Origin of the sequence: Hymenobacter sp. DG25A (genome assembly GCF_001280305.1) — a bacterium.
Lineage (GTDB): Bacteria > Bacteroidota > Bacteroidia > Cytophagales > Hymenobacteraceae > Hymenobacter.
Genome location: NZ_CP012623.1, coordinates 807,400 through 865,070, shown reverse-complemented (window position 1 = coordinate 865,070; position 57,671 = coordinate 807,400). Strand labels below are relative to the sequence as shown.

The window sequence follows — 57,671 nt, the reverse complement described above, 5'->3', positions numbered from 1 at the left end:
TGCGGCTGACCACTTCTTGGGGCCTGGCGAAAAAACCTTCCCCTACCAGAAAGTCCAGCTTCTCCTTGTTGGCCACCATGGAAGCCATGATAGTACCCATGGAAAAGGCAACCACGCCCAGCTTTTGCGTAGGAAACTGCTGGCGCGCGGCCTTTACCACGGTGCGCAGGTCCTCCGCAAATTCAGGATAATACAGTTGATTGGGGTTCATAGCAAAGTCAGAGCTGTGCCCAAATCCCCGGTAATCAAAGGTTATTACCTGATAGCCCGCCTGACTTAGCGCATTGGCCTGATAGACATACCCGCCCATATTCACAGCATCGCCACAGGCCAGAATGATGGTGGTGTGGCGGTTTTTGGTTGCGTTGGGGACGTATGTCCAAGTATTAATGGAAAAGCCGTCTGCTGTCTTTAATACCCGGGTGGTGTAGGCCAGCCCCAGCGAGTCAGGGGTTTGATGGTAGATCCGGTCGGGTTTTAATGCCCAGGCGGTTTGATACATACTCAGCAGCCCGCCAAGCAGAAGAGCTAGGCGAAGCCATGCAGTCGGCAGTATCCGTTTACCTATCATAAGGCTGGCTAAGAAGGCTCCTCAATCATGAGGTTGTGGTTGGTGTAGATGCAGATGTCGGCGGCAATGTGCAGGGCATCTTCCACCATCTGGCGGGCCGTGAGGTGGGGCGCGTGCTTCTTGAGAGCCAGCGCGGCGGCCTGGGCATACATGGCGCCGGAGCCAATGGCAGCCACGTCGGAATCGGGCTCCAGCACGTCGCCGGTGCCGGCAATGATGAGCAACTCGTCTTTATCGGCTACCACCATCATGGCTTCCAACTTGCGCAGGTACTGGTCTTTGCGCCACTCCTTGGCCAGCTCAATGGCAGCGCGGCGCAGCTGGCCGTTGTAGCTGCCCAGCTTCTCCTCAAACTTATCCAGCAGCATAAAGGCATCGGCGGTGGAGCCGGCAAATCCGGTTACTACTTTGCCATCGTGCAGCTTGCGCACTTTGCGCACGTTGCTCTTGGCCACGTGCTTATCCATAGTGGCCTGGCCGTCGGCGCCCAGGGCAATCTGCCCGTTGTGGCGCACCCCCAGCACGGTAGTGGAGCGTATTTTCATATCGGTAGTGAGTTAACGTTACTCCGCTTTTGCCTCATAAATGCCGGCTGGCAGAAAAATGCTTGTCATCCTGACGAAGGAAGGACCCTATCCCCCACGAGCCGCCGACGCCGAAACGCCTTGTTTCGCAGGAATAAGGTCCTTCCTTCGTCAGGATGACAGGTACTTCTATACTGACACCTACTTAGAAACGGGCCTGCAATTTAGCGAAGTAATACCGACCGTTAGCACCCATCTGCACCGGGTCCCAGGCGCCGCCGGTTTCCGTGAGCTGGGGGTTAAACAGCGTGGGGTACTTATTAAACAGATTGGAGCTGCCCACGGAGAACTGCAGTTTGTTGGTGAGGGCGTAGCTCAGCGTGAGGTCAGTGGTTATGCGGGCATCGTAGTTCATCGGCTCGTTGTCGAAATCAAGCAACTGCACCTTATCAAAGCGCACAAAGCGCAGCAGCGTGCCAAAGCGGCCCAGCTGGTAGTCGAAGGTGAGGTTGATTTTGGATTTAGGGGCCGAGGCTTTCACGAAGGCTTGTTCCCGAGGCCCGAAGAACTCATCCTCGCGCCCGGCCAGGCGGCCCGTAGTCTGTACCCGGTCGATGCGCAGGCGGTTGAAGTTAGCGGCCAGGGAAGAGTTCAGGCGGCCCTTGCCTACCGATGCACTGTGGCTGAGTACCACGTCCAAACCCAGTGAGCGGGTGTCTGCGGCGTTAGCAAAGAACTGGGCCTGCGCAACACCCAAGGCTTCCAGATCAGCCCCAATTACGGGGTCCAGTTCCCCCTCATCATTCCGCGCCGAGAACTGACTGGTCAGCACCACTCGGTCTTTCACTTTAATATAGTAGCCATCCAGCGTTAGGCTGAAGCCCGCGCCCAGGCGGCTGGTCAGGCCCAGGCTGGCATTGTTGGAGGTTTCCTGCTTCAGGGCAGGAATGCCCAGTTTCTGGGTTACAGGGCTGTTGTTGCGGGCCAGCAGCACTTCCACCGGGTCTCCGTTAATGAAGTTGGTGAAAGTGGAGTTGAAATTAATTTGGGCCAGGGAAGGAGCCCGGAAGCCCGTGCTGTACGTGCCACGCAGCGTCAGGAAATCCGTCAGGTTGTAGCGGGTAGCGCCTTTGTAGTTGAAGGTACTGCCAAAGTCACTGTAGTTCTCAAAGCGTACGGCTCCGGCCAGCAACCATTGCGGAGTTACGTTCAGCTCCGCATCTATATAAGCACCAAAGTTGTCCCGGTTGGCTTTAATAGCGTCGGTAGGCTGATACCCGGGGAAACCCTGCGAGCCTCCCGGTATGTCGGCTCCAGGGTTATAATTTTTGTAGGATGCTTCCTCACCGGCAAACAGCTTGTACCATTCGCGGCGGAACTCGGCCCCGGCGGCCAGGTTCAGACCATTGAGCACGGTGGCGTAGTTGCGCGTAGCCCCTAAGCTCACCACATCCTGCTGCAGCTGAAAGCCGCCCGCATCAAAGGAAGTGGGCGAATCCGCGCCCAGCGTAGCATTCAGAGAGTTGCGCACACCGTAATGGAAGCGGTTGGAGCCGAAGTTATTGCTCAGATCAAAGTCCCAACCACTTATGACAGTATGCACCCCGGCCACGGCCGAGATATCCGCAATGTTGCTGGTAATGATGGGGTCGAAACCGTTGGGGTAAAGTGCCGGCACGTTGCGGTCATCATCGGCGAAGCGCGTCCAGGCAAAGGCGTCGCCCTTGCGTTTGTTGTAGCCGCCAAATACGTACACATGCGCCTTATCACTGAGCGCAAATTTCGAGTTCAGATACGCCGACGCGTTGGAAACTTCCGGGTCGCCGTACTCACGGCGGGCCAGGCCATCGGGCGCGGGCACGGCGGCGCGCTGGGTGTGCTCCCGCTTGTTGTAGTCGAGGGTGGCATTGATGAAGCTGCCTTTCTCCCCCAGCCCGATACCGTAGTTCAGGTTGGCGTTGAAGTTGCCGCCGTCAAACTTCTCGTCGTCGCGGCGGTACTTGGCATCGTACATCCCATAGTTAGCGCTGGCCGTCAACTCCTTCACGGAGCTTTTCAGCACGATGTTAATAACGCCGGCAATGGCATCGGAGCCGTACTGGGCGGCGGCCCCATCGCGCAGAATCTCAATCCGCTCAATGGCAGCGGCGGGAATCACATTGAGGTCGGTGCCGGTATTGCCGCGGCCACGGGAGCCAAACAGGTTCACCAGCGCCGACTGGTGCTGACGCTTGCCGTTCACGAGCACCAGCGTCTGGTCGGGGCCCAGGCCGCGCAGGGTGGCGGGGTCTACGTGGTCGGCGCCATCAGAGCCGGTCTGGCGGTTGGAATTAAAGGAAGGCGCCACAAACTGCAGCAGCTGATTTACATCCAGCTGCCCGGTTTTGGTGGTCACTTCCCGCAGGTCAATGATATCCACCGGCGAAGGCGAGTCGGTAACGGAGCGGTTCTGACTGCGGGAGCCTACTACCTGCACGGCTCCCAGGCTGGTGGTGGCCTCGGCCAGGCGCACGCTCAACGCGCCGCCGGTGGCCTCTACTTCCTGCGTGGCAAAGCCAATGGAGCTGATCTGCAGACGCGGACTAGCCGTGCGGGACTGGAGCGTGAAGCGGCCATCGTTGCCGGTGGCAGTTCCGTTGTTGGTGCCTTTTTCTACAACGGTGGCACCTGCTACCGGTCGGCCATTCGTATCGAGCACCTGACCAGTGAGGGCCTGCCCCTGCGCAAAGGCCGATGTAGCACTCACGACGCACATCGTGACGGCAAGTACGTGTTGTTTCATAACTCTTGGTAAGGGATGAAGAGATTGAACAAACAGAAAGCCTACCGCCTCCTGCAACTGCTGGTAAGTATAGACTTTTTGCGATGATATATCATTTTATCAACCTTTTAATTCTCCGAACTTTCTATTCATCTTGCACCGCTGATCTGTTGAACCACGACAATCACCCGGCTGATTATCTGTTTTACTACTATTTCACATGAAATTACCCTTAAAGGCTTCTGCTGTTCTGGCACTTACCCTCTCCGCTTGCGGCAACCTGGCCGACTCTCTGGATCAATCAGAAATTCCGGGGTACACCAAAGAATGGATGCGGGAGCAGAACGGCCAGGTACTCACGTTCCGCAACAACGCCGGTCAGGTGCATCGGCTCACGGTGACGCGTACCGAGGGCGTCAACAGCGTGAATACCAAAGCCGGACAGCAGGATTATGCATACATCAACGTATGGTACCGCGACCAAACGGACTCCCTGCTGAACCTGCAGTTACGGGCAGCCGCCAATGAAATTTATGTAGGCCGGCAGGGCATCGATAGCGGCACCATCCATACTTATAAAGCCGATGGCCACACCGCTTTCTATTCCTACACTTCCCCCAACTCCCACATTGTGGCGCAGGACACCGCGCTGGGCGGGCATACATACCGCTTTTTGGGCCACGTAAACGTGCGCCATTCTGAACACCCAACCGATACCCTGACAACCGTTTACTTTTCCCGCTACGACGGCATTGTTGGCTTTACGACCTCACGTGCGGGCTTATGGCAGCGCGAGTAGCGCCGCGCCAACCAGCTATTGATTGAAAATAATAAGCCTGCTGCTGGTTGAATATAAAGAACGACGCCCCTTCCTGCTCAGCAGAAAGGGGCGTCGTTTGTCTTTACTGAGAATTACCTCAAATCAGCATGCGCATGGGGTCTTCCAGCAGGCTTTTCAGCGTTTGCAGGAAGGCAGCGCCGGTAGCACCGTCCACCACGCGGTGGTCGCAGCTCAAGGTCACTTTCATGACGTTGCCAACGGCCAACTGGCCGTCTTTTACCACGGCAGTCTGCTTGATGCCGCCCACGGCCAAGATGCAGGCATCTGGCGGGTTGATGATGGCCGTGAATTCCTCAATGCCGAACATACCCAGGTTGGAGATGGTGAAGGTGCTTCCCTCCCACTCGGCGGGCTGCAGCTTCTTGCTCTTGGCTTTGCCGGCCAGCTCTTTCACTTCCGTAGCGATGGTGGAGAGGCCTTTGCCGTCGGCGTTGCGCACCACGGGCACCAGCAGACCTTCGTCCACGGCCACGGCCACGCCAATGTTCACCACCTTGTTCTGGCGGATTTTGTCGCCCAGCCATGAGGAGTTTACGGCCGGGTGCTGCTTGAGCGCCACAGCAGCGGCTTTAATTACCAAGTCGTTGAACGACAGCTTCACCGGGGAAAGGGTGTTGAGCTGCGTGCGAACTTCCATGGCGCGGTCCATCAGGATTTCCATCGTGAGATAGAAATGCGGGGCCGTAAACAGGCTTTCCGACAGGCGACGGGCAATAACCTTGCGCATCTGCGAAACCGGCGTGTCGGTGTAGGTACCCTCGGCCGCAACCGGGGCGGGAGCAGCGGCCGGTGCCGGTGCCGCCGCTGAAGGAGCAGCTGGTGCCGGGGCGGGAGCCGCAGCAGGCGCGGCAGCAGGCTGGGCGGCCGGAGCAGCACCGGGCTGGAAGCCTTCAATATCCCGGGAAACAATGCGGCCATTGTCGCCGCTTCCTTTCACCTGGTTCAGGTCGATGCCTTTTTCTTTGGCGATGCGCTTGGCCAGCGGTGAAGCCAGCAGGCGGCCACCGGTTGGGGCGGGAGCCACGGCTACTGCCGAGGATGCAGGTGCGGCGGCGGCCGGAGCGGCCGCAGGAGTTGCCGGGGCGGCTTCAGGAGCAGCTTCAGGCGCCGGGGCAGCAGCCGTAGCCGCACCACCCGACTGGCCACCCAGCAGGCTTTGAATATCAGCGCCTTCTTCGCCAATAATGGCCAGAATGCCATCTACGGCTACGGCTTCGCCTTCTTTCGGACCAATATAGAGCAGGGTACCGTCGTCGTAGTTTTCCAGCTCCATGGTAGCCTTGTCGGTTTCCACTTCAGCCAGTACGTCGCCGGACTTCACTTTATCCCCTACTTTCTTCTGCCAGGAGGCAATGGTGCCTTCCGTCATCGTATCGCTCATTTTCGGCATCCGGATAACGGTAGCCTTCTTGCCATTGCCAGCCGGAGCCGCTGCGGGGGCTGGGGTTGGTGCAGGTGCCGGAGCGGGGGCAGCAGGTGCCGCCGCAACAGGGGCAGGAGCGGGTGCAGCCGCCGGTGCCGGAGCAGCTGCGCCACCCTGGGCGCCGCTCAGCAGGCCGGAAATATCTTCACCGGCTTTGCCTACAATAGCCAGCAGGCCATCTACGGGCACGCCTTCGCCTTCTTTCGGACCGATGTAGAGCAGGGTGCCGTCCTCGTAATTCTCCAGCTCCATCGTGGCCTTATCGGTCTCGACTTCTGCCAGAATATCCCCGGACTTAACGGTGTCTCCTACCTTCTTGAGCCACGACGCAATAACCCCTTCGGTCATGGTGTCGCTCATTTTGGGCATTTTTATGATTTCGGCCATCTGCTTCTTCGGTTGAGTTGTGGGGTCAAAATTAGCCCGAAAATCCGGGGGCGCAAACGAGAGTTATTCCCCCATGCTACGCGAAATTTCGCCGGGCAGACGGTTACCCCCGCCGTTACCCGGCTTTTGCCTGGCTGCTAAGCGCTATACTGCGTGCAGATGGCGGACGTCCAGAAAGTTGCGGACGGTGAACATGCTGCCCGTGTAGTGCAGCTTATACAGGCACAGATTATGGTGCTCAAAGGCATCCATGCAGCCTAACGGGTAATTTAATAACTGACACAGCATCACGCGCATAGCCCGGCCATGCATGCACACCAGCACGTTTTCTTCCTCGGGCCGGGCTTTCAGCATTTCAATAAACGGGCGCTGGCGGGCCGCCACTTCATCGGGGCTTTCGCCGCCCAGCAGGCGGGCACTGGTCTGGCCCTGTTTCCATTGCTGCAGCACGCCGTGGTATTCTTCATCCTCGTCCGGGGTAATGCGCGTGCCTTCCCGGTCGCCCCAGCTTATTTCGTTGAGGCCGGCGTGTATTTCGTGCGGAATGCCCAGCTGCAGAAAATCATGCACTGACTGATGGGTGCGCTGCAGCGTGGAGGTGTATACCTTATTGAAAGGCACGTGCTGGTAGGCCGCGAAAAACCGCGCCGCCTGCCGCCGGCCAGCCTCGTTCAGACTGGAATCTACGCCGCTGCCCTGCACGATGCCGCGCACGTTGAAGTCCGTCTGTCCGTGACGGATAAGGTATATTTTTTTGACGCTCACTTTAGCCCTAGCTTTGCTGTTTGCTACCTCGAAAGTAGGATTTTTAGGGCAAAAAGCGTCCTTTCTGGTTTGTTTCTGCATGGAAAATACTCCTCATTCCCTGGCTAAGCTCAATGAGTGGTGCCATAACACCCTGGGCGCGCACCTGGGCATTGAGCTTACCGCCGTGGGCGAGCGTAGCATTACGGGCCGCATGCCCGTAGACCACCGCACCCACCAGCCCATGGGGCTGCTGCACGGGGGCGCCTCCGTGGCCCTGGCCGAAACCCTGGGCAGCATCGGCGCTTTTCTGCAGGTAGACCAGAGCAAAAAGGCCTGCGTAGGACTGGAAATCAATGCGAACCACCTCAAAGGCGTGCATTCCGGCTACGTGGTGGGCCATGCTACGGCTCTGCACGTAGGCCGCACCACCCAGGTATGGGAAATCCGTATCACCCACGAGGAAACCGGGGCGCTGGTGTGCATCAGCCGTATTACCATGGCGGTAATTGACCTGCCCGGAAAAAAGGAGAAAACCGCGTGAGTACGTCCTCGCAAGGAAGTTTAATAAGCTGGCCCAACCCGGCGCCAGCGGTTACGGAGCGCCTGCGGCAGCTGGCGGCCTTTGCGCTGCATCATTCGCTGCCGGTAGCTCTGTGGCGCCTGCCCAATGCTTCGGCCCCGCAGCTCTGCCTGAGCTTTTCGGCCGAAGCGGCCCTGACGGGCCTGCCGCCCGCGCTGGAGCCCACCGCGCCGGCCGGTTTTGCCTTCTTCCCCTTCCGCGACTCGGACCACAACCCTGCCCTCTTTCTGCCAGCGGATGTTCTGTATGATACAATCCAGCCCGACGAGCTGCGAGTGAATGAGGCTGCCGCCGGGGCTTCTACTCTGCTGCCTCAGCTGATTGACTATCTCACCAAAAGCCCACAGCCCACAACCCATAGCCAAAACCTACCCTGGCCGGTGAGCCCGCAGCCGGCCCCGCACGCGGCTACTCAGGCAGAGTATACTGCCTTGGTAGAACGCGGGGTGCGCGCCATTGAAAAAGGCAAAGTGCAGAAAGTGGTATCGTCCAGAGCGGCACGATGGCCATTGCCGGCTGATTTTGATGCCTTGGCCGCCTTCTCGGAGCTGATGGAGCGGTACCCGCGCGCGTTTGTGTCGTTGGTGAGTGCCCCGGGCGCGGGCACCTGGCTGGGCGCCACCCCGGAGGTACTGGTGGAGCTTACGGCCGATGGGCGCTTCTGCACCATGGCCCTGGCCGGCACCCAGCCCCTGCCACCCGATCATCAGCCCCAGCACGCCATCTGGCGGCAAAAGGAAATTGAGGAGCAGGCCCTGGTAGCCCGCTATATTGTGAGCTGTTTTAAACAACTGAGGCTGCGCGAGTACGACGAAACCGGCCCCCGCACCGTGGTAGCCGGCGAGCTGCTGCACCTGCGCACCGATTTTTCCGTGAACCTGCGCACCGTGCCCTTCCCTACTCTGGCAACTGATATGCTGCGGCTGCTGCACCCCACCTCGGCCGTGGGTGGCATGCCCCGGCAGGCCGCGCTGGAGTTTCTGCAGAAATATGAAGGCTACGACCGGGCTTATTACAGCGGGTTTCTGGGCCCGGTAAACCTGCCTGCCCCCGGCGTGTCACAACTCTTTGTGAACCTGCGCTGTTTTCAGGTACGCCCCGGGGAAGCCATTCTTTACGCGGGCACCGGCCTCACCATCGACTCCGACCCTGCCCGCGAGTGGCAGGAAACCGAGCTGAAGCTGACAACCGCCGGCGCTATTTTGAGTTAATGCTGAATACTGTTCTGGTTTGGGCGCTGCGCCCACGCTTATTCAGCATTCATATTTAGAGAGAACTATGCAGTCCGTTTATAACATTGCTGAAATCTGCGCCCGGCACGGCATTACGGATGTGGTTTTGTCGCCGGGCAGCCGGTGCGCGCCGCTCACTATTGCCTTTGCGCGCCACCCCGACATTAGGGTGCGCACGGTGCCGGATGAGCGGGCGGCAGCATTTATCGGACTGGGACTGGCCCAGGCCCAGCGGCGGGCCGTAGCACTAGTTTGCACCTCCGGCACGGCCGGCCTGAACTATGCCCCGGCCATAGCAGAAGCCTATTTTCAGCAGATTCCGCTGGTCGTTTTCACCGCCGACCGTCCCCCGGAATGGATTGACCAGCTGGATGGGCAGACCATCCGGCAGAGCAACCTGTACGGTGCCCACGCCAAGGGCGCTTTTGAGTTTCCGGCTGATACTTCCCACGCGGATGCCCGCTGGCACTCTGAGCGGCTGGTGTCCGAAGCCATTAACCTGGCTCAGCAATTTCCGGCCGGCCCGGTGCAGGTGAATGTACCGCTGCGGGAGCCCTTTTACCCCAAAGCCGGCGAGCCGCTGCACTTTGATAAAGTAAAGGTGATTCAGGAGCAGGCCGGGCAACCTACCCTTCCTGCCGCCGAACTGGCTACCCTCCGTGTCCAGCTGCGCCAAACACCGCAGGTATTGGTAGTAGGCGGTCAGCACCGGCATGAAAATGAGCTTTTGCTGGCTTTGCGCCAGTTTGCGGCCGCGTATCAGGTGCCCGTGGTAGGGGATGTTATTGCCAACCTGCACCAGCCTGTGGGCCCAACCTACGACCTGCGCGCCGCCCCTATTGGTCGGCAGGACGTGTTTCTGGCCGTGCCAGAGAAAGGTTTGAAGGAAGCACTGCGCCCTACCCTGCTCATCACTTTCGGCCAGTCGCTCATTTCAAAAGCGCTGAAGCTGTACCTACGTGAATACGCGCCGCAGCAACACTGGCATATTCAGGCCGCCGGCCCCGTGGCCGATACCTTCCGCTCCCTCACGCGCATTATCCGGATGGAGCCCGCGGCGTTTTTCGCGGCTATGCTGGCGGAGCCTGTTGCTGTACCAGCGTCCGACAAGGGCGAGCTGGCACTCGCAAATCCGCACGAAATGCCGGCCGATGCTACCCGCGTGGCGCGACCCAAAATACCAACCGGTACGGTGCGCCTGACCTGGCCCAAAGCGGGCTGGGCATTGGGGGATGATGCAACGGGACGCAGCTCCTTTGCCACGCCCTGGCAGAAAGCGGAGGGCTGGGCAACCGGTTTCCTGCAGGAGTTCTTTACCGCACCGCAGCAGGATTTCAATGAGTTTTCGGCCTTCTACCACACGCTGCGCTTCCTGCCCCAACACACGGCGCTGCATCTGGCCAACAGCATGGCGGTGCGCTACGTGAATATCCTGGGTCTGCCCACTACACAGGCCGTGGAGGTATTTGCCAACCGTGGCACCAGCGGCATTGATGGCTGCACAAGCACAGCCGTGGGTGCCGCCCTGGCCCAGCCGGAGCGCCCGGTGGTGCTGCTCACCGGCGACGTGGCTTTCTTCTACGACCGCAACGCCTTCTGGCAAAACTACCCCACCCCCAACCTGCGGGTGGTTCTCTTCAACAACCACGCGGGCGGCATTTTTCGGCTGATTGACGGTCCCCGTCAGCAGCCCGAGTTGGAGGAGTTTTTCGAAACCCATCAGCCCCTCACGGCGGAAAATACCGCCCGGGATTTTAACCTGCGTTATTTCACGGCCCGTAGTATAGACGAGCTGGAATCGGCGCTACCGTTTTTCTTTGCCCCCGGAAACAGTGCAGCCCTGCTGGAAGTTACTACCAACAGTGCCACCAACGCGGCGTTCTTTGAACACTACCGCGCTGCGGTAAAAAATGCTTTTGCGTAACCTATGCCTTTGTCATCCTGAGCCTGCGAAGGACCTTACATACTGCGAACGATAATCGTAACCACGACTCGTGCTAGCGTGAGAAGGTCCTTCGCCTGGGCTCAGGATGACAGGCGTTTTTGCTTTTTTCTTCAACTTCTATTTATGGCCGAACAACTTACCTGGACTCCCATTAAAGAATTCCGCGAGATTATCTTCTCGCAGGCTGGGGGTATTGCCAAAATCAGCATCAATCGTCCGCACGTGCACAATGCCTTCACACCCCTCACGGTGCAGGAGATGATTGAGGCCATGGACATCTGCCGCAACCGCACCGATATCGGGGTGATTATCCTCACCGGCGAGGGCGGCAAAGCCTTCTGCTCGGGCGGCGACCAGAGCGTGCGTGGCCACGGCGGCTACGTGGGCGAGGACACCGTGCCCCGCCTGAACGTGCTGGATTTGCAAAAGCAGATTCGCTCCATTCCCAAGCCCGTCATTGCCATGGTGGCCGGCTGGGCCATTGGGGGCGGCCACGTGCTGCACGTAGTCTGCGACCTGACTATTGCCGCTGATAATGCCCGCTTTGGGCAGACCGGCCCCAATGTGGGTTCCTTCGATGGTGGCTTTGGCGCCTCGTACCTGGCCCGCGTGGTAGGTCAGAAAAAGGCCCGTGAAATCTGGTTTCTCTGCGACCAGTACGATGCTCAGGAAGCCCTGGACATGGGCCTGGTAAACAAGGTAGTACCGCTGGATAAACTGGAGGAAACCACCGTAGCCTGGTGCCACAAAATTCTGCAGAAAAGCCCCCTGGCGCTGCGCATGCTCAAATCCTCGTTCAATGCGGAGCTGGATGGGCAGGCCGGTATTCAGGAGCTGGCCGGCAATGCCACGCTGCTGTACTACCTCTCCGACGAAGCCAAGGAAGGCCGCAACGCCTTCGTAGAGAAGCGCAAGCCGGATTTCGATAAGTTTCCCAAGTTCCCATAACCTGCTTAGAACTCTAATCAGCAAGGCCCGCGCAACAGTGTTGCGCGGGCCTTTTTGTTTTGTATGAATGATATAATGCGCAATCCATTTGCGGGCAGTTATTTGAAATATAATACCCGAGCATTTTCACATCAGCCAATTTTATTACCACTGTAATTATCTATATATCACACAATTATGTGGTTGCGCCAAGTGAATATCGCATCTATTTTTGCAGGGTAACTGCCGGAGAATTCCGGAGTTTACAGGCCCTACGGTTACGCCTATTATATCCCATTATTCCATTACCTCCTCTAGTATATGCAGACCCCTCCCTTTGACAACGTAACCGAGTTTCTGGAGCTATTTGCTGGCCCCATAGCGCTGGTAAGTTCTGTTGCTTTCAGCAACGGAGTAGCGTACCGCTGGAAAAATGAGCGCAACCAGATGGCGCATAAACATATGGCTCCGGTGCTGTATTGGGGGCCTTTATTTCTGATGACCTGCATGGTGCTGCACTGCTTCCGCAACGCCTATGAATCCCATCATTTCATAGCCGCCGGAATGGCTTCTTTCCGGTTTTATCAGTATTCGCTGCAGATGTTTGGGGTATTTTTATTTTATCAGGCCTATTTATTGCTGCAGGAGTGCCGGCGCTATGTGCAGGGCAACCAGCGTTTCAGCCCTCGTCTGTACGGGTATATGCTGCTGATTATTGCTACCACGCTGCCTACCTGGATTTTTACGCCCATTGGCATCGTGCCCACTGTGGTGCTGACTATTTCGCTGCTGGTTAGCTTCTTCGTGCACAAATTCTCTTCCCGGAAAGCGGCCGTGGGTGAAGAGCCTGTTGTGGAGGAATTACAACCAACAGAAGCAGTAATGGCATAGAATAGCGGCTAGGTAGAACTTAGTAGGAAGGCTGAAGTAAATAGCCGGTTGAAGCGGGCGGATAAAGACGGTTTATTATACCGTTTTTATCCGCTATCCATTTATCTTGCATCGTTGTCTATCTGCTTCCCAAAGCTATAATTACACGCACAGCCGAAAAATATGAAGACCTTAGTTTTAAGCGCATTACTTGTTTTTTCGGCTACGCTTGCCAGCCAAGCCCAGGACAAAGCCGCTACCACAACGGCTCCCGATAAGAGCAAAGAAATAATTGTGGTAGACGCGGCCTGCGGACAATGCCGCCTGGGCCTGGAAGGCAAAAGCTGTGACCTGGCCATTCGCATAGATGGTAAGTCCTATTTCGTGGATGGCACCACGGTTGACTCACATGGTGATGCCCACGCCAAAGACGGCTTGTGCAATGCTATCCGGAAGGCAAAAGTGCAGGGAGAATTGGTGGATAACCGGTTTAAGGCAACGTATTTCGAGCTGCTTCCGGAGCCGGCAAAAACGAAGTAATAAAGGGGGATAAAGCACCTGGTTTTACCGACTTTTTACAAGCTCCCCTTCTTATAGTATTATGGCTGACTACAACGTAACTGCCAACGGTACCCGCGACTTTCAGCTACTGGAAGATGGAAAGTTGCTGGGCGCGTTACATTACACCGAGTGGTTTTCCTTTGAAGCCGAGGTGACGCTGGCAGATAACTCCTCTTTTCAAATTAAGCCCAAGGGAGTATGGGGCACTACTATCGAGTTTAAAGATCAGCAGAAGGTGCTCCTTGATTTCAAGATGCATTGGAATGGCACTATTGTTATTAAGTCGAAATTCAACGGTAAAGCCTTCCTGTTCAAGCAGAAAAGCATGCTCAAGAACACCTTTGTTCTAATAGACAAAAATGAGCAGGAGTTATTGGCAGTGCAGCCCGCTTTTAAATGGAGCTCCTTCAACTACGACTACACACTCTCTGCTACAGAGGAATTTGAGGCACTGGAAATGAAAGCCTTTCTTCTGCTCACTACCGTTCACTGTGCTAATTACTATATGACGATGGTAGCTGCTTCCGCCGTCATAGCAACCTAGTAATTTGGTCCTCTGTGTGTTTTGAGCGTTGACAATCTGGCTTACTGCTTGGGAGCCCGCCAAGCCAAAACAACAGCGTGACTATTTAAGCATTCAGAGGATACGCTGCCATAATGTGGATTTTATTAGCCTTAGTTATTATCCTCTATAGCTGGCCATTTATAAACGTTGTAAGAAAGTGGTTAAGCCGTTTATTCACAACTGAAAAGCCATTTACTCCGGCAAAACCGGCTACGCAGGAAACAGCCGCCCCGGAGGATATACTGAATGCCTCCGTGAAACTTGCTTTAGAATGGGGCCAAGACTGGCTGTCGCCAATTCAGAAAAGGCTTTCAGGGAAATTTGCCTTTTTATCCCCTGCAGAATTAGATAGCTACAATACCATTAGCAGAGACATTATGGATAAAGACCTGGCGTTTATTCAAACCTCTCTGGAAGCAGCTAAATCCCGCAATTTGAAGGTTAGCGAGGGCCGTTTACGGTCTGACTATTATGCATTTATGCAGGAGCAATTTCCAACAATCCATAAGCGTAACCTTGATACCATTTTCTCTCAAGGGCTATATTACTCCTGGAAAGACGGCTTAACCAATAACCTGGAATAAGTAGTCCGGGATTCCCAACTTCATATCCTACTTTTGCGGCAGCCAGTATACAGGTACTTGCTACTGCTCCTATGTCTACCACCCTCCCAGACTCCCTCCTGCTCAACGGCCGCGAATTCCGCTACGCCGATATTCAGCAATACCCCACCAACGTCCCCAGCGACCTGAACGGCTACGAGGGCAAGGTGCTGGACTTCTGCCGCCAGTGGCTGAACGGGGCCCAGGAGTTTGGGCTGCGCACCTCCGGCTCCACGGGCAAGCCACAGTTGGTGACCATGTCGCGCCGGCAGCTGGCTGCCTCCGCCAACCGCACCGGCGACTACTTCGATCTGGGCCCCGGCGACCGAATGCTGGTGTGCCTGAACTGCGAGTTTGTGGGCGGGCTCATGATGCTGGTGCGCGCCTTTGAGCGCCGCATGCACCTCACCATAGTAGAGCCCCACGCCGACCCTTTGGCCCTGGTGCCCGCCACCGCCCAGTTCGATTTTGCATCCTTCGTGCCCCTGCAGCTGCGCGCCGTGCTGGAAGCTGGCCACGCGCCCCGGCTGGATAAAATGAAAGCCATTCTGGTGGGCGGCGCAACCGTAGAAACCAGTCTGGAAAAAGCTCTGCAAACGCTGGAAGCGCCCGTCTACCTCACCTACGGCATGACGGAAACGGCCTCCCACATTGCCCTGCGCCGCCTCAACGGCCCCGATGCTTCTCCTTACTACCGGGTACTCTCCGGCATTGGCGTGGGCCAGGATAAACGGGGCTGCCTCACGGTGCGCGCCGACGTAACCAACGACGTGTTCATCACCACCAACGACCGGGTACATTTCCTGGACGAGCACACTTTTGAGTGGCTGGGCCGCGCCGACTTCGTGATAAACTCCGGGGGCGTGAAAGTGCAGGCCGAGAAGGTGGAAAAAGTGCTGGAAGTAGCCCTCATGGAGCTGGGCATTAGTGGGCGCCGGGCCTTTGTGGCCGGCCAGCCGGATAGCCGCCTCGGCGAGCAGGTAACGGCCTTTGTGGAAGGCAAACCGCTGCCCGCCGCCCAGGAAAAGCAGCTACTCACGCTGCTCACCGAGCGGCTGGACCGCTACGAGCGGCCCCGTGGCATCATATACGCCCCGCAGTTCCGTACCACGGCCTCCGGTAAGCTGGACCGACTCAGCACCATTCGCTCCCTGAGCCCAGCGCCACCCTCCCAGCGCTAGGGCCTTGGCTGGTTGTTTTCGGGGCCGGGAATGTGTTGCTTTGCGCTAAGCCCGCAGTCTGTTTGCCTGTTAGTTCATCCCCTTATTCTACGTATGTCCCGTCCTCTCTTATCGGCTGCGGCCTTTTTGGTAGCGGCCCAGCTTAGCGGCTGTGCCAGCTCAGCGCCCACCGTTACTACCACCCCAGAAGTTACCACCGCTCCGGCTACGCCCGCTACTCCGGCACCCGCCACACCCGCGGCTCCGGTAGCCACCCCTTTTCAGGTAGTAAGCGAGCAGTTTGCCGACCTGCGCATTCTGCGCTACGAAGTACCTGGCTTTGAGAAGCTGGAGCCCCAGCAAAAAGAGTTGCTCTACTATTTGTATGAAGCGGCGCTGAGTGGCCGCGACATTATCTACGACCAGAACTACAAGGAAAACCTGCGGGTGCGCCGCACCGTGGAAGCCCTCTGGGAAGCCAACCAGGAGCGCCTGGCTGCTACTACCAACACCCAGGAAGTAGAGCAGGCCACGCGCTTTAACGTGTACGCCAAGCGCGTGTGGTTTTCCAATGGTATCCATCATCACTACTCCACCCGCAAGTTTGTACCGGAGTTTACTCCCGATTACTTCAAAAACCTGGTGTACAGCGTAAACGAGCAGGCGCTGCCTTTGCTGCCCGGCGAAACTCCGGCCAAGTTTGTGGCCACCATGACGCCCATTCTATTTGATGCGAAACTGGCCGCCAAGCGCGTAAACCAGGAAGCCGGTAAGGATCTGGTAGCCACCTCGGCCAACAACTTCTACGAAGGCGTAACCCAGGCCGAAGTAGAGGCTTATTACGCCAAGAAAATCAACAAAAAAGATACCCGCCCCATTTCCTACGGCCTCAATTCGAAGCTGATGAAAGACAAGCGCGGCAACATTGTGGAGGTGCCGTGGAAAGTAGGCGGCATGTACGGCCCGGCTCTCACGCAGGTAGCCTACTGGCTGAATAAGGCGCTGGACGTGGCCGAAACGCCTGAGCAGCGCGCCGCCCTCACCAAGCTCATCCAGTTCTACAGCACCGGCGACCTGAAGCTGTGGGATGCCTACAACATTGCCTGGGTACATGATACCCAGTCGGAAACCGATGTGGTGAATGGCTTTATTGAAGTGTACGGCGACCCGCTGGGCTACCGCGCTTCCTATGAGTCGGTGGTGTCGTTTAAGGACCTGGAGGCTACCAAGCGCATCAAGGCTATTGGCGATGAGGCCCAGTGGTTCGAGAACAACTCCCCTATCAAGCCCGAAAACAAGAAGAAAAACGTGGTGGGCATCACGGCCAAGGTGATTACTACTGTGGTGGAAGCCGGCGACGCGGCCCCGGCCACGCCCATCGGCATTAACCTGCCCAACGCCACCTGGATACGCAAGGAGCATGGCTCTAAATCCGTGAGCCTGGGCAATATTGTAGATGCCTACGACCGTGCCAACGCGGGCGGCATGCTGGATGAGTTTGCCTATGATGAAGCCGAGAAAAACCGGGCCCGTCAGTATGGCTCCCTGGCCGGCAAGCTGCACACCGATATGCACGAGGTAATCGGCCACGCATCGGGCCAGATTAACCCCGGCGTGGGCACCACCAAGGAAACGCTGAAAAGCTACGCCTCCGCCATTGAGGAAGGCCGCGCTGATCTGGTAGCCCTGTATTACCTGCTCGACGAAAAGCTGGTGCAGCTGGGCGTGATGCCAAGCCTGGAAGTAGGCAAGGCCGAGTACGATAACTACATGCGCAATGGCCTGATGACCCAGCTGGTGCGCCTCACCCCCGGCGAAACCGTAGAAGAATCGCACATGCGCAACCGCCAGATGGTGGCCAAATGGGTGTTTGAAAAAGGCAAGAAAGACAAGGTGGTAGAGATGGTGACGCGCGACGGCAAAACCTTCGTGCACATCAACGACTACGCCAAGCTGCGCACCCTGTTCGGCCAGCTGCTGCGCGAAACCCAGCGCCTCACCAGCGAAGGCGACTACGCCGCCGCCAAAAACCTGATTGAAACCTACGGCGTGAAGGTAGACCCCACCCTGCATAAGGAAGTGCTGGCCCGCTACTCCAAGCTGAACATTGCCCCTTACGCCGGCTTTATCCAGCCCAAGCTGGTGCCTGTGATGCAGGAAGGCAAAATGGTAGATGTGAAGGTGGAATACCCCACGGACTTTGCCCAGCAGATGCTGGAGTACGGCCGCAAGTATTCCTTCCTGCCACTGCATAACTAACCCTGAAAAAGGCCGGCTGGAATCACCAGCCGGCCTTTTTTTATTCCGAAACTCTCCATGTTGCCTTCCATGAAAAAACTACTCATCCTGACTGCGCTGGTGCTGGCCCTGGGCACTCTGCGCGCCACTGCACAAACTGCCGGCCGCTACGAGTATTGCGAAATGCTCACCACCGACAACCTCTTCTCCACCACCGACGACAAAGCCGGCGACATTTACGTGGATTTCGGCTATGGTTTTGAGAAGCTGGGCGGCGGCACCCTTTCCCAGCGCGAGGCCGGCAAGCTGCAGGTGTTTGCCACCCACGTCAGTGCCCTTACCTATATGGGCAAGCTGGGCTGGGAAGTGGTGCAGATGTATCAGCAGCCGAAAGTGAACAAAGAGCCGATCCGCACGCTGTTTGTCTTGCGCCGCCCGGCACGTGGGAATTAAGGAGTAGGACTTTACCTTCAGCCCGTCATGTCGAGCGTAGTCGAGACATGACGGGTTGATGTTGTGGTAGTATTGTCATGCTGAGCCTGTCGAAGCATCTCTACTGCTTCGTTGCTAGGGTATACCACACTAGCGAGATGTCTCGACTACGCTCGACATGACGTACTATAACTCTTAATAAAAAAGCCCGCTGCTCATAAGAGCGGCGGGCTTTTTTATTTCTCGAAATCCCTGGATTTTCAATTCCTCTTCCGCTTCAATCCTTCCTGAGTGAATAATGGCTGGCGGCCGCGCACAATTTTGTAGAAGTCGCCGAGGAAGAGCTTGGCGCGGCCGAAGAAGATGAGGCCGCTCAATTCGTTTTCCAGCTCATCATCAATGAACATCATTTGGCGGTAGCCGACACCTGCGCCCAATCCTACCCAACGGAACACGCGCACATGCCCGGCCACGGAGGGCTCTACAATGAAAATATTACGTTTGGGAGTGCGTGTTACCTGCCCATCGGGCTGCTGGTAGCGGGCGTAGTAGCGGCCCACGCCCAGCTGGGTGGGCGTGCTAAGCTCCCAGCGCGGCGTGCCGATGAGCACGTATTCGGCGTAGGCCACGCCGTAGCGGAAACGCAGCTCGTCGCGGGTGCCGGCGGGCATGGTGGGCGGCAGCGGGGCGCGGGTGGGCACGCCGCCGCTGAGCATGTAAAAGCCCAGGCCGGTGCGCAGCCGGCCGCGCCATTCCACGCCCAGCTTCAGGCCATTGATGCCCACTACTTTCTGGTTGAGCAGGGAAAAGCGCTGGTCGAACTGAAACACCAGGCGCCGGTGGGCCTGCCGCACTCGGCTGCTATCGGCCCCGGGGCCGGCCTGCGCGGCCACGGCCCACAGCATCAATAGCAGACTGCACCATACTTCCTTCATAACGCCACAAAGGTAAGCAGCCAACCCGGGCTGCTGTATGCCGGCCCGCAATACACTTCGCCGGCCGGCGCTTACGGTTCGCCCGGGCTGGCGGGCGGTTCACCCTTTTTCCACTATTGCCGGGTCAGTTGGCAGGCTAGTTTTGACTCATTCAACTGCCCCTAACTGCTTACGGCTATGACTACAGTTTCCTTTTCTGCCTCGCCGGTAAATACCTCATCCATTCCTGGCCGGGTACGCCAGGGGTTGCGGGTATTGCACCAGGTAAACCCGGTGCTGTCCTGGGTTGGCTGGATGAACGTGGCATTGCTGCTGCTGGCCGTGGTGCTCCTGCCGTTTGATAGCCGCACGGTAACGGGCCTGCCGGTTTGGGTAAAGCCCATCAAATTCTGCCTGTCGGTTATTGTCTATGTATGGACGCTGGGCTGGCTGCTGGCCGATTTACCGGCTCCGGCCCAACGGGCCGTGCGCCGCATTAGCTGGGCGGTGGCCCTGAGCATGGTGGCCGAAATTGGCTGCATCTACCTTCAGGCCGCCCGCGGCACCTCCTCCCATTTCAACGCCGCCACCGCCTTCGACGGTATGCTGTTCAGCGTGATGGGCATCATGATTACGGTAAACACGCTGGCCACGGTAGCGGCAGTGTGGCTGGTGTGGCGCTACCGCCCCTATGGCGCGGCCGGCTATGTGTGGGGCGTGCGCCTGGGGTTGCTGTTGTTTCTCATTGGCAGTGTACTGGGCGGGATGATGATTCACCTGAACCAGCACACCGTAGGTGCCCCCGATGGCGGCCCCGGCCTGCCGGGCCTGGGCTGGAGCACCCGCGCCGGCGACTTACGCCTGGCCCATTTCCTGGGCCTGCATGCCCTGCAAGTGGTGCCCCTACTGGGCTGGTGGCTGGCCCGGCGCCTACCCCGGCGCGCCGTGCTGCTTACCTGGCTGGGGGCGGCCTGCTACGCCGGGCTGGTAGCCTTCCTTTTTGTGCAGGCCCTCCACGGTCAGCCCTTTATTGCGCTTCGCTAAACGTCTTCTAGTGTCCATTCTTGTACTCTCACTTTCCTCCTTTATGAACTCTCTCTTCCGCTCCGCCCTGGTTTTGTTTGGTTTGATGTTCCTGCTCAGCCAGCCGCTGCAATTGCAGGCCAGCGCGCTAACCAATGGCACAACGCCGGTTACTACTTCTGATGGGGTGGCGCTGTATGTGCGGGTAGCGGGTAAAGGCACGCCATGCGTATTTGTGCACGGCGGCCCCGGGGCCGGCAGCTACGGGTTTGAGAAGCTGGCCGGCCAGCCCCTGGAAGAAAAGCTCCAAATGATTTATGTGGACCAGCGCGGTAGTGGCCGCTCGGCCAGCGACGCTAAGCTCAACTATTCCCTGGAGCGGCAGGTAGAGGATCTGGAAGAAATACGCCAGCAGCTGCACCTGGAAAAATGGGTAGTAATGGCGCATTCCTTCGGCGGCATTATTGCCACGGCTTACGCTCAGAAGTATCCCCAACACGTGCAGGCGCTTATTCTGGTGAACAGCATTCTGAACCTGCCAGCCGCCATGGAAAGCACCACCTCCTACGGCTACAACCTGTTGCCTGCTGCTACTCGTCCGCCGCTGGATGCCGCCGCGCCCCTACCCCAGCGCTACTTCATGGTGTTGGCCATGCTGCAGCAGCAAAAGCTATACAACCAGCTGCAGTACGCCTCCGATTCCACCGCTGCCCGCGTGAACCGCGTGATGAAAGACCAGACTAGCAACCACGACTTCGCCGCCAATATGTTCAAGGCTCCCGGCCGCTACGTGCAGGACTTCACCCCGGCTACGGCTTCACTTACCATGCCTGTACTGGTGCTCACCGGCCAGCAGGATTACATGACCGGCCCTGAGCACTATAAGTCCTTCCGGTTCCCGCAGCAGCGCGTAGTGGTACTACCGGGCAAGCACATGCCGTTCCTGGACAACCCCAAAGAGTTTAACCAGGCTGTACAGGGGTTTGTGCGCAAGCTGCCCCGCCGTTAATAACACATGGATGTTTTGGGTAAAGGAACGTCATGCAGAGGCGAAGCCGAAGCATCTCGCGTGCTGATGTTGTGGTGGTATACCACACTAGCGAGATGCTTCGGCTTTGCTTCTGCATGACGGGCAACTTTATCTGACAAAAACAGCACCTTGCCGCCACCACGCCAGCTCCCATATTCTTCTACATTTGCCGGTATGAATGACCGCCGCTTTCTGCTCCTGGGAATCCCCATTCTCTCGATCCTGGTCATGCTACCAAGAGGCCTGCTGCACATTTCTTCCCTGACGCAGTTTCTGATAGCCTGGCCGATATCGATGGGCTTTACGGCCTGCTTCTGGCTGACCGGGCGGGCTTTGTGGCGGTACTTGTTCAGGCGCTATCCGCGGGTGGAGCAAACGAGGAAGCGGCTGTGGCTGCTGGCCATTATCAACACCCTGATTACGGCCGTCGTTACGCTGGTTTTGGGCTCCATTGAAGCCCACAGCCATGGCGGGCAGCTCAGCATTCCCACTTTTTTCTTTGAATTCGGGCTGAATATGGTACCGACGGTGGTGGTGCAGCTGATTTACGAAAGCTGGAATTTTTTCCGGCAATGGGAGGAAAACGTGCGCCGCGCCGAGCAGCTGCAAAGTGCCAGTCAGCGGGCCCAGCTGGAAGCCCTGCAGCAGCAGCTGGATCCGCACTTCCTCTTCAACTCCCTCAATACTCTCTCGGCTTTTATTGAGCCCGAGAATGAGCCGGCCCAGCAGTTTGTGGAGCAGCTGGCCGATGTATACCGCTACGTGCTGCTGAGCCGGGAACAAAGCACCGTGCCCCTGCGAGACGAACTGGCGTTTGTGGAAGCTTACGTAGCGCTGCAAAAAGCCCGTCTGCGCGATAATCTGCAGGTTGAAATACAGGTACCACCCACGCTGCTGGACCAGCACGTAGCCCCGCTCAGCGTGCAGCTCCTGCTGGAAAATGCGCTCAAGCACAACGAAGCTTCCCGCCAGTATCCCCTCCAGGTAGAAGTATCGGCGCACGATGGCTGGCTGGTGGTGCACAACGTCCGCCGCCCCCGCACTACCCTGGCCCCGGGCACCGGCATGGGGCTGCGCAACATCCGGGAAAGGTATGCCCTGCTGGCTCCGCAGCTACCCGTGCAGGTGCTGGATACGGCCACCGACTTCACCGTTCATTTGCCGCTCCTCCCGGCCACCGCTAACGCTCATTCCCTGGCGGGCACAGCCTGAAATCTATGCGCGTTTTAATACTCGAAGATGAATACCCCGCCGCTGAGCGGCTGCAGCGCCTGCTTAGTCAGGCCGCGCCCGAGGCGCAGATAGTAGCCCAGCTGGATACCGTAACCGGCGCCGTGGAGTGGCTGCAAACCCACCCCGCCCCCGACCTGATTCTGGCCGACATTCATTTGGCCGATGGCATCAGTCTGGATGTGTTTGATCAGCTGGTGGTTTCCAGCCCGGTTATCTTCACCACCGCCTATGATCAGTATGCCCTGCAGGCGTTTAAAACCCACAGCGTAGACTATCTGCTGAAACCCATTAAGCTGACGGAGTTGCAGGCGGCCCTGCAAAAGCTGCGGCAGTGGCACCGCCCGGCCGCCTCGGAGGTAGCCCAGCAATTGCAGCCGCTCTTGAATACCTCAGCCAGCAGCCCGGCGCCCAAAACCCGTTTTCTGGTGCGCCAGGGCGAGCAGCTGTTGCCCATTCATACCACCGATATTGCCTGGTTTCAGAGCCGCCACGAAACCGTGACGCTGGTAACCCGCAGCGGCCAGCGCTACCTGATAGACTACACCCTGGAGCAGCTGGAGCAGGTGCTGGATGCTCACCAGTTCTTCCGCCTCAACCGCCAGTTTATTGCCCAGTTGCCAGCCGTGCAGCGCCTGCACCCTCATTTTAACGGCAAGCTAAAGCTGGATCTACATCCCGCCCCAGCTGATGAGGTACTGGTAAGCCGCGAAAAAGCCGGGGCCGTGAAAAGCTGGCTGGAGGGTGAGTAAAGGGAAGCATTAAAATTGAAACGCTCTCATGCAGAGGCGAACCCAAAGACTATCGCGTGCTGACATTACAATAGTAATTGTCATGCTGAGCGCAGTCGAAGCATCTCGCTAGTGTAGTATACCACTGCAACGTCAGCACGCGAGATGTCTCGACTACGCTCGACATGACCGTTGTTTTCTTATTTCAACAGCTGCAGTACTTCTGATAAGGCTGTAATCCGATGGAATGGTATGCCGGCCAGCTCCTCGGCGGGCACTTCTTCCATGGCCCAGGTGGTATGGTAGGGCACGTGTACAGCGCGGGCACCCAGGCGCGCCACCGGCAGAATGTCCGACTTCAGGGAGTTGCCAATCATGATGAAATTCTCCGGCAGCACCTGGTAGCGGCTGAGGATGCGCTGGTAGGTAGCCTCGTTCTTTTCACTTACAATCTCCACGTGGTCGAAGTAGTCGCCGAGGCCGGAGCGGGCCAGCTTGCTTTCCTGGTCGAACAGGTCGCCTTTGGTGAGCAGCATCAGGCGCTGGCCGCGCTGGCGCAGGGTGTTCAGCACTTCCGGCACGCCAGGCAGCAGCTCAATGGGGAAGTCGAGCAGGCGTTTGCCTTCGGTTAGAATATGGTGGATTTCCGTGCCGGTTACGGCCCCTTCGGTCAGCTGAATGATGGTTTCAATCATGGACAGCATAAACGACTTGGCGCCGTAGCCGAACAGGTGCATGTTCTGGCGCTGCACCTCGTAGAAATGGCGGCCCAGCGTACCGGCATCGGCGTAGTGCGTGAGCAGCGTGTAGAGCTGCGCCTCGGCGTAGTCGAAGTGCGGCTGATTGGGCCACAGGGTGTCATCGGCATCAAAGGCAATAAGCACGGGAGCAGGCATACGGAAAGCAGATAAAGTGGCCCGGCCGGCTGCATTTTGGCAGCTGAACGGGCAGAAAAGGCCCGCAAAGTTACCGAACTTGCCGCCCATGAAGCAGCCGATTGATCTTTCTACCTGGAACCGCCGCGAGCATTTCGCCTTTTTCTCCGCCTTCAATGAGCCCTTTTTTGGGGTGGTGGCCGAGGTAGATGGGGCCCGCGCCTACCAGCGCGCCAAGGCCGCCGGCGAGTCGTTTTTTCAGCACTACCTGCACGCTGCCCTCAAAGCAGTGAACCAGGTAGAAGCTATGCGCTACCGCATAGAAGAGGGCCAAGTGTATCTGTATGACCAGATTCACGTTTCCGCCACCCTCACCCGCGCCGACAACACCTTCGCCTTTTCCTTTGTACCCTACGCCGAGTCCTTGGCCGCATTTACCGGGGGTCTGCGGCAGGAAATGGAAGCGGTGGCCGATTCAACCGGCCTGCGGCTGAGCGACTCCGCCGCCCGGCCCGATGTCATTCACTTCTCGGCCATTCCCTGGATTGCCTTCACCGGCCTCACCCACGCCCGCCACTTTGCCTACCCCGACAGCGTCCCGAAAATATCCGTAGGCCGCTACCGCCGCGAGTGCGAGAAGCTGCTCATGCCCGTAGCCGTAAACGTACACCACGGCTTGGCCGATGGCTACCACGTAGGCCTGTTTCTGGAAGCATTTCAGCGGGAGCTGGACGGGCTCGGCTAGGTGGGCGCCCGGGCGCTACCGCTCCAGCCAGGCCCGGAACGCGGGTACCCGCTCCCGGCTTACCAGCACGTCGCCCTCGGGGCTGGCGGGCTTCAGGGTGGTTTTCAGGCGGCTATTGGTGTAATGAATGATGTCCTGAATGGCATCGTGCTGCACGAAATACGCCCGGTTCAGGCGGAAAAACTGGCGGGGGTCCAGCAGCTTTTCCAGCTGCTCCAGGGTTTGGTCCAGCACAAAGCGGCGGCTTTCGCGGGTTTGCAGGAAGGTGGCTTTTTCCTGGCTGAAGAAGTAGCTGATCTGCTCCACGGGAATCACCTTCAGATGCTCGCCCACCTTCACTACAAACTGCTTTTTGTACTGCTGCTGTTGGGGCTGCAGCTGCTGTAGTACCTGCGTAAGCAAGGCCGCATCGAAGACGGGAGCCGGAGCAGCTGCGGATGAGGCCCCGCGCAGGCTGCGCAGCTTTTGCAGGGCGGCGCCCAGTTCTTCGGCATCAATAGGCTTGAGCAGGTAGTCAATGCTGTTCACCTTGAAGGCCCGCAGGGCGTACTGATCATAGGCGGTGGTGAAGATGACCGGGCAGCGCACCGGCGTTTTTTCAAACAGCTCGAAGCTCAGGCCATCAGCCAGGTGAATGTCCAGAAACAGCACATCGGGCGGCGTGGAGGCGGTTTCCAGCAGCACCACGGCGGCCTCTACGGTATCGGCTGTGGCCAGCACGTTTACGGGTTGCTCCTGACGGCGCAGCAGGTCGGTGAGGCGGCGGGCTGCCAGGGGCTCATCTTCAATGATGAAAGCATTCATGGGGTAGAAATCAGGCCGTAGTGAGTTCCAGCACGGGTAAGGTGACCACAAATTCGGTGTCGCTGCGGACTATCTGCACGGGCTCTGTAGTGAGGTGGCGGTAGCGGCCCGTGAGATTGGGCAGGCCGATGCCCGCACACTCCCCTGGCGCTACCCGGCGCGGGCGCAGGGAGTTTCGTACGCGCAGGTGCCGCCCGGCTTCATCCAGCTCAATAGCCACCTGCAGAGGCTGGCTGGAAGTGGCCACGTTGTGCTTCAGCGCATTTTCCAGGAGCAGCTGCAGGCTGAGCGGTGGCACCACGGCCTGGGGCGAAATGCTGCTCAGCGGGGGCAGCGTTACCTGCAGGGCCTCGCCGTAGCGGATGCGCTGCAGAAACAGAAAGGACTTGGCAAATTCCAGCTCATCGCGCAGCGAAACCACCTCCCGCCCGCGGGCAGCCAGCACGTAGCGGTACACCTGCGAGAGCTGCCGGATAAACCGCACGGCCAGCTGCGGCTGCTCTTCCACCAGGGAGGTAAGGGCGTTCAGGGAGTTAAAGAGAAAGTGCGGGTCCAGCTGCTGGCGCAGGGTTTCGGCTTCAGCCTGGGCCATTTCCTTCTGCAGCCGCTCGTTGCGCACCAGGGCTTCGCGCCAGCTCAGCAAAAAGGAGCGGCTGTGCATGATCAGCGAGCAGATAACGGTAATCAGCAAAGGGAAAGCGTACCCACTCCATTCTGGCTTTGATACCAGGGAGGCCAGGGTAGCGTCCATCAGAATTATCCGCCACGCCGCGTTAATGGCCACAATAACCAGCAACGAGCCCCCTAACGATACCAGCAACGTGAGCACCAGCCGCCTGGTCAGGCTTTCTTTCCAGCTGGCATAGCGGTTCAGCCAATCTACGGCAAAGCCATTAGTGAGCCACAACCCGGTACTGTAGGCAAAGGTGATGATGAAGGTAATCAGCAGCCGCTCCCAGTCTCCCCAACACTGGGTACAGGAAAATGCCGTGATAACTACTGATAACAGGAGCAACATCATCAGCACGCGCAGCCAGGTACGCGGAGCAAGCAGGGGTGGCAACGTAGTTTCAGGCAGAGGCAAAGCAGAAGCAGACATAATGAAAACCGGCCAGAGCCCGTGGCGGCCGGGCAGGCCCGGCAAGATACAGGCTGAAAGTGAGGATAAACCGTAGAGCACGCCGGAAACAGCATAACTCCTGGCAAGTAACTGCTTTATGAAATGGATGAAGCCACCAGCTTCGGCCGAAAAGGCCCTCTGGGTTTCATCGGCCGCAAGCCAAACAAGCCCTGCGAAAGTTCTTCGCAGGGCTTGTTTGGTATTTACTTCGTAGTGGCCTGCGTGGGGCTTGCCTGCTCATAGGCCTTCAGGCGGCCGAGCAATTGTCTTTCGCCCCAGTTGGGTGACAGGCTGTTGGCGGGCTTAAAAGCAGCAAACCGGGCTTTCCCTTCTTCAAACACAGGCTTGGCCACCTCGGGACCGCCACCAAACATTTTGGGCGTAAAATGGAGGTTATTCCCCTGCACCAGATAGATGCGTGGGTTGGCCGGGTTCAGCGCTTTGGCCTGCTCCAAGACCTCCATTACCATGCGGGAATACTTGCCTGAACGGGCCATGGGCGAAATACCCAGGCGGGCCTGATAGATATAGGCCTGCAGCACCAACAGCTCCGATTCGTCGCCGCCCAGCTTGCGGGCCTGCGCCAAGGAAGCCTCCGCTTGATCCAGGTATTTGTCTTTCACGTCACCGTCTTCTTTGCTGGTGAAGCAGGCCAGCATGCGGCCGTAGGCCTGATAGTACTGGGGTAGCCAATCAGTGGGGGCAGCGGCGGCGGCCCGCTCAAACTTGCTGGCAATTTCCAGGAGTTTGGCCGGGTCGCCGGTGCTGTTGAGCTCCGCAATAGTGGCGGCCATCATCTCGGTATAGCCGGCCGGGGCGGCCGTAGCAGCGGCCGGGGCTTTAGCGGCCGACGGTTGAGCGGCGGCGGAGAATGAGCAGGCAGCGAGGGCGAGGACAAGCAGGGTGTTTTTCATGGCAGTAGAAAAGTTAGAATGATTGGTTTGGGAGGAAGTGAAAGAGTATGCTGTAAAAGTGGTCGGTAGCCCATCGGCCCGAAACTAAAAGTGGCTGAAGCGTAGGATAAGCCGGATGAAGTGTTGAAAGCGGCGGCTGTTATTCGGGAGCCTCGTCGGTATTGGCGGGGCGCTTTTTGTTGATGGAAATCAGCAGGGCTACGAACACCATGCGCGGGGCCGAGGGCATGACGGCCACGCTGGCGTACTGACCGCTGGCGTCTTTGGTGGAGGCATAGCGGTAGCCATACACATTCTGCCGCCCCAGCACATTGGTGCACGAGACATGCACAATGGTGAAGTTCTTCCACAGCGTGGTCACGTAGCTGGCATTCAGGCTGAAATCCTGGAAGCTGGGAAGCCGGCCCTGGTTGTAGCCCTCGGGGCTATTGGGGTTGAAGTATGCACGCGGACTGTTGTAAGTGTAGGTGGCACCCACCAGCGTGTGGGCTTTGCTCAGCCAGTATTTGCCTACCAGCGAGAGGTTGTGCCGGGCGGCGAAGGTGGGCACGGCCAGCACGGGGTCCTGGCGCTGCTGGCGGCGGGTATCCAGAAACCCGTAGCTAATCCAGTAGTCGCCGTTTTTGATGGATTTTTTATCGCGCCACAGCACGTCCAGGCCGCGGGCGTAGCCCGTGCCGGTGCTGCGGTAGGTGGCCGGGTCGAAGGGCGTGAGTGGGTTGGGGGTGGCGCTGGGGTTGTAGCGCACCAGCTGGGCGTAGGCTTTGGCGTAGGCCTCCACGCGCAGCGTGCGGTTGGCATAGCTGCGGAAATAGGTAAGCTGCCAGTGGCGGGCGCGCTCAAAGCGGAGTTGGCCTGGCTGGGCGGCCCGCAACAGCAAATCAGTAGCCGGGTTCTGGTAGAAATAGCCAAACGCTCCCGAAAGCTGCGTTTTTTCATTCAGCTGATACGCCAGGGCCAGGCGCGGCGCGGCATTCCAGCGGTGCAGAACCCCTGAGTACTCCACCCGGCCTCCCACGCGCCCCACCAGCCGGTTACTAAAGGCAATATCCGACTCGGCGAAGCCCGCGGCGCGCTGCTCCTGCACCTGAAAGGCAGTATCCCGCTGAGCCGCCAGGTAGCGCTGCTCATTATGCTGTAGCAGACCTTCCATGCCCAGCTTCAGGTTCCAGTAGGCACTGGCCGAGTCGTTGGTGAGCACCAGCCGGCTGACCACCGACTGCTCCAGCTCACGCATTTCCTGGCCGGCCGCTTCCTGCGTAGCTACGCGAGCAGTTTGCTGGTCGCGGGTGGCGGCCACGCCGGTTTGCACCGACCAGCCCCGCACCACCGCGCTGCGGAACGTGGTGTTCATGTAAGCGTTGCCGGCGCGCAGCCCTACGGGGCGGCCTCCCTCCCATTCGGCATCGGGCTGCAGGGCTTCAATGTGCTGTTTGGTGAAAGCTCCGTAGGCCTTCAGGATGCCCATACTGCCGGTTTTCTGCCGCAAAGCTACCGAGCCCCCACCCGACTCATAAGTCCGGAGCATGCGCTGGGGCACCAGCCCAAAATAGGGCCGCATGTTCATGTAGTCGCCGGTAACGGCTACCGAGGACCGCTCGAAGCGCTGCTGATGCGACAGGCTCACCCCACCCAATGAAAAGAGCGAAATACCCGTCTGCGTTTCCGGCGCCAGGTCCTCGGAGTTCAGCGCTACCACCGCCGACAATGCCTGCCCGTACTCCGCCGAGTAGCCGCCGGTGCTGAAAGCCATGCCTTTGAAAAGCATGGGTGAGAAACGCCCCCGGGCCGGCATGCCTGAAACAGCCGCATTGTAGGGACTTTGCAGCGGCACGCCATCCAGGTACTGGCGAGTTTCGCCGGCCGCGCCGCCGCGCACAAACAGCTTGCCCTCTTCCCCGTTGCGCGTGGTGCCGGGCATGGTATTAAAAGCGCCCGCCACATCGGCCGAGGCGCCGGCCGTGGTGACTACATCCCGCGCCGAAAACACCGTTTTACGCTTGTCATCACTGGCGTCGAAAGTACCGGAGGTGATAACCACGTCGCCGAGCTGGTTGCGCACGGGCTTGAGCACCAGGGCCAGCTGCCGGGGGCTGCCGTTCAGCGTGACCACCTGCTCCTGCAGCTGATATCCCAGCAGCGTGGCTACCAGCGGCAAGGAGCCAGTCTGGCGGGTGCTGAAGCGGAAGCGGCCCAGCGAATCGGTGCTGGCTCCATCGAAGGTGGTTTTGAGAAACACATTCACGCCGGGCAGCGGGTGGCCGGCGTTGTCATGCACGGTGCCACTGAGCGTGGTAGGCGTTTGGGCGGCCAGTTGCAGCGTGACGGCCAGCAGGAGCAGCAGGGGTAGCAGTCGTTTCATCGGGTAGCGGTAGAAGTATGGGCCAAAGGTGCCCGGCTGCTACCGCCGATGAAATTTTAGGTTGCTGAAGTGTAGAATGAGTAGGATGAAGCGTGGGTTTGCCGGAGCAAGCGGGATGCTGTGTTGGAAAAGAAATGGAATCTACTCTGCCTGCTCTTCCTTCCGCTGTTATTCCCGGCCCTTTTGCTGACCGTAATTCCGCTTCAGATCATTGGCCAGATTATCGAGCACATAGGCGTGTTCCTGCTCAATGCCTAATTTCTCCAAGGGCTCCCAATAAAATCTGGGTGTTAATTCGGAGGTGTATGTTGTAACACGCGTGAGCTTGCAGCTATTCTTGCCAACCTTATCGAAGTAATAAATTGCTTCTTTAAAACCAATCCAATTCCGGCCAACCATATTGTAGTCAATCACATCCATTCGCAGCAGTTTTGCTTTTTCTAGCTGGGTGATTTTCTCCACAATGGTTCCGCCACCGAAATCGGCATTGCTCATGCTGCCGGCTTTAAAATAGCAGGTGCGCAAGCCACCTACTGCTTCTTTTTCCAGGACACATTTTACCGGAATGGGCAAATCAAACTGCATCAGAAAAGGCTTTTCCGCCACCAGCGTATCCACTGATTTTATGGCGTCATACACCTGCTCGGGGGTATAAGGATACACCTGCTCCGTGCGCACCTCCACAATTTCCTGTTGGTGAGGATGCATAAAATATTCTACCGGCGCGCCAACCATAAAAGGCAGCAACGGCAACAGCAATACCGGCAGATTAGTGGTTGATTTTAGCGCTTTATATTTCTTTAGTAGATGCGCAACAACGTATCCCAGGAAAATAAGCGGAATAAGAATCGGCAGCGTCATAATAATGCATAGCAGGCCCGAGAGCCCCGGAATATACATGGCCATCAGGAAAATAACGGCCGCGAAAACCGCACCCCAAAACGTATATTTTCCATTCGGCATGGCACCAATCGAAATACCCAGCACAATAGGCAGCAGCACAAACAGTATCCAGCTGTAATTGGTAAGCCCCATAAATAAAAACCCGACTCCGGTTCCCATAAAAATCAGCGTCAGAATAATAGAGAGCTGAAAGCTGTGGTCCTGTAGGATTCTTTTCATGTTATAGCTAATCGGGTTTTACCAAGCCATTAATACCTGGCTTGCCCCGGCCCTCAAACTACGGCAATCCTCCGGCAGGCTGCAAACCGCCTCACCCCTACCTTTGCCGCGTACTTCACCTGCTTTCCCATGACCCTTACCTGGACCACCAAACCCTTTGCCGAACTTACCCTGGCCGAACTCTATGCCCTGCTACAGCTGCGCAGCGAGGTGTTTGTGGTGGAGCAGACGTGTGCGTTTCAGGACATAGACGGGCAGGACCAGGCCGCCTGGCACTTGCTGGGCTACACGCCGGCCGGCGAGCTGGCCGCCTACGCCCGCCTGTTCGGGCCGGGCATCAGCTACCCCGAGGCCAGCATTGGGCGGGTGGTGGTCAGCCCGCGCTCCCGGCGCTTTGGGCTGGGCCGCGAGCTACTACGCCAAGCTATTGCCGCCGTTGATGCGCTGGTGGGCGGGCAGCCCATTCAGATTGGGGCACAGAGTTATCTGCAGGAATTTTATGAGGGCTTTGGTTTCCGGCAGGTGGGCGAAGGGTACCTGGAAGACGGCATTCCGCATATTCATATGCTACGCCTGGCCGGCCAGGCGTAGTAGCTGTGTAGCTACATTGTTTTTGGGAATACGCTTTCACCAGGCTTAGCCAGGTTGTAGCTTTGCCTGCTTGCGCGTTAGTTTTGAGGAGCGCTTGAATCTGTTTTTACTACTGTTATGCCTGTTTCTGCTTTTCCCGTCAATTATCAGGAGTTGTTTCACGCCCTGCCGGAGAACTTCCTGCTCATTGCCCCCAATGCTGACGCAACTATCATTGACAACACCGATAACCACGAAGCGGTATCGTTGAAAAAGCGGGAAGAGGTGATAGGGAAGCCCTTTTTCGAGGCCTATCCGGCCACGGACGAGAAATCGGCAGCCGTAATCCGGGAATCTCATGCGCATGTGCGGCAGCATCTGGAGCCCCATGTCATGCCGCTCATCCGCTACGATCTGCAGCGCCCCGAGGAGCAGGGCGGCGGCTTGGAGGAGCTCTACTGGCAGGCCACGCACTACCCTATTCTGGATGCCGAAGGCAGACTGCAGTTTATTCTGCAGCGCACCCAGGACGTAACTGAGCAGCACCACGCCCAGCTCCGCGCCGAGCTGGTGCAGCAGGAGCTGGCTGAGCAGCAGGAGCGCAACCGCTTTATCCTGGAATCCTTGCCTATTCTGGTCTGGACGGCCCTGCCCACGGGGGAGCGGGACTTTTTCAGCTCCCGCTGGCTGCAGTTTACCGGTCGGCCCTTGGAAGCGGAGCTGCATGGCCAGTGGATTCATAACATTCACCCCGATGACCAGGCCCGGGTACAGCAGCAGTGGAATGAGAGCGTAGCTACTGGTCAGCCCTACCAGGTAGAATACCGCCTGCGCCGCCACGATGGCCAGTACCGCTGGGTACTCATGCGTGCTATGCCCCATTACAATGCCCGCCACGAAATTACCATGTGGGTAGGCGGCGGCACCGATATTCACGACCAGAAGCAAATGGTACAGGAGCTGCTGGAAACCAACGAGCAGCAGGCCCTACTCTCCGACCAGGCCTACCAGGCCTATCAGCTGGCCGAAACCCAGCGCGAGACGTTCTACAACTTGTTTATGCAGACCCCGGCCATGATCTGCATTCTGCGCGGGCCGGAGCACCGCTTCGAGTTCGTGAACCCGGAGTACCAGAAGCTGTTCCCGCACCGCCAGCTGATTGGCAAATCGGTAGCTGAAGTACTGCCCGAAGTAATAGAGCAAGGGTTCATTAGCCTGCTCGACAATGTCTACAACACCGGCGAAGCCTTTGTCGGCAACGAGCTGGATATTATGCTGGACCGGGACGGCAGCGGGCAGCTGCAGCGCAGCTACCTCAACTTTACTTATCAGCTTTTCATGGAGGGCGCAGAAAAAGCCGGTATCACGGTATTTGCCTTTGATGTAACCGAGCTGGTGCTGGCCCGCCAGGCCCTGGAGCGTCCTGATTCCACTGTCCGGTAAAATGGATTTCCCTATTGCTTTCCGACAGTTACCCGCGCCATCATGGACATAAACCGCCTGGATTTTCAGCAAGCCAGGATTAAACAGGTACTCTTTAAGTCGAGGCTGCGCTCCGTGCTTTACGGGGTGCGCGAGGCGGATGATGCCCTGTTTTCCCTGTACCAGAACCCCCTGGGGGAGTGGCTGCGCACCGTGGTAAAACCCCGCTACAGCATGCGCCCCGAGGTGCGCGAGATTGAGCGCACCATCCAGCAAATGCTGGATACCGGCTACGAGCTTTCCACCCAATACAAGCGGGGGCACATAGAGGAAGCCCGCGCCGGCCTGGAGAAAATAAACGCTTATTCCGACAAGATTGAAGCCCTGCTGCAAAGCTTAGAACAACACACCCAAGTATAAAAAAGCCGCTTCTGCATCTCAGGAGCGGCTTTTTACTTTCTATACTTCCGGCAGCTGCACGGCCTCCAGCCAGGGGTGCAGTTGGGCCGGGTTTTGAAAAAGATTGATAAACAGCACCCGCTCCTCGCCGGCCAGCCGCCATATCTCCGCATAAAAGTCGCCCAGGGCGTATAGCTGCAGCCGGCAGCCGTATTCGGCGCGGTCGGCCAGGTGGTGGCCCGCCTGCAGCAGGCGCTCCGTTTGCTGGCCCATGGGTAGTTGTTTGAAAGCAGCGAGATACATCACATCAGCACGGGGTCTTTGCCGAAGATACAAAGTTGCGGGCAGTTACCTGGCCCAAGCCCGGCGGCAGAACCATTTCGCCGTGCTACTTTCACGGCATGAAAACCATTCGCTTTCCGCACCCGCTGGTGTTGCTGGTTGGGTTTATCCTGCTTGCTACCCTGCTCACCTACCTCTTGCCGGCCGGCGTATTTGAGCGCCACCCCGATGCCGCCACCGGCCGCGACGTGGTGGTGCCCGGCTCCTACCACCGGGTGCCTGCCTCGCCGGTGAATCCGCTGCAGGCCATTGTGGATATCCCGAAAGGCATGACGGAAGCCGCTTCCGTTATTTTTCTGGTGTTTCTGGCGGGCGGCGCCTTCACGGTGGTAGACCAGACCGGGGCCCTGCGCCGCGGCGTAGACTGGCTGCTGGATAAATTCCGGGGCCGCGAGGCTGTGGTTATCCCCATTATCTGCGTGCTGTTTGCCACCATGGGCGCACTGGAAAACATGCAGGAGGAAATTGTGCCCCTCATTCCGGTGCTGCTCATTCTGATGCGGCGCATTGGCTACCCCCCTATTATAGCGGCGGCCGTCAGCATTGGCTCAGCGGCCGTAGGGGCCGCTTTCAGCCCCCTCAACCCGTTTCAGGTAGGCATTGCCCAGAAGCTGGCCCAGTTGCCCCTGCTTTCCGGCGGGGGTTTCCGCATGATTTTCCTGGCCCTGGCTTTGGCTATCTGGATTGGCGGCACCGTGCGCTTTGCCATGCGCCACCGCATAGCCCCGGAGGTAGATGAGGTTCCCGGCGAGGCCGCAGGCGTAGGTCGGCATGGCCTGGTACTCCTGCTGCTGTTTCTCACTTTTGCCTTCTTTGCCTACGGGGTGCTGAAGCTGGAGTGGGATTTTGATCAGATGGCCGCGCTGTTCTTCGGGCTGGGCGTAGCCGCCGGCCTGGTGGGCGGCCTGGGCCTTACGGGCACCGCTTCCGGCTTTATTGATGGCTTCCGGGATATTGCCTTTTCCGCCCTACTCATCGGCTTTGCCCGCGCCATTTTTGTGGTACTGGAGCAGGGGCAGATTGTTGATACCATCGTGAATGGCCTATCTGCGCCACTGGCCGGGCTGCCGGTGACGCTTTCAGCATTGGGTATGGTGGGCGTGCACACGGCCCTGCACCTGCCGGTGCCCAGCGTAAGCGGGCAGGCTGTGCTCACCATGCCTCTGCTCGTGCCCCTCTCCGACCTCATCGGTCTTTCCCGGCAGGTTACGGTGCTGGCTTACCAGTACGGCGCCGGCCTCTGCGAAATTGTTACCCCCACCAATGGCGCTCTGGTGGCCATCGTAACGGCCTGCGGGGTGCGGTTTGATCAGTGGTGGAAGTTTGTGCTGCCGCTTTATCTGCTGCTGCTGCTGCTGGCGGTGGTTGCCATTATCACGGGCATTGCCGTGGGCATATAAGCGCACTGCTTGATGAGCTTTTAACTCCGATGGCTTAGCCAAACGCCCCTGCCTTATGCATAAGGCAGGGGCGTTTGGTTTTTTAATGGTCTTCAAGCGCGGCGAAAGTCAGTAGCTGGTGCGCGCCTAGGCAAACCGCAGCTCATTAGCCTCAAAAATGCGCGGCAGCTTCCGCTTGCGCTCTACTATCTGAAAACGGGCGGTATCGTTCTTCTCATCCCAGTACACATCCGAAATCAGGCCGCGGTGCGCGGGTTTGCCGGGGGCGGGGGTGGCTTCTTCCACCACATCCCCAAAGCTGAAGGCAGGCTTCTCGTAGAGTTCCTTAAACAGCTCGGGGCTTACCTTAAACTGCTGCTCATCGTAGCGCAGCAGCATCCATTCGTCGTTTTCGCCAATTTTCTCAAACACTTTGCCCAGCGGCTCCAGCCACTCAAAGGAGCGGCGGTTGGCCGGATGAATGTAGCGGAGGCCATAGTCGGGCGTCCAGGAATACAGGCCAAAAACTACAGGAACAGGACGAGCCACGGCAGCAACACAAAAGGTAAAGCAGAAAAGTACCCGCAAAGCTACGCAACTACCCGGGCAGTGTTCCGGCAATACCCCACGTAATTATTACCGGTTGGGCAATCTATGGGTCTTCTTCCAGGTTTTTGGGGCCCGAATAAGCTAATCAGTAGCATTACTATCTGGCTTACCATCAACATTCTATCTCTAAAATATAACCTAACGCCTATACAAACAGTAAAAGCAGCAGCTGTTGAGCTTTTGTGCTGATTTTCTTCTACAAGCATGCTTGAAATCGAAACCATCTCTGCCCCCACCACGCTGCAAGCTGGCATGGGCGCCATTCCGCATGCCCAAGGCACCACCTTCCGGGTGTGGGCACCCCACGCCGAAGCGGTTTCCGTAGTAGGCGACTTTAACGATTGGAATCCTAAGAAACACCCCCTTACGGCTGAGGAAGGCGGGTATTGGGCTATTGACGTGCCGGGCGTGGCCGTAGGCGCTGAATACAGGTTCTGGCTGAAAACGCCCACCGGCGAGTTTACCCGCAACGACCCCTATGCCCGGGAAGTCACCCACTCCGCCGGCAACTCCGTGGTGCCGCATGTAGACTTTGACTGGGGCGACCACCAATTTGAGATGCCCGCCTGGAATACGCTGGTTATCTACGAGCTGCACGTGGGCACCTTCCACTCCACCACCGAAGGCCAGCCCGGCACTTTTCTCGATGTCATTGAGCGGTTGGAATACCTGCGGGACCTGGGAATCAATGCCATTGAAATAATGCCGCCCACGGAGTTTCCCGGCGGCCGTTCCTGGGGCTACAACCCCTCGCACCCCTTTGCCCTGGAAACCGACTACGGTGGGCCCAAAGCCTTTAAGGAGCTGGTGAAGCGCGCCCACGAGTATGGCATTGCTATTATTCTGGACGTGGTATACAACCACTTCGGCCCCGGCGACCTGGATTTGTGGCAGTTTGATGGCTGGCAGGAAAACGACGGCGGCGGTATCTACTTCTACAACGACTGGCGCGCCGAAACACCCTGGGGCCACAACCGCCCCGACTACGGCCGCCCGGAAGTGCGCCAGTACATCCGCGACAATGCCCTCATGTGGCTGGAGGACTTCCAGGTAGATGGCCTCCGCTGCGACGCCATTGCCCACATCCGCAACGTGCGCGGCACCACCAACCCCACCGACGACCTGCCCGATGGCTGGAGCCTGATGCGCTGGATTAATGAGGAAATCCGGGAGAAGATGCCCTGGAAAATCACCATTGCCGAGGATCTACTGGGCAACGAGTACATCACCCGCGCCCCGGAGGAGGATGGCCAGGGCTTTTCCGCCCAGTGGGATGCCGGCTTTGTATACCCCATCCGCGAAACGCTGACCGCCTACTCCGATGATGACCGGAACATGGAGGTGGTAGCGGCCGCCATCAGCAACCAATATAATGGTGAGGCCTTTCAACGGGTTATTTACACGGAGTCGCACGACGAGGTAGCCAACGGGAAGTCGCGGGTGCCGGAGGAGATTATGCCGGGCGAAGCGCACACCTGGTTTCCCAAGAAGCGGGCTACCCTGGGCGCGGCGCTGGTCTTCACCTCGCCGGGCGTACCCATGATTTTTCAGGGACAGGAGTTTCTGGCTGATGGCTTCTTCTCCGATGACCTGCCGCTGGACTGGCAGCGGGCCGAGGAGATGCGCGGGCTGGTGCACCTGTACCGCGACCTGATCCGGCTGCGGCGCAACCTGGAGGGCCACACGCGCGGCCTCACGGGCCAGCACCTCGAGGTTTTTCACATCAACAACGAGGATAAAACCGTGGCTTTCCGGCGCTGGTCCGATGGTGACGGGGGCCCCGGCGACACCACCGTGGTGCTCTGCAACTTCGCCGACCGCACCCAGGAGTCCTACACCATTGGGCTGCCGGCGTCCGGCCACTGGCGCGTGCGCTTCAACAGTGACTGGCAGGGCTACGACCAGGAGTTCGGCAACTTTGAAAGCCTGGATACGCTAACGGAGGAAGGCGAGTACGACGGCTTCCCCCAGCACGCCACGTTTGGCCTGGGTCCCTACTCCGTGCTGATTATCTCCCAGGAACCGTAAAAGGCCGCGTGGGTCGTACTACTTCTTTGTTGGCAAAAAAATACCCCACCGTAACGGTGGGGCCATTTTTTTTCTGCTAATTCCAGTCGGAAGTGCCGTATCCCGCTTACCTTTCGCTGCTCCTCACCACCTTCTCTTCCTTATTCTGTGCAAGTGCCTCATTCTACCCCCGATATAGTTGCGCCCGAAGCCCTTTTAGTTGAAGTAGCCTGGGAAGTCTGTAATCAGGTAGGTGGCATTTACACCGTTATTCGCTCCAAAGTACCTGCTACGGTGCAGGGCTGGCAGGACCGCTACTGTCTGCTGGGGCCTTATTTTGCCAATCAGGCCCAGGCCGAGTTCGAGCCATTATCGGAAACGCAGCTGGCCGCCGCCCGCGACCCGTTTGCCCGGGCCGTGCGCCGCATGCGCGCCGCCGGCTACGACGTGCAGTATGGCGTATGGCTGATTACGGGCCGCCCCCGGGCGGTGCTGCTCAACCCCTTCCAGGCCTATCCGCGCCTGGGCGACATCAAGCGCGACCTGTGGGAGCACCACGGCATTCCAACGCCTGACAATGATGACCTGCTGCATCAGGTAGAAGCCTTTGGCCTGTTGGCCAAGGAGTATATCCAGGCCCTCACGGCCGAGGTGGAGGAGCAGAAAGTAGTAGTGCACTTTCATGAATGGATGACGGGCGTAGCCATTCCGGACCTGCGCCGGGAGCAAACGCCGGCCCACCTGCTCTTTACCACGCACGCCACCCTGCTGGGCCGCTACCTGGCCATGAACGACCCCAACTTCTATGACCACCTCATGCAGGTGAACTGGGAAGCGGAGGCGCGCAACTTCAACATTGAAACCGCCGTGCGCATTGAGCGGGCTGCCGCCCACGGCGCCCACGTTTTCACCACGGTGAGCGAGCTGACCGTGCGGGAGTGCATCTACCTGCTGGACCGCATTCCGGACGCGGTGCTACCCAACGGCCTCAACATTGAGCGGTTTGTGGCCCTGCACGAGTTCCAGAACCTGCACCAGCAGTACAAAGCCAAGATTCACGAGTTCGTGATGGCGCACTTCTTTCAAAGCTACTCTTTTGACCTCGATAACACACTCTACCTCTTCACCTCGGGGCGCTACGAGTACCACAACAAGGGCTTCGATTTAACCCTGGAAGCCCTGGCCCGCCTCAACCACCGCATTCAGGAAAGCGGGATAGATGGGCAGGTGGTAATGTTCTTTATCACCAAGCGGCCTTTCCACAGCATTAATCCGCAGGTGCTGCAAAGCCGGGCTATTCTGAACGAGGTGCGCGAAACCTGCCAGGCCATTGAGCAGCAGGTGGGCGAGCGGATGTTCTACGCCGCCGCCGCCAGCACCGACCACCGCCTGCCTGACCTCACCGCTATGGTGGATGACTACTGGAAGCTGCGCTACCGCCGCACCCTGCAAAGCTGGAAAACCACCAGCCTGCCCCCGGTCATCACCCACAACCTGATAGACGACCACAACGACGATATTCTGGACTTTGTGCGCCGTGCCAACCTGGTGAACAACCGCCACGACCGGGTGAAAATCGTGTACCACCCGGACTTCGTATCGCCTATCTCGCCCCTGTTTGGTATGGAGTACGGGCAGTTTGTGCGCGGCTGCCACCTGGGCATTTTCCCCAGTTACTACGAGCCCTGGGGCTATACGCCCCTGGAGTGCGTGGCCCGCGGCGTACCGGCCATCACCAGCGACCTTTCCGGCTTTGGCGACTACGTGATGCAAAACGTACCCGACAATGAAGATAAGGGCATATATGTGATTGAGCGCAAGGAGCGCAGCTTTGATGAGGCCGCCGAGCAGCTGACCTCGGTGCTCTGGGATTTTGTGCTGCAAAGCCGCCGTGAGCGGATTATGCAGCGCAACAAGGTGGAAAGCTCTTCTGAGATGTTCGACTGGAAGTACCTGCGCGTGTACTACGACCGGGCCTACGAGCTGGCCCTGGAGCGCAGCTAGGCTACTGGCTGCAGCTCCTCAATGGGCTTGTAGATAAACCGCAGGCCTACCACAGAAACCACGCAGGCCAGCGTGGGCAGCAGCCCAATGGGAGTAAATACTACAGTGGGTGCGCTCAGCCCACTCAGCACCAAGGCAGCCCACCATATTTGGCGGCTCGCCCGGGAGCGGCCACGGCACAGCAGCCATACCTGCCAGAGCATGTAGCTGCTGATTCCCAGAAACACCACTCCCATCAGCATCAGGGAATAAAAGCGAAAGTCGAAGTGAAAGGCATGCTGCAGCACCCGCTCCAGCGCGTGGTAGAGGTTTTCAGCTAAATGGGCCAGCATGCTTACTGCTACTAGCATGGGCCCCAGAATCAGCGCCCATAAGGCTCCCACCCGAATGGGCGGCCGGAAAGTGGTGTAAGCGAAGCGACAATACCAGACCGTAGCCAGCACCGCCGTCCCCATCACGAAATAATCGATATACTCTAGAAGGAAATGCATGAGGCGCAACACTGGGTAGTCTCCAAAAATACCGCCCGCTTTCTGTCCCGTCAATCACATAAGCATGTGGCATTCCGCTGTTTATTCAACCTCACAACCCGCAGCAGCAACTTGTTTTAGCTGGGCAGCCACGAGCAGCATGGCCTTACCTATAAGGCCATGCTGCTCGCTAACCTACGCTTCCGGCATTAAGGCTGAATAACCTGATCAATAACGTGGACCACTCCGTTAGTGGCCAGCACATTGGCCGCGGCAATGTCGGCTGCGGTTCCACTGCCGCCTTTTAAGGTAAAGCCGCCACCAGCGGAGGCTACGGTAATATTGCCACCCAGGGTGGCTACGTTACCGGGGGCCAGATCCGAAGAGAATACCCGGCCGGAACCCACCACATGCAGGCTGAGTATGGCCAGCAGATCAGCATCGGAAACAGCGCTCAGCGGAGTGGAGCCCAACAGCGCCCGGAAGGCAGCATCGGTAGGCGCAAATACCGTCACGTTGGCACTAGGGTCACCGGCGGCGGCGAGGACGGCCGCGGCGGCCGGGCGCTTCAAGGCCTCCAGCAGATAGGTAAACTCCGGAGTGGCAGCACTGGCACTGGCCGTTACAATCTGCGCAATGGTCTGCGTAGGCGGCATCAGGACGTTATCAATGGCGTGAATGGTGCCATTGCTGGCGCTTACATCGGGCGTAACCACCTTGGTGTTGCCGTTGAGGAATACTCCGGCGTTACTCTTGCTCAGATACAGGGTATTGTCGTTGGTGGAGGCCCCACCCACCATGCTGGCCGGGCGGGCAGTGGTCTGGCTGCTGGCACCGGCAGCAATATCGGCGGCCTTAATATTGGCTCCCACCACGTGGTAGAGCAAAATACCCCGCAGCTGGCTGATTTGGGCGGTATTGGTAATGGCCGAAATATTGGCGGCAGTATTGAAAGGCGGGGCCAGCTTGGCAAATGCCTCATTGGTAGGCGCAAACACCGTGAAAGGCCCGGCACCGCTCAGCGTAGTAGCCAGATCTGCTTTCACAACTGCCGCCACCAGGGTGCTGAAGCTGGCATTGCTTTGCGCCACCTGCACAATATTCTGCGCCGGAGTGGCTGGCGCATCATCGTCATCATCGTTGCAGGCACTTAGGCTAAGGCTCAGCGCCCCGCACAGTCCCAGAATGAGCAAGCGTAGGTACGCTCCCGATTGGAAGAAAGAGGATGTCCGCATTTTGTTTAACTTTTTATGGTTGAACATTAAACAAACATAATACTCTTGCGTATATCTGCTTGTTAAGTCCAAGCTGGTTTTTTTTCGAAAATGCCATCATCTTGTACTTTGGTGGTATCTTTCAGCTTCCTGCCAGCTCCCTTTCCGCATGCATCCCCTCCCCCGCTTTTCTAAGGTTTTGATGCTTTACGCGGCTTTTTTGCTGGGCCAGGTTGCGCTGGGCAATGATTTTTGGCTGCACCCCAGCCAATACCATGTTTCGCCGGGCGCTACCGTGTATGTGTATCGCCTCATCGGCCAGCAGTTTAAGGGTGAGCGGTGGACCGGCAACAGCCAGCGGGTGGCGCAGCTGCTCCATTATGCCCCCAACGATACCACAGACCTTACCCAGGTAGCTACCCAGCAGGACACGCTGCAAACCACGCTGGCCCTGAACGAGTCGGGCACGCATCTTATCGGCCTCACCAGCACCGAGGCCAGCCTGACCCAGACGGCCACCGATTTTAACAACTATCTGAAAACAGAAGGCCTGGACCAAGTGCTGCTGACGCGGCAACGGCGCAAGCAGCTGGATAAACCGGCCCGCGAGGCTTACCGCCGCTGCGCCAAAACCCTGGTGCAGGTGGGCACGGCCACTGCCGGGCCTTTCAATGCGGTGCTGGGCCAGGCCCTGGAATTAGTGCCCGAACAGAACCCCTACGCCCTGCGCCCTGGCACCTCCATTACGGTGCGGGTGCTGGAAAACGGCCTTCCGGCGCGTGGCCAGCTGGTGCATATCTGGCTGAAAGCCGGCCCCGCCGCTCAGCCGGCCACGGTGCAGCATGTTTATACCTCTGGGGAGGGCCGCGTGCTGGTGCGCCTGCCCCCAACGCCGGTAGAAGTACTGATAACGGCCGTCCGCATGCACCGGCATCCGGACGCTAAAACGGCCGATTGGCAAAGTGCCTGGGCAAGCCTTACCTTCGGGCTGGGTAAGTCGGGCCGGCGCTGATTCACCCGCTTTATACAACCATTTTTTTTACTACCTTCGCAACTCTCGCAACCACCGAATTTCCCGACGGCATGAAGTACACGATTGATAAAAAAGAAACTTACACAATCATCACGATTGACGAGAAGAAGCTCGACACCACCGTTGCGCCTGACCTGAAATCGGAGTTTGTGAAACTGAATGCCGAGGGGATCAACAACCTGATCCTGGACCTCACCAATGTGAAGTACACGGACTCCTCAGGCTTAAGTTCTATCCTGATTGCCAACCGTTTGTGCAACTCCACTGGCGGTTTGCTGGTTCTTACCGGCCTGCAGGACCACGTTATGAAGCTCATCACCATCAGCAAGCTGGAGTCGGTGTTGAACATTCTGCCTACCGTGGAAGAAGGCATTGACCGCATTTTTCTGCACGCCATTGAGCGTGACCTGACGAGCAAAGAATAGCTTTTTATGCTTAGAGCTGTTGGCCGTTAGCTGTTAGTTTTTATAAGCTGACAGCTAACGGCCAACAGCTTTTTTTATTCCCCACGCACACAGCCGCTAGTAGCGGTAGCCCACAGCCGCCTTGGAGTTTGAGCTAAGAATACTAGGCAGTGGTTCGGCCACGCCGGTTCCCAATCGTCATCACACGGCCCAAGTTCTGACCGTGGGCAACATGCTGTACCTGCTGGACTGCGGCGAGGGTACGCAGCGGCGGCTGCTGGAGCACAAGATCAGTCCCCACCGCCTCAAGGTTATCTTTATCAGCCACCTGCACGGCGACCATTTCTTTGGGCTGTTTGGCCTGCTGGGCACCATGCACCTGCAGGGCCGCACCGAGCCGCTTCGCCTGTTTGGCCCCGCCGGCCTGGATGAAGTCCTGACCACGCAATTTCGCCACTCCGGCACCGAGCTGGGCTTTGAGCTGGAGTACACCCTGATTGACCCCGCCCAGCACCTGCTGGTGTATGAGGACCGTAACGTAACGGTGCATACCATGCCCATGCACCACCGCATTCCGTGCTGCGGCTACCTGTTCCGGGAGCAGCCGCGCCGCCGCTCCCTGGTGCGGGAGCTGCTGCCCGCTGGCCTCACCCCACCCCAGCTGCACCAGCTTTCCCAAGGCGAAGATGTGGTAGATGAGACTACGGGTGCCTTACTGGTGCGCCACGCCGATGTGGCCGGCCCGCCCAAACACGCCCGCAGCTATGCCTTCTGCTCCGATACCGTCTTCACCCCTTCTATGGCTGAGATGGTGCACAAAGTGGATATCCTCTACCATGAAGCCACTTTCCTGGAGGAACTCCGGGAACGGGCCGCGGTAACGCTGCACTCCACCGCCCGCCAGGCCGGCGAGCTGGCCCGGATTGCAGACGTTGGGCAACTGCTCATCGGGCACTTTTCCTCCCGCTACCGCGACCTGGAACCCCTGCTGCGCGAAGCCCGCACGGAGTTTTCCAACACGCAGCTGGCGCTGGAAGGCACGATTGTCAGTGTGCCCACCACGGCCATTCTGGTTTAACATCTTCTGTCAATGCGTGCGGAATCCGGGTAGCGTGTACTCCGATTCCTCGCTCCATGCTGAACGACTCATACCCCCCTATGCACCATGCACCCCGTCTCCTCCTTTGCGCGTAAAAAACAGCAGCTGTATCTGGTTCTGAGCGGCATTTTTGTGGTAAATGCGCTGCTGGCGGAAATCATTGGAGTGAAGATTTTCTCGGCCAATGCCTTGCTGGGCATCCCCGTCGCTATTCCCGGCGACCTGACGGCCGGCGTCCTGATCTGGCCCGCGGTGTTCATCACCACCGATATTATCAATGAATACTTTGGGCGGGAAGGCGTGCTACGCGTCAGCTTTCTGACGGTAGCGCTGATTCTTTATGCCTTCCTGATTATTCTGCTCACCACGCACCTGCCCCCGGCGGCTTTCTGGCTGGATGTGAACAAGGTGGATGCGCAGGGCCGGCCCTTCAACATTAATTTTGCCTACCAGAGCATTTTCCGGCAGGGCCTGGGCATTATCACAGGCTCCATCGTAGCCTTTCTGATTGGTCAGGTACTGGATGCCACCGTATTTCAGGCACTGCGCCGCATTACGGGCAGCCGCATGGTGTGGCTGCGCGCTACGGGCTCCACGCTTATTTCGCAGCTGGTTGATTCGTTTGTGGTGCTGTTTGTGGCATTCTATCTGTTTGGCAACTGGTCTTTTGACCAGGTGCTACGGGTGGCCAACACCAATTACTGGTATAAATTCGCAGCGGCTATTCTGCTTACCCCACTACTCTACGTGGCCCATTTCCTGATTGACCGGTATCTGGGTAAAGAAGAAACCACGGAACTGCAGCAGGAAGCAGTGGCGGATGTTAGCGTGTAAGCTGGTATTATTTAAAGTCTCTTCTGACAAGTCTTGATGCGCATTATTCTATTTCTCGCCTTTATTGGGCTGTTTATACCCCAACTACTATTTGCCCAGTTCAATAACTTTAAGCCGGGCGCTTATATTCTCGACAAAAGCCGTCAGGTGCAGCACACCGCGCAGCTGAAGCTCAAGAACGACAAACTACTGATTGCAAAAGACAAAGACGGGAAAACCAGTAAACTGACCCCGAAGGACATTTACAGCTTCAAAATAGAGCAGCAGCGCTACCGGACTGCCAGTGGTTTTGAAATCAACTCGGGTTTTTCGGGAGAAATTGTTGATGAGGTGTTCGTAGCACTTTTGGATAGCGGGCAGGTTCTGTTGATGCGTTACGAATACACCGTGAAATCCCCAACGAGCATGGGTGCTGGCAGCTTTCCACAAGCAGTGCAGTTATTGCGCGGCGCCAAAAGCTATAGCACCCCAACCGTCATCCGTGGTAATAACTCAGCGAAAGAAAATGCTGCCATCAAATCTATGCTCGGGGCATATGTTACTGCGCGGCCGGATCTAACCAAACTTCTTACCGAAGGCAAAATATGGCATGGCAACCTGCAGGCCTTCGTTCACGCCCTGAACACGGGGCAACCCTTTAAATAGACGTCTTTACAACTTTCTATGTCCCGCATTCTTACCGGCATTCAAAGCACTGGCCGCCCGCACCTGGGCAATCTGCTGGGTGCCATTCTTCCGGCCATTGAGCTGTCGAAAAACACCGCCAATGACTCCCTGTACTTCATTGCTGACCTGCACTCGCTCACCACGGTGCGCGATGCGGAAACGCTGCGGCAAAACACCTACGCGGTAGCGGCCGCATGGCTGGCCTGTGGCTTCAATACGGAGAAGAACCTGTTCTACCGCCAGTCGGATGTGCCGCAGGTAACGGAGCTGACGTGGTACCTCTCCTGCTTCACGCCCTTCCCCATGCTGGCCAACGCGCACTCATTCAAGGACAAAAGCGACCGGCTCTCCGATGTGAATGCGGGCCTGTTTACGTACCCCGTGCTCATGGCCGCCGATATTCTGCTGTATGATGCCGAGTTTGTGCCCGTGGGCAAAGACCAGATTCAGCACCTGGAAATAGCCCGCGACATTGCCTCGGCCTTCAACAACCGCTACGGCGAAACCTTCGTGCTGCCTCAGGCCCGCGTAGATGAGCAGCTTATGACCATTCCGGGCCTCGACGGAGCGAAAATGAGCAAGAGCTACGGCAACATCATCGACATATTCGCCGAAGAAAAAGCCCTGCTCAAAACCGTGCGCAGCATTGTATCGGACAGCACCCCGCTGGAAGCACCCAAAAACCCCGATACCGATACCACCTTCAAGCTGTACTCCCTGCTGGCCACGCCCGCCGAAACGGAGGACATGCGCCAGCGCTACCTGGCCGGCGGCTACGGCTATGGCCACGCCAAACAAGCCCTGTTTGAAGTGATTATGCGCCGCTTTGCCACCGAGCGGGAGCAGTTCAACTTCTACATGAACAACCTGCCCGAGGTAGATGCCCGCCTGGCGGAAGGCGCCCGCAAGGCCCAGGCCTATGGCTCCGAAGTACTCAATAAGGTGCGCGAGAAAGTAGGCTATCTGCGCCGCTAAGTCCGTTTCCGACTATGGTACTCAACCAAAAAGGCTTTCCGTATTGGAAAGCCTTTTTGGTTGGTGGGTTTCGGCTGATAAGTCACTAGTAAATCAGGCCATCTACGCCGGGGCGCTGCTGGTGCGAGAAGCTGAAGCCTACTTTGCTGCCGCGGCTTACCTGCTGATTTTCTATTTTTTGCTTGACGGTAATCTTCTGGATTTCCGGCAGCGGCGGGGCAATCAGGTCGTTGTTGACGGCGGCAATCATGGCGCTTTCCACAAACAGCTTCATGGCGTCGGAAGTCACCAAGTTATCGGACATATCCAGATCGGGCATTTCCAGCTGCTGCACGCCTTCCAGGAAGTAGTGACTATCAATGTTGATGAGCAGGCGGCCTACCAGGTAGCCGGGGTCGTTCATGCGTTGGTATTTAATGCTGTCGGCCATGAAGTTATAGGCCATAATATGCCCGAAGAAGCGACGGCGGAAATCTGCCTCCACGTAGTCGGTGCGCATAGGGCCATAGTCATCGGGGAAGGTGACAATATTGGAGTGCAGCACAAAAATGAGCAGGTCGCCGGAAAACCGGATGTGAAACTCCATTTCATTGACGGGCACATACTCAATGGCCACGCTGGCGTCTACGGGCGTGAGCTTGCCGCTCAGCTCCACCACCAGCTCCCGCGAAACCTTGCGCAGCAGATCAAAGGCGGCCAGAGTATTGCGGTAAATAGCCTGCTTGGCGGTGGATTTTTGCCGCAGCCCTTCAAAAATCAGCTCTAAACGCTCGTTTACGGCCTCCGGGGTAATGGAATCTATATGGTGGAGGGCTTCCGACTTGCCACTGGTATCAGCATCATTCCTGGGGACCAGTTGCTTGGCTTTCACCCGCGCTTTGGGTGTGGGGGCAGCGGCTCCCGAATCTACAGGCGGATTTTCGATCAGCGCCTCGGGGGGGGCTTTTTAGAAGTGCGTTTGGCCATGCGTGCAACGTAGGTGGGCAGGCAATGAGAAGAGCCTGCGAGGGTGAGAATTATCCTACGCGAGGAAATGGCGCAGGTTAAAGCCCACTATGTACGAAAAACCGGCCGACTATGGCCAGTCAGGAGTTTGTAACGGCGCGGGGCCCTCCTTCCCCACGGCCAAATACTTACTTTATCTGCCTGAAAAATAAGCCCGAACCGCCTTTCCTGGGTAGGCTAGGCAATCCGGGCTTTCGTTATGAGGCACAGAATATTAGGCGGGCCTTACTGCCGCAAAAGCTTCAGCTGGGTTTTCAGCTTCCGCCCACTTTCCAGTTGCAGATAGTACATGCCCACGGCCGGCATTTCATGCGAGAAGTTCAGGAAAAGGGTGGCCGTAGGCGCGGCCAGCAGCAGGCGGCCGGTGGCAATGCGGGCGCCCAACGGCGAAAGCAGCGTGTAAGTAACTTCTCCCTGCAGGGGCTCGGTCAGCCCTATATTGAACCGGCCATCGGCGGAAGGGTTAGGATACACGCTTATACCAGCGGCCGAAGGAGCAGTGGCCGCTTTGGTAGTTAGGCTGGCCACCGTTCTGGCCGCCACCGTGGCAGCTACCCCGGTAAGGGAAAGATTAAAGGAAATATCGGAGCTGCTGACGTTCTCCTGGTGTATTTCTGCCGCTACTACGTTGGTTCCCGACACAAATAGCGAAGTCGGAATAGTGAAGGAGATGGGCGTTGCACCATCATCAGTGGCCACCGCGGCCAGGGAAGCATTTGAAATTCTGCCCGGCGGCATGTTGTTGCGGTATACCTCCGTGCCATTGACGTACACTATCACGCCATCATCCCGCTTTATGCTGGCGCTATAGGAGCTGTAGGCCCCGGCGTTGGCAATACTGATGCTTTTGCGGAAATAGGTGGTGATGTACTTATTGTTGGCATTAGGCCCATAGCTCACCACGGTGGCTTCGTCCCCGTCGCCATAGCCCAGCTCCGAGGGGCCGCTTTTCCAGTTGGCATCGTTAAAGCTTTTCGATTTCCATTTGTTGCCCTGGTTGGTGCCATTGTCGAGGTACTTCCAGGAGGCCCCAAAGGCAATCAGCGAACTGCTGACCGGCTCCTCGTTCACCGTAACGGTCACTTCATCGGGGGTACTACTGCTCCCCTCATTATCGGTAGCGGTCAGGCTGAAGACATAGGTGCCAGCTACCAGGTTACTCACCGTTGGGGCGGCCTCAGTGCTACTGCTGAATGTAGCCGTGTTCGGGCCACTGGTCTGGCTCCACGCGTAAGCGGCTACACTGCCATCCGCATCAGAGGCAGAACCCTCCAGCGTGGCACTGCTGGTTGGCAGGGTAATGGTCTTATCCGCGCCGGCATTGGCCACCGGGGGCTGGTTACTTGCCTGGGCGTTAACGGTTATGCTTACCTCATCGGCAGGGCTGGCGAGGCCTCCATTGTCCGTTACCACCAGGCTGAATAAGTAGCTGCCCGCAATCAGCCCACTGACTGTGGGCCCTGCTGCCGACGTGCTGGAGAAGGTAGCCGTGTTGGGCCCGCTCACTTGCGTCCACGCATAAGCAGCAATGCTCCCATCGGTATCTGTGCCGGAGCCATCCAGGCTTAAACTGTTCTCGGGGAGCGTAATACTCTTATCGGAGCCCGCATGCGCTACCGGCGCCTGGTTCACTACTTCGGCATTTACGGTTACGGAAACCTCATCGGCGGGGCTGATGCCGCCTTTATCATCGGTAGCCGTCAAGCTGAACACGTAGCTACCCGCCACCAATCCATCGACGGTAGGTGACGCCACCGTGTGGCTGCTAAACGTAGCGGTACTCGGGCCGCTGACCTGCGACCAGCTATGGGCAGTAATGCTACCGTCGGCATCGGAGGCGGAACCGTCCAGGTTTACGCTACTGGTGGGCAGCGTTATGCTCTTATCTGCGCCGGCATTAGCCACGGGCAGCTGGTTGGTGGTGCCGCCGCCAGAGCCGGTGCCGGTCAGGGAGAAATCAAAGGACAGGTCGGAGCTGACCACATCATTCTGGTGCATCTCCACGGCAATGACGTTGGTGCCCGTCACAAAAGCCGACACGGGGATGCTGAACGCCTGCGCCGTGGCCCCGTCGTCGGGCGCCTGCGTCTGGGCCAGCGTGGTGTAGCTTACCGTACCGGCCGGCAGGTTATTGCGGTATACTTCGGTGCCGTTGATGTAGACGACGACGCCATCATCCCGCTTAATGCTGGCGGAGAAGGCAGTATAGGTACTGATATCGGCTAAGGTAATGGCGCGGCGGAAATACGTAGTGACGTATTTATTGCTGGCATTCGGGCCGTAGCTGACCACGGTGGCCTCGTCCCCGTCGCCGTAGCCGAGCTGGCCCGGTCCGCTTTTCCAGCTGGCATCATCATAGCTGCTGCCGCGCCAGTTGGTACCCTGGTTGGTCCCATTATCCAGGTACTTCCACGTAGCACCAAAGGCTACCAGGCTACCCGTAGCGGTAGCTCCGTTTACGGTTACCGTCACCTGATCTGCCGGACTGACGCCACCTTTATCATCGGTGGCCGTCAAGCTGAACACGTAGCTACCCGCTACCAAGCCGCTGACGGTAGGTGCCGCGACGGTTTTGCTGCTAAACGTGGCCGTGTTGGGGCCGCTGACCTGGCTCCAGCTATAGGAGGCAATACTGCCATCGGAGTCCGTGGCCGAGCCGTCCAGCACGACGCCACTGGTGGGCAGGGTAATACTCTTATCCGCGCCGGCATTGGCCACCGGTAGCTGATTGGTGCTGCCGCCGCCAGATCCGGTACCAGTCAGGGAAAAATCAAAGGATAGGTCGGAGCTGACCACGTCATTCTGGTGCATCTCCACGGCAATGACGTTCGTACCCGTCACAAAAGCCGACACGGGGATACTGAACGTCTGCGCCGTAGCCCCATCGTCACTGGCTGGCCCCGGAGCCAGAGTGGTGTAGGTGATGGTTCCTGTTGGTAAGTTGCTACGGTACACTTCCGTGCCGTTGACGTAGACGACCACGCCATCATCCCGCTTGACGCTGGCCGAGAAGGCAGTGTAAGTGCTGATATCGGCTAGGTTAATGGTTTTGCGGAAATACGTGGTGACGTATTTATTGCTGGCATTGGGGCCATAGCTCACTACGGTGGCTTCATCCCCGTCACCGTAGCCGAGCTGGCTGGGCCCACTTTTCCAGCTGGCATCATCATAGCTGCTGCCGCGCCAGCTGGTACCCTGATTGCTCCCATTATCCAGGTACTTCCACGTGGCCCCAAATGCCACCAACGTATTGTTTGTAGAGGAACTGCTATTCACCGTCACGGTCACCTGATCTGCCGGGCTCATGCCACCTTTGTCATCGGTGGCCGTCAAGCTGAACACATAACTACCCGCTACCAAGCCGCTGACGGTAGGCGTGGCCACCGTTTTGCTGGAGAAAGTAGCCGTATTCGGGCCGCTGACTTGACTCCAGCTGTAAGACGCAATGCTGCCATCCGCATCCGTGGCGGAGCCGTCCAGGCTTACACTACTGGTGGGCAGGGTAATACTCTTATCCGCGCCGGCATTGGCCACCGGTAGCTGATTGGTGCTGCCGCCCGAGCTAAGCCCGGTCAGGGAGAAATCAAAGGACATATCCGAGCTGACCGGGTCGGACTGATGGATTTCCACGGCAATGACGTTGTTGCCCGAGACAAAGGCCGAGGACGGGATGGTGAAGGTCTGGGCCGTGGCTCCGTCGTCGGTGGCCCCGGCCGCGCGGGTGGTGTAGGTGATGGCGCCGGTAGGCAGGTTGCTGCGGTATACTTCTGTGCCATTGACGTACACTATGGCCCCATCATCCCGCTTGAGGTTGCCGGTGAAGGAGGTATAAGCGCCGGCATTGCTAATACTGAGGCTTTTGCGGAAATACGTGGTGATATACTTATTGCTGGCATTAGAGCCGTAGCTAACTACGGTGGCTTCGTCGCCGTCGCCGTAGCCGAGCTGGCCCGGTCCGCTTTTCCAGCTGGCATCATCATAGCTGCTGCCTCGCCAGTTGCTGCCCTGGTCCGAGCCATTGTCCAGGTATTTCCACGTGGCCCCATACGCCACCAGCGTGTTGTTGGTAGCGGAACCGCAATCCGGATTCAGCCGCACTTCCTTCCTGGTAGACAGGCCGGCAGCATCGGTTACGGTCAGCTCGATGCGGTAGTAGTATTCTTCATCTACACAACCCAGCGGCTCTACGGTTGTGGTGGTTTCGCGGGCCGTATCAATGGGCTCGGGGTGCTCGTGCGTGGCATGGTGCAGGAAGGTTTGCCACTGATAGTAGAGCTTACTGCTGCTGTGCTCGGCATCCGTTACGGAAGCGCGCAGCTGGTAGGTAGTGTTGCCGGCAAGCGAATACAGGGTTCCGTCGGGGGGGCTGGTAATGGTGACCTGCGGCGGGGTGTTATTAGGCGAAATGGTTAAGGCTGCCTGTGCCGTGTTGCCCTGAGAATCGGTGACCTTGAGCGTTACGCTGAACTTGGCCGGGGCACTGCTGGGGGCCGTAAACGTATGGCTGGGGTTGGCCTGGGTACTGGTTGTACCATCCCCGAACGTCCACAGATAAGAAAGCGGTTGGCCTTCCGGGTCCGAAGAGTTACTGCCGGTAAACTGCACGGCCAGCGGACTGGGCCCGTAGGTTTTATCGGAAGAAGCTACGGCCACCGGCGGCAGGTTGGCGCCGTTGTAGGTAATCTTCCGGATTTCGGAAGGATAGAAATTCACGTAGTACAGCCCCTTCTCCGCCGGGCTGGTGGCCATGTACACCACCACACAGTTGCTGTTGACGAAGTTGCCCACGGCGCTGGGCTTGTTGGCGGCATCTACCGTCATGTTGCGCATCCAGCCACTTACATAGTCGCCAAAGAAATAGCTATTGGCATAGGGCGCCGGGAAGTCGGTATAAGGATAAAAAACGCCCCCTGATACGGACGAGCCCCCAAACTGCGGGCCGGAAACGGGCGAGCCGGACGCCCCGATATTGGCCGTGGTGGCCGTTGACCCGCTGAACGTGCCCGTGCGCGAGGGCCCGGACGCATTGTGGTTCCAGTCTACCAGCGGGCGGGTATGAACGAAGGTGGGAATGGTGGCGGGAATGTTTTGGCTGGTGTTGCAGGGGTTGGGGAAGGTGGCTATACCGGTAGGCGTGGCCTGCTTTATCAGGTCCTGAAAGTAGAAGTACTGCTGCGTGCAGCCGCCGGTATTATACAGGGGGTTGGGAGCATCGGTGTTACTTATCTTGTTGTTCATGAAGGGGTCGTGCACCGTCAGGCCCTCATACAGCGGCCAGCCCAGGTTGGTGCGGGGCTTGTCTACCACGCTCACCTCTTCCCAGGTCATGTAGCCCACGTCGCCCACATACAGGGTGCCGGGGTTGGCATCGGCGGGGTTGGTACTGCCGGTGCCGGGGCGCAGGCTCATCCGGAATGGGTTGCGCATGCCCAGGGCCCATACTTTAGAGCGTGGGGCATTGGGGTCGTTGGCATCGTAATAAGGGTTGCTGGGGATGCCGGCGCCGGTTTCCGGATCAATGCGCAGAATTTTCCCACTCAGGCAGTCTACCATCTGGGCCCGGAAAGAGCCAATGTTCTCCTTCTGCCGCATGGTGCCATCGGCCAGGGACTGGGTATAGTAGGTGTTGGAGCCGCTGCCGAAGTCCGTGGTGGAGCCGCTGGCCCCGTCCCCGGTTGACACCAGCAGCGTGCCATCGGTACCAAATACCAGGGACCCGGTGACGTGGCCGCGGGCTGTGGAAATCAGCCCGTTTGTTTTGGTAGACCCAATAAGCATTTTGCGGCTGGCGGGGTCTACGGAATAGCCGGAGGCGGTTTTGGTGGCCTTAAAGCGCGTGAGCCGGCCAATGGTAGCACTCAGGTAGTCGTTGGCAGTGGGGTTGTAGCTACTGGTGCCATAGTTGATCAGGTAGTGCCGGTCTACCAGATAAAACACGTAGAAATAGCCGTTGGTATCAAACTGTGGGTGCAGGGCAAAGCCCAGCAGGCCGTGGTCGTTCCAGGCGCCCACTTCCTCCCGGATATCAAGCAGAAGGCTTTTCTGCCCGTTCTCCACCACCCACACTCGGCCGGGCCGCTCCCACACAAACATCTGGCTACCTGACTTATTAAAAGTCAGCCCCACGGCCTCATCCCAGCCGGTGGAAAGCGTGGTTGAGGTAAAGCCGCTAACCGGCGCCTGGGCCAGCAGCGGCTGCCAATAGGTAAGCGCCAGAAAAAGGAAAAGAAGCGAGAAACGGTTTTTCATTATCGGTGCTGATAGGAATAGGAACCACGTTATCATCTTCACTCTACCAACCGGTACATGCACTGATGCCCGGGGTACGCTGCCGGCTATTACTCCCTGCCAGCCTCCTGCTGCCCGCCTTCTCCTTTCGAAAAAAGAGCCGTTTTACTGATGTTGAGAATTGTGAAGTATCTGTTTTCCCGGTGGATTTAGTGTTCGTGTACACGCAGGGGCGGCTTTCCCGCTCCCGGCCGGGTAAGTGCTTCAGACATTAATTGCCACTATTGGGCAAATCTGAAGCCGTACCCCGTGGGCCAATTTAATATGTATTATTTTAATATAAAATATAATAATTTAAAAGTCAATTGTCCAGTTCAAAGAATTCCTAGGACATAAGCTTCCACCAGCTCTTCTGCAGAGCCGGATTTCAGCTAAAAACCTGATAAGGAATAGAGAAGCCGTATTCCAGGCTACTCAGCCATACCCAGGTGGGGCGGCGCAGACAGTGCCGGGGCCACCGGCCACGCGGGGCTTTGAAAAGCCACTGTGCGCAGCCCCGCATAGGGAAATTCAGCCGTAGCCGGCAGCAGCATACGTTGCGCCGATTCCAGCGCCAGGGCCTCGCCCACGGTGCGCACTGCCCCCGCCGGTACTGCTCGCTTCTCCAGCTCCCGCAGCAGTTCGGCCCCGCTGATAGCTGCTATCCGCTCAAGCAGGCGCTGTTCCAATGCGGCGCGGTGCGCCACGCGGGCGGGGTTGGTGGCAAAGCGGGCATCGATGGCCCATTCCGGGCGCTCCAGTACGGCGCACAGCTCCTGAAACTGCCGGTCGGCACCTACGGCCAGTAGTAGGCGCACTCCATCCTGGGCGGTATACACGGTGCCGTAGGGCACAATGCTAGGGTGGCCCGAGCCCAGCGGCTGCGGGTCCTGCCCGGTTACCAGCCAGGTGGCGGCCTGGTTGGCCAGGGAGGCCAGCGCACTATCCAGCAACGATACCTGAACCAGGGCACCTTCGCCGGTTTTCTCGCGGCGGTACAGGGCCGTCAGCAGGCCTTCTTTCAGCTGATGCGCCGTGAGCAGGTCAATCAAGGCCACGGGCATTTTTTGGGGCGCCTGGCCGGGGCTGGCCGCGTTCAGGTGCATAAAGCCGGTTTCGGCCTGCAGCACGGCATCGTAGCCGGCGCGGTTTACGGCGGGGCCATAACCGGTGATGTGGCCGTAGAGCAGGCGCGGGTTCAGCTGGCGCAGGGTGGCGTAGTCTACGGCCAGCTTTTCGGCGTCGCCGGGCTTGTAGCTGGCCAGCACCACATCGGCACGGGCGGCCAGCTGGTGCACGGCGGCTTTTCCTGCCGGGGTAGTCAGGTTCAAAACCACGGATTGCTTGCCCCAGTTAGCGCAGCTGAAGTAGGCCGACACATCGGTATTCTCATCCTCCGCGCTGGTTTTCCAGGTGCGGGTAACGTCGCCGGCCGGGGCTTCCACTTTCAGCACTTCGGCACCTAATTCGGCAAAAAACTGCCCCACTTGCGGGCCGGCCAGCACTGAGGCCAGTTCCAGAACGAAGAGGCCGTGGAGCGGCAAAGCAGCAGATGGGGCAGCAGACATAGCAGAGAAGCAGTAGAACCAGCCGCTAAATAAGCGGCTTGCGCGGACTCAGCGGTATAGCAGGCGTGCTCAGCTTCACTTTATAGCGCATCACACCATTAAACAGCTCCTCCATTTTGAGTACCTCCCGGGTTTTTACCGATACCCAGAACTGCCCGTAGTTCTGCTCGCTGTAGTTGATTTTCAGCAGCCAGCATTCTTCCTGGCCCCCACCCTGTATGGGTATTTTCTCCTTGCCCACTACCCGGTACACGTACCACTGCGGCGGCGTTTTACTGCCCGGGTGATAGAAGTTGATGACAAACTGCTTGTTGGGCGCGTAGTCCAGCAGCTCCAGGGTTTCCAGGTCCAGCTCCCAGTTGAAGGTAGGCGAGGTGTGCGGCATCGAGAAGCCGGCCTGTTTATTATCGACCACGGAATCAGCGCCAACTACCCTGTCGGGCAGAAAATTGAAGGCATCCAAGCCGGAGCGGCGGGTCTGGGCGCGGTGGTACAGGGGCTGAAAGTTGCGGAGATTGTTCAGGGAATAAATCTGGCGGTTGCTCAGGGTATCACCGGCATACCAGAGCTGGCGCACGGCTATCTGCTGGTTTTTCTCATCAATGGCTATGTCGCGCACCCACACGGCCGAGGTGTTGTACTGGGGCCGCTCGGTGCGCTGCCGGAACACCAGGTATTCCCGGGTGCCGGGCTTCAGGCGGCGCAGCTGTTTAGATGTGAAGGTGCGGATGGTGTCCACGGACTGCGCCATGCCGCACACAGGCAGCGCAGCCAGCAAGAGCAATGAGGCAAGCTTTTTCATAGGTCAGAAAGTTGAATTTCTTCCTCTGACACGTCCTGGCGGGCTCTGGTTGCCTGTAGCGTTTCCCAGTCGATATGAAAGATGCCGCACTCAGCAATAACCTGTTCGTATCCGGTTAAATAAGGTATTGGCTTTACTTACTTTGCCCGGCCCATGCGCAGAAACACCGGAAACCGCACTTCCCGCTCCTCTTCGCCCCAGAGCTGCGTTACTTCCTCAGCAATGAGCAATACGGCATCCGTCTGGTGCTGGCGCTGGTAGTTGGCCACGCTGGACCAGGTGCGCAGGTAGTTCAGGAAATGCGCGGCCGTCCAGTGGCGGGCTTCCGTAAAGCGGGCCGTTTCTACCTTGGCAAATGGGAACGGCAGGCGGGCGTATTCATCGTCGATGTGCCAGCGGTTGGCATCCCAGTAGGCGTGCAGGGTTTCGGCGTAAAATTTTTGAATGATGAGGTCCAGCTCCGGGCTTACTTCCACCAGGCCATAGCCCCACTCGGCAATTACGCCGCCCGGCTTCAGCACGCGCTGCACTTCCTGGTTGAACGCCTCCGGCTCAAACCAATGCACGGCCTGCCCCACGGTTACTAAGTCAAAGCTGTGGGCTGGGAAAGGCGTATGCTCGGCCTGGGCCAGCTGGTAGTTGATGTTAGGCCGCGGCGGAGCCTGCGCCAGCTGGGCCTGGCTTATATCGGTGGCTTCTACCTGGGCAAAGTGCCGGGCCAGTACCACGGCCACCTGGCCGTTGCCGGTGGCGCAGTCCCAGGCGCGGTGGCGGCCGGGCACGCGGGCCAGCAGCCACTCATAAAGCGCCGCGGGGTAGTCGATGCGGAAGTGGGCGTATAGCGCCGCCTGGGTGGAAAACCGGTCGAGTATGGGCATAGCCGTAAAGAAAGAAATAATGGGCGGCTTATGCATTCCTGCGGTTGAGGTTATCCGCGGACTGCCTCGGGTGCCGTGCTCGGCGCCGGCCGGCAATGCAAAATGCCGGACCCGGCTAAAATGCCGTATCTTTACCTCAACACAGCCGTTTTGCTGACCAGGAAACCGAGGTCAGCCATGTATCATTTTAACTCGCTGAACCTTGACGTTTCACGAATTTAACCTCCACGACGACCTGCTGGCCGGCGTGGATGCCATGAACTACCTCCAGGCCACCCCTATTCAGGAGCAGGCCATCCCCAAAATCATCGAAGGGAAAGACCTGATTGCCTGCGCCCAGACGGGCACCGGCAAAACTGCCGCCTACCTCATTCCCCTCCTCGACCGGATTTCGCACGCCAAGCACGGCACTACCTCCACCCTCATTCTGGTGCCCACGCGCGAGCTGGCTACCCAGATTGATGAGCAGGTAACCGGCTTCGGCTACT

General features: G+C 58.1%; 51 protein-coding genes (2 of these 51 only partly in view). 30 read left to right on the top strand and 21 right to left on the bottom strand.

Annotated elements, in window-relative coordinates:
* From AM218_RS03610 to AM218_RS03600, 3 genes are all read right to left on the bottom strand, one after another.
* A protein-coding gene (locus tag AM218_RS03610; protein ID WP_054411926.1) for an alpha/beta hydrolase crosses the window boundary here: on the bottom strand, positions 1 to 502 show its 5' portion. 308 nt of this gene lie to the left of the window's left edge; only the first 502 of its 810 coding nucleotides appear in the window; it begins with the start codon at positions 500 to 502; its stop codon lies off the left edge, out of view.
* 77 nt (positions 503 to 579) lie between these two features.
* Entirely contained in the window at positions 580 to 1,116 is a 537-nt protein-coding gene (hslV, locus tag AM218_RS03605) for an ATP-dependent protease subunit HslV (RefSeq protein WP_054411922.1), read from the bottom strand.
* 184 nt (positions 1,117 to 1,300) lie between these two features.
* The gene (locus AM218_RS03600; protein WP_054411921.1) at positions 1,301 to 3,877 is read right to left on the bottom strand and encodes a TonB-dependent receptor; all 2,577 of its coding nucleotides are present in this window, start codon (positions 3,875 to 3,877) and stop codon (positions 1,301 to 1,303) included.
* 199 nt (positions 3,878 to 4,076) lie between these two features.
* On the opposite strand from AM218_RS03600, the gene AM218_RS03595 reads away from it, so the two are divergent.
* Positions 4,077 to 4,655 carry a hypothetical protein gene (locus AM218_RS03595; RefSeq protein WP_054411920.1) on the top strand — a complete coding sequence of 193 codons (579 nt, stop codon included), beginning with the start codon at positions 4,077 to 4,079 and terminating at the stop codon, positions 4,653 to 4,655.
* A gap of 118 nt (positions 4,656 to 4,773) precedes the next feature.
* On the opposite strand, the gene AM218_RS03590 is transcribed toward AM218_RS03595, so the two are convergent.
* Both AM218_RS03590 and AM218_RS03585 read right to left on the bottom strand, forming a co-directional pair.
* Entirely contained in the window at positions 4,774 to 6,507 is a 1,734-nt protein-coding gene (locus AM218_RS03590; RefSeq protein ID WP_054411919.1) for a pyruvate dehydrogenase complex dihydrolipoamide acetyltransferase, read from the bottom strand.
* A gap of 144 nt (positions 6,508 to 6,651) precedes the next feature.
* Positions 6,652 to 7,272 (bottom strand): histidine phosphatase family protein, encoded by a 621-nt coding sequence (locus tag AM218_RS03585; RefSeq protein WP_054411918.1) that lies wholly within the window; start codon positions 7,270 to 7,272, stop codon positions 6,652 to 6,654.
* Between the two features lie 79 nt (positions 7,273 to 7,351).
* On the opposite strand from AM218_RS03585, the gene AM218_RS03580 reads away from it, so the two are divergent.
* From AM218_RS03580 to AM218_RS03530, 11 genes are all read left to right on the top strand, one after another.
* The gene (locus tag AM218_RS03580; RefSeq protein ID WP_054411917.1) at positions 7,352 to 7,795 is read left to right on the top strand and encodes a hotdog fold thioesterase; all 444 of its coding nucleotides are present in this window, start codon (positions 7,352 to 7,354) and stop codon (positions 7,793 to 7,795) included.
* A complete protein-coding gene (locus AM218_RS03575; protein WP_231717539.1) occupies positions 7,792 to 9,045 on the top strand; it encodes a chorismate-binding protein in 1,254 nt (417 codons plus the stop codon). Before AM218_RS03580 ends, AM218_RS03575 begins: the two co-directional genes overlap by 4 nt.
* 67 nt (positions 9,046 to 9,112) lie before the next feature.
* A complete protein-coding gene (gene menD, locus AM218_RS03570; RefSeq protein WP_054411915.1) occupies positions 9,113 to 10,990 on the top strand; it encodes a 2-succinyl-5-enolpyruvyl-6-hydroxy-3-cyclohexene-1-carboxylic-acid synthase in 1,878 nt (625 codons plus the stop codon).
* 144 nt (positions 10,991 to 11,134) lie between these two features.
* Complete coding sequence (menB, locus tag AM218_RS03565) at positions 11,135 to 11,959, top strand: 1,4-dihydroxy-2-naphthoyl-CoA synthase (RefSeq protein ID WP_054411913.1); 825 nt, start codon at positions 11,135 to 11,137, stop codon at positions 11,957 to 11,959.
* Positions 11,960 to 12,259: 300 nt separating this feature from the next.
* Positions 12,260 to 12,829: a hypothetical protein gene (locus AM218_RS03560; RefSeq protein WP_054411912.1), complete on the top strand. Its 570-nt coding sequence runs from the start codon at positions 12,260 to 12,262 to the stop codon at positions 12,827 to 12,829.
* Between the two features lie 162 nt (positions 12,830 to 12,991).
* Positions 12,992 to 13,348, top strand: coding sequence for a DUF6370 family protein (locus AM218_RS03555; protein WP_054411910.1), 357 nt, complete (start codon positions 12,992 to 12,994; stop codon positions 13,346 to 13,348).
* A gap of 61 nt (positions 13,349 to 13,409) precedes the next feature.
* On the top strand, positions 13,410 to 13,913 hold the full coding sequence (locus AM218_RS03550; protein ID WP_054411908.1) for a hypothetical protein: 504 nt from the start codon (positions 13,410 to 13,412) through the stop codon (positions 13,911 to 13,913).
* Positions 13,914 to 14,026: 113 nt separating this feature from the next.
* Positions 14,027 to 14,518, top strand: coding sequence for a hypothetical protein (locus AM218_RS03545; RefSeq protein ID WP_054411907.1), 492 nt, complete (start codon positions 14,027 to 14,029; stop codon positions 14,516 to 14,518).
* Positions 14,519 to 14,589: 71 nt separating this feature from the next.
* A complete protein-coding gene (locus AM218_RS03540) occupies positions 14,590 to 15,717 on the top strand; it encodes an AMP-binding protein (RefSeq protein WP_054411905.1) in 1,128 nt (375 codons plus the stop codon).
* A 93-nt stretch (positions 15,718 to 15,810) separates the two neighbouring features.
* On the top strand, positions 15,811 to 17,955 hold the full coding sequence (locus AM218_RS03535) for a dipeptidyl-peptidase 3 family protein (RefSeq protein ID WP_082318048.1): 2,145 nt from the start codon (positions 15,811 to 15,813) through the stop codon (positions 17,953 to 17,955).
* 69 nt (positions 17,956 to 18,024) lie between these two features.
* Complete coding sequence (locus AM218_RS03530; protein ID WP_157547504.1) at positions 18,025 to 18,387, top strand: hypothetical protein; 363 nt, start codon at positions 18,025 to 18,027, stop codon at positions 18,385 to 18,387.
* Between the two features lie 239 nt (positions 18,388 to 18,626).
* On the opposite strand, the gene AM218_RS03525 is transcribed toward AM218_RS03530, so the two are convergent.
* Complete coding sequence (locus AM218_RS03525; protein WP_157547503.1) at positions 18,627 to 19,301, bottom strand: hypothetical protein; 675 nt, start codon at positions 19,299 to 19,301, stop codon at positions 18,627 to 18,629.
* Between the two features lie 177 nt (positions 19,302 to 19,478).
* Between AM218_RS03525 and AM218_RS03520 the strand changes: the two genes are divergently transcribed.
* From AM218_RS03520 to AM218_RS03505, 4 genes are all read left to right on the top strand, one after another.
* Positions 19,479 to 20,324, top strand: a complete 846-nt coding sequence (locus AM218_RS03520) for a hypothetical protein (RefSeq protein ID WP_054411901.1) — start codon at positions 19,479 to 19,481, stop codon at positions 20,322 to 20,324.
* A gap of 43 nt (positions 20,325 to 20,367) precedes the next feature.
* A complete protein-coding gene (locus AM218_RS03515) occupies positions 20,368 to 21,312 on the top strand; it encodes an alpha/beta fold hydrolase (RefSeq protein ID WP_082318047.1) in 945 nt (314 codons plus the stop codon).
* Positions 21,313 to 21,507: 195 nt separating this feature from the next.
* A complete protein-coding gene (locus AM218_RS03510) occupies positions 21,508 to 22,545 on the top strand; it encodes a sensor histidine kinase (protein ID WP_054411896.1) in 1,038 nt (345 codons plus the stop codon).
* A gap of 5 nt (positions 22,546 to 22,550) precedes the next feature.
* The gene (locus AM218_RS03505) at positions 22,551 to 23,315 is read left to right on the top strand and encodes a LytR/AlgR family response regulator transcription factor (RefSeq protein ID WP_054411894.1); all 765 of its coding nucleotides are present in this window, start codon (positions 22,551 to 22,553) and stop codon (positions 23,313 to 23,315) included.
* A 179-nt stretch (positions 23,316 to 23,494) separates the two neighbouring features.
* Here the strand turns inward: AM218_RS03505 and AM218_RS03500 are convergent, their stop codons facing one another.
* Positions 23,495 to 24,190, bottom strand: a complete 696-nt coding sequence (locus AM218_RS03500) for an HAD family hydrolase (RefSeq protein ID WP_054415255.1) — start codon at positions 24,188 to 24,190, stop codon at positions 23,495 to 23,497.
* Positions 24,191 to 24,278: 88 nt separating this feature from the next.
* Between AM218_RS03500 and AM218_RS03495 the strand changes: the two genes are divergently transcribed.
* Entirely contained in the window at positions 24,279 to 24,914 is a 636-nt protein-coding gene (locus AM218_RS03495; RefSeq protein ID WP_054411892.1) for a chloramphenicol acetyltransferase, read from the top strand.
* A gap of 15 nt (positions 24,915 to 24,929) precedes the next feature.
* Here the strand turns inward: AM218_RS03495 and AM218_RS03490 are convergent, their stop codons facing one another.
* The 5 genes from AM218_RS03490 to AM218_RS03470 all read right to left on the bottom strand — a co-directional run bounded on the left by AM218_RS03490 (position 24,930) and on the right by AM218_RS03470 (position 31,116).
* Positions 24,930 to 25,718, bottom strand: coding sequence for a LytR/AlgR family response regulator transcription factor (locus AM218_RS03490; protein WP_054411891.1), 789 nt, complete (start codon positions 25,716 to 25,718; stop codon positions 24,930 to 24,932).
* Positions 25,719 to 25,728: 10 nt separating this feature from the next.
* Entirely contained in the window at positions 25,729 to 26,817 is a 1,089-nt protein-coding gene (locus AM218_RS03485) for a sensor histidine kinase (protein ID WP_157547502.1), read from the bottom strand.
* Between the two features lie 224 nt (positions 26,818 to 27,041).
* Positions 27,042 to 27,752: a hypothetical protein gene (locus tag AM218_RS03480; protein WP_054411889.1), complete on the bottom strand. Its 711-nt coding sequence runs from the start codon at positions 27,750 to 27,752 to the stop codon at positions 27,042 to 27,044.
* Between the two features lie 139 nt (positions 27,753 to 27,891).
* The gene (locus tag AM218_RS03475) at positions 27,892 to 30,114 is read right to left on the bottom strand and encodes a TonB-dependent receptor (protein WP_054411887.1); all 2,223 of its coding nucleotides are present in this window, start codon (positions 30,112 to 30,114) and stop codon (positions 27,892 to 27,894) included.
* 168 nt (positions 30,115 to 30,282) lie between these two features.
* Entirely contained in the window at positions 30,283 to 31,116 is an 834-nt protein-coding gene (locus tag AM218_RS03470) for a polyketide cyclase (protein ID WP_231717538.1), read from the bottom strand.
* A 249-nt stretch (positions 31,117 to 31,365) separates the two neighbouring features.
* On the opposite strand from AM218_RS03470, the gene AM218_RS03465 reads away from it, so the two are divergent.
* From AM218_RS03465 to AM218_RS03455, 3 genes are all read left to right on the top strand, one after another.
* Positions 31,366 to 31,827: a GNAT family N-acetyltransferase gene (locus AM218_RS03465; RefSeq protein WP_054411885.1), complete on the top strand. Its 462-nt coding sequence runs from the start codon at positions 31,366 to 31,368 to the stop codon at positions 31,825 to 31,827.
* Positions 31,828 to 31,944: 117 nt separating this feature from the next.
* Positions 31,945 to 33,249 (top strand): PAS domain-containing protein, encoded by a 1,305-nt coding sequence (locus AM218_RS03460; RefSeq protein ID WP_071843684.1) that lies wholly within the window; start codon positions 31,945 to 31,947, stop codon positions 33,247 to 33,249.
* A gap of 42 nt (positions 33,250 to 33,291) precedes the next feature.
* Positions 33,292 to 33,648, top strand: a complete 357-nt coding sequence (locus tag AM218_RS03455) for a hypothetical protein (RefSeq protein ID WP_054411883.1) — start codon at positions 33,292 to 33,294, stop codon at positions 33,646 to 33,648.
* 39 nt (positions 33,649 to 33,687) lie between these two features.
* Here AM218_RS03455 and AM218_RS03450 read toward each other — a convergent pair whose 3' ends face one another.
* Positions 33,688 to 33,933: a hypothetical protein gene (locus AM218_RS03450; RefSeq protein WP_157547501.1), complete on the bottom strand. Its 246-nt coding sequence runs from the start codon at positions 33,931 to 33,933 to the stop codon at positions 33,688 to 33,690.
* Between the two features lie 95 nt (positions 33,934 to 34,028).
* Here AM218_RS03450 and AM218_RS03445 point away from each other — a divergent pair, with 95 nt between their 5' ends.
* Positions 34,029 to 35,369: a YfcC family protein gene (locus AM218_RS03445; protein ID WP_071843843.1), complete on the top strand. Its 1,341-nt coding sequence runs from the start codon at positions 34,029 to 34,031 to the stop codon at positions 35,367 to 35,369.
* 126 nt (positions 35,370 to 35,495) lie between these two features.
* Here the strand turns inward: AM218_RS03445 and AM218_RS03440 are convergent, their stop codons facing one another.
* The gene (locus AM218_RS03440) at positions 35,496 to 35,897 is read right to left on the bottom strand and encodes a DUF6960 family protein (protein ID WP_054411873.1); all 402 of its coding nucleotides are present in this window, start codon (positions 35,895 to 35,897) and stop codon (positions 35,496 to 35,498) included.
* Positions 35,898 to 36,161: 264 nt separating this feature from the next.
* On the opposite strand from AM218_RS03440, the gene AM218_RS03435 reads away from it, so the two are divergent.
* Entirely contained in the window at positions 36,162 to 37,985 is a 1,824-nt protein-coding gene (locus AM218_RS03435; protein ID WP_054411871.1) for an alpha-amylase family glycosyl hydrolase, read from the top strand.
* A gap of 153 nt (positions 37,986 to 38,138) precedes the next feature.
* Positions 38,139 to 39,968 carry a glycosyltransferase gene (locus AM218_RS03430; protein WP_231717537.1) on the top strand — a complete coding sequence of 610 codons (1,830 nt, stop codon included), beginning with the start codon at positions 38,139 to 38,141 and terminating at the stop codon, positions 39,966 to 39,968.
* On the opposite strand, the gene AM218_RS03425 is transcribed toward AM218_RS03430, so the two are convergent.
* Complete coding sequence (locus AM218_RS03425; protein WP_157547500.1) at positions 39,965 to 40,459, bottom strand: hypothetical protein; 495 nt, start codon at positions 40,457 to 40,459, stop codon at positions 39,965 to 39,967. The genes AM218_RS03430 and AM218_RS03425 overlap by 4 nt on opposite strands.
* Before the next feature lie 188 nt (positions 40,460 to 40,647).
* Positions 40,648 to 41,673, bottom strand: coding sequence for a fasciclin domain-containing protein (locus AM218_RS03420; protein ID WP_071843842.1), 1,026 nt, complete (start codon positions 41,671 to 41,673; stop codon positions 40,648 to 40,650).
* Positions 41,674 to 41,854: 181 nt separating this feature from the next.
* On the opposite strand from AM218_RS03420, the gene AM218_RS03415 reads away from it, so the two are divergent.
* From AM218_RS03415 to trpS, 6 genes are all read left to right on the top strand, one after another.
* Positions 41,855 to 42,664 (top strand): DUF4198 domain-containing protein, encoded by an 810-nt coding sequence (locus AM218_RS03415; RefSeq protein WP_054411862.1) that lies wholly within the window; start codon positions 41,855 to 41,857, stop codon positions 42,662 to 42,664.
* Positions 42,665 to 42,735: 71 nt separating this feature from the next.
* On the top strand, positions 42,736 to 43,110 hold the full coding sequence (locus AM218_RS03410; protein WP_044517066.1) for an STAS domain-containing protein: 375 nt from the start codon (positions 42,736 to 42,738) through the stop codon (positions 43,108 to 43,110).
* 121 nt (positions 43,111 to 43,231) lie between these two features.
* Entirely contained in the window at positions 43,232 to 44,167 is a 936-nt protein-coding gene (locus AM218_RS03405; RefSeq protein WP_054411860.1) for a ribonuclease Z, read from the top strand.
* 87 nt (positions 44,168 to 44,254) lie between these two features.
* Positions 44,255 to 45,022 carry a queuosine precursor transporter gene (locus tag AM218_RS03400; protein ID WP_054411859.1) on the top strand — a complete coding sequence of 256 codons (768 nt, stop codon included), beginning with the start codon at positions 44,255 to 44,257 and terminating at the stop codon, positions 45,020 to 45,022.
* A gap of 33 nt (positions 45,023 to 45,055) precedes the next feature.
* Complete coding sequence (locus tag AM218_RS03395; RefSeq protein ID WP_197274010.1) at positions 45,056 to 45,667, top strand: hypothetical protein; 612 nt, start codon at positions 45,056 to 45,058, stop codon at positions 45,665 to 45,667.
* An 18-nt stretch (positions 45,668 to 45,685) separates the two neighbouring features.
* Positions 45,686 to 46,663, top strand: coding sequence for a tryptophan--tRNA ligase (trpS, locus tag AM218_RS03390; protein WP_054411857.1), 978 nt, complete (start codon positions 45,686 to 45,688; stop codon positions 46,661 to 46,663).
* Between the two features lie 85 nt (positions 46,664 to 46,748).
* Here trpS and AM218_RS03385 read toward each other — a convergent pair whose 3' ends face one another.
* The 5 genes from AM218_RS03385 to AM218_RS03365 form a co-directional block, all read right to left on the bottom strand.
* Positions 46,749 to 47,534 (bottom strand): hypothetical protein, encoded by a 786-nt coding sequence (locus tag AM218_RS03385; protein ID WP_231717536.1) that lies wholly within the window; start codon positions 47,532 to 47,534, stop codon positions 46,749 to 46,751.
* Between the two features lie 359 nt (positions 47,535 to 47,893).
* Positions 47,894 to 53,917: a PKD domain-containing protein gene (locus tag AM218_RS03380; RefSeq protein ID WP_054411855.1), complete on the bottom strand. Its 6,024-nt coding sequence runs from the start codon at positions 53,915 to 53,917 to the stop codon at positions 47,894 to 47,896.
* Positions 53,918 to 54,366: 449 nt separating this feature from the next.
* Positions 54,367 to 55,503, bottom strand: coding sequence for a CaiB/BaiF CoA transferase family protein (locus AM218_RS03375; RefSeq protein WP_054411853.1), 1,137 nt, complete (start codon positions 55,501 to 55,503; stop codon positions 54,367 to 54,369).
* 25 nt (positions 55,504 to 55,528) lie between these two features.
* On the bottom strand, positions 55,529 to 56,305 hold the full coding sequence (locus AM218_RS03370; RefSeq protein WP_054411851.1) for a DUF3108 domain-containing protein: 777 nt from the start codon (positions 56,303 to 56,305) through the stop codon (positions 55,529 to 55,531).
* Between the two features lie 137 nt (positions 56,306 to 56,442).
* Positions 56,443 to 57,183 (bottom strand): class I SAM-dependent methyltransferase, encoded by a 741-nt coding sequence (locus AM218_RS03365; protein ID WP_054415250.1) that lies wholly within the window; start codon positions 57,181 to 57,183, stop codon positions 56,443 to 56,445.
* Between the two features lie 256 nt (positions 57,184 to 57,439).
* Between AM218_RS03365 and AM218_RS03360 the strand changes: the two genes are divergently transcribed.
* On the top strand, positions 57,440 to 57,671 hold the start of the coding sequence (locus AM218_RS03360; RefSeq protein ID WP_071843841.1) for a DEAD/DEAH box helicase. Its footprint extends 1,364 nt past the window's final position; the window shows 232 of its 1,596 coding nt (coding positions 1-232); the start codon lies at positions 57,440 to 57,442; the stop codon falls past the right edge of the window.

Excerpts from the sequence above, each read along its gene's own strand:
- AM218_RS03515 (WP_082318047.1), top strand. The coding sequence starts at position 20,368 with ATGAACTCTCTCTTCCGCTCCGCCCTGGTTTTGTTTGGTTTGATGTTC.
- AM218_RS03545 (WP_054411907.1), top strand. The coding sequence starts at position 14,027 with ATGTGGATTTTATTAGCCTTAGTTATTATCCTCTATAGCTGGCCATTT.
- AM218_RS03600 (WP_054411921.1), bottom strand. The coding sequence starts at position 3,877 with ATGAAACAACACGTACTTGCCGTCACGATGTGCGTCGTGAGTGCTACA.
- AM218_RS03480 (WP_054411889.1), bottom strand. The coding sequence starts at position 27,752 with ATGAAAAACACCCTGCTTGTCCTCGCCCTCGCTGCCTGCTCATTCTCC.
- AM218_RS03525 (WP_157547503.1), bottom strand. The coding sequence starts at position 19,301 with ATGAAGGAAGTATGGTGCAGTCTGCTATTGATGCTGTGGGCCGTGGCC.
- AM218_RS03435 (WP_054411871.1), top strand. The coding sequence starts at position 36,162 with ATGCTTGAAATCGAAACCATCTCTGCCCCCACCACGCTGCAAGCTGGC.
- hslV (WP_054411922.1), bottom strand. The coding sequence starts at position 1,116 with ATGAAAATACGCTCCACTACCGTGCTGGGGGTGCGCCACAACGGGCAG.
- AM218_RS03455 (WP_054411883.1), top strand. The coding sequence starts at position 33,292 with ATGGACATAAACCGCCTGGATTTTCAGCAAGCCAGGATTAAACAGGTA.
- AM218_RS03420 (WP_071843842.1), bottom strand. The coding sequence starts at position 41,673 with ATGCGGACATCCTCTTTCTTCCAATCGGGAGCGTACCTACGCTTGCTC.
- AM218_RS03580 (WP_054411917.1), top strand. The coding sequence starts at position 7,352 with ATGGAAAATACTCCTCATTCCCTGGCTAAGCTCAATGAGTGGTGCCAT.
- AM218_RS03595 (WP_054411920.1), top strand. The coding sequence starts at position 4,077 with ATGAAATTACCCTTAAAGGCTTCTGCTGTTCTGGCACTTACCCTCTCC.
- AM218_RS03380 (WP_054411855.1), bottom strand. The coding sequence starts at position 53,917 with ATGAAAAACCGTTTCTCGCTTCTTTTCCTTTTTCTGGCGCTTACCTAT.
- AM218_RS03530 (WP_157547504.1), top strand. The coding sequence starts at position 18,025 with ATGAAAAAACTACTCATCCTGACTGCGCTGGTGCTGGCCCTGGGCACT.
- AM218_RS03520 (WP_054411901.1), top strand. The coding sequence starts at position 19,479 with ATGACTACAGTTTCCTTTTCTGCCTCGCCGGTAAATACCTCATCCATT.
- AM218_RS03555 (WP_054411910.1), top strand. The coding sequence starts at position 12,992 with ATGAAGACCTTAGTTTTAAGCGCATTACTTGTTTTTTCGGCTACGCTT.
- menD (WP_054411915.1), top strand. The coding sequence starts at position 9,113 with ATGCAGTCCGTTTATAACATTGCTGAAATCTGCGCCCGGCACGGCATT.
- AM218_RS03475 (WP_054411887.1), bottom strand. The coding sequence starts at position 30,114 with ATGAAACGACTGCTACCCCTGCTGCTCCTGCTGGCCGTCACGCTGCAA.
- AM218_RS03550 (WP_054411908.1), top strand. The coding sequence starts at position 13,410 with ATGGCTGACTACAACGTAACTGCCAACGGTACCCGCGACTTTCAGCTA.
- AM218_RS03560 (WP_054411912.1), top strand. The coding sequence starts at position 12,260 with ATGCAGACCCCTCCCTTTGACAACGTAACCGAGTTTCTGGAGCTATTT.
- AM218_RS03370 (WP_054411851.1), bottom strand. The coding sequence starts at position 56,305 with ATGAAAAAGCTTGCCTCATTGCTCTTGCTGGCTGCGCTGCCTGTGTGC.
- AM218_RS03465 (WP_054411885.1), top strand. The coding sequence starts at position 31,366 with ATGACCCTTACCTGGACCACCAAACCCTTTGCCGAACTTACCCTGGCC.
- AM218_RS03500 (WP_054415255.1), bottom strand. The coding sequence starts at position 24,190 with ATGCCTGCTCCCGTGCTTATTGCCTTTGATGCCGATGACACCCTGTGG.
- trpS (WP_054411857.1), top strand. The coding sequence starts at position 45,686 with ATGTCCCGCATTCTTACCGGCATTCAAAGCACTGGCCGCCCGCACCTG.
- AM218_RS03490 (WP_054411891.1), bottom strand. The coding sequence starts at position 25,718 with ATGAATGCTTTCATCATTGAAGATGAGCCCCTGGCAGCCCGCCGCCTC.
- AM218_RS03495 (WP_054411892.1), top strand. The coding sequence starts at position 24,279 with ATGAAGCAGCCGATTGATCTTTCTACCTGGAACCGCCGCGAGCATTTC.
- AM218_RS03400 (WP_054411859.1), top strand. The coding sequence starts at position 44,255 with ATGCACCCCGTCTCCTCCTTTGCGCGTAAAAAACAGCAGCTGTATCTG.
- AM218_RS03460 (WP_071843684.1), top strand. The coding sequence starts at position 31,945 with ATGCCTGTTTCTGCTTTTCCCGTCAATTATCAGGAGTTGTTTCACGCC.
- AM218_RS03540 (WP_054411905.1), top strand. The coding sequence starts at position 14,590 with ATGTCTACCACCCTCCCAGACTCCCTCCTGCTCAACGGCCGCGAATTC.
- AM218_RS03590 (WP_054411919.1), bottom strand. The coding sequence starts at position 6,507 with ATGGCCGAAATCATAAAAATGCCCAAAATGAGCGACACCATGACCGAA.
- AM218_RS03375 (WP_054411853.1), bottom strand. The coding sequence starts at position 55,503 with ATGTCTGCTGCCCCATCTGCTGCTTTGCCGCTCCACGGCCTCTTCGTT.
- AM218_RS03410 (WP_044517066.1), top strand. The coding sequence starts at position 42,736 with ATGAAGTACACGATTGATAAAAAAGAAACTTACACAATCATCACGATT.
- AM218_RS03415 (WP_054411862.1), top strand. The coding sequence starts at position 41,855 with ATGCTTTACGCGGCTTTTTTGCTGGGCCAGGTTGCGCTGGGCAATGAT.
- menB (WP_054411913.1), top strand. The coding sequence starts at position 11,135 with ATGGCCGAACAACTTACCTGGACTCCCATTAAAGAATTCCGCGAGATT.
- AM218_RS03505 (WP_054411894.1), top strand. The coding sequence starts at position 22,551 with ATGCGCGTTTTAATACTCGAAGATGAATACCCCGCCGCTGAGCGGCTG.
- AM218_RS03510 (WP_054411896.1), top strand. The coding sequence starts at position 21,508 with ATGAATGACCGCCGCTTTCTGCTCCTGGGAATCCCCATTCTCTCGATC.
- AM218_RS03365 (WP_054415250.1), bottom strand. The coding sequence starts at position 57,183 with ATGCCCATACTCGACCGGTTTTCCACCCAGGCGGCGCTATACGCCCAC.
- AM218_RS03425 (WP_157547500.1), bottom strand. The coding sequence starts at position 40,459 with ATGCATTTCCTTCTAGAGTATATCGATTATTTCGTGATGGGGACGGCG.
- AM218_RS03445 (WP_071843843.1), top strand. The coding sequence starts at position 34,029 with ATGAAAACCATTCGCTTTCCGCACCCGCTGGTGTTGCTGGTTGGGTTT.
- AM218_RS03535 (WP_082318048.1), top strand. The coding sequence starts at position 15,811 with ATGTCCCGTCCTCTCTTATCGGCTGCGGCCTTTTTGGTAGCGGCCCAG.
- AM218_RS03485 (WP_157547502.1), bottom strand. The coding sequence starts at position 26,817 with ATGTCTGCTTCTGCTTTGCCTCTGCCTGAAACTACGTTGCCACCCCTG.